Genomic DNA, 57671 nt, shown 5'->3' with positions numbered 1-57671 from the left:
TGCGTTGGCGCATCGTCACCTGGCTCATCGTCATCGAACTGATGCTCGGGCAGAACCTTATGGGACTATTCCTGGCCGCCCTGCAGGAACCCAGTACATGACCGTCGACAGCTATCTCGAATTGTTCACTACGCTGTTCGGCTGGGCCTTCTACGGCATCCTGTGGGACGTGTTGCTGGGAACGGGCATCGTGTTCCTGCCGTTTCTCGGCATTCTGATCGACAACTGGCGGGAGCCCGCTGAAGGCGGCGAGTTCGGTACCGTTACCGGATTGTCACTGCGCCGTATGGAGATCGAGCTGTTCATCGCGCTGCTGGTCGTGGTCCTGGCTGGACAGCCCGCCGCGCTGACACCGTTGAACGCCGGGACGCTCAGCTACACCCCGCCGCCGACCCTGATCGATCCCACGCCCGCCACCGCGACGGTTGGCGCACCCCAGAGCACCTATGGTACGACCGGATTCGCCGGTTCACCCGCGACCGTGAATATCCCGGTATGGTGGTACGCGGTGTTGGCCATGACGTCGGGGTTGAACCATGCCGTGATCGAAGGTCTGCCCTCGGCTGCCGACATGCGCACCTACGAGCAGCAGGCCCGACTGGCCACCATCGCGGACCCGCGCTTAAGACAGGAAGCCAGCGACTTCTTCAGTCAGTGCTACATCCCGGCGCGCTCGAAATACCAGGCCGAGCGGCCGGCAACGGCGGCGGTCAACGCCTTGTTGAGCACCTACGGACCGGACGATCCCGACTGGATGGGCTCGCACGTCTACCGCGACACACCCGGCTATTACGACACGCTTCGCCCGTCCATGCAGATCGCGGGCTGGGCCTACATCGGGGCGCGCGATACCGAATACGACCCGACCGCACCGCCCGTATGGGGCAAGCCCTACTGCAAGGAGTGGTGGGAGGACGGCACGATCGGCTTGAGGGAGAAGCTGATCAACGAGGCGGACGCGACCTCCGCCGGATTCTCGGGCCTCGTCGTCTCCGTGGCACCGGCGCTGGCAACCGAGAAGCAGAACGATGCCGTCGCCCGCACTGTACTCACCAACGCTCCACCCGGCTGGTCGAACAACGACCTGGTGGCGAACAACGCCGGCACCACCGGCTGGATCAGTACTGCGGAAAACTGGGTCAAGGGCGGCCTTGCAGCGGGAGGCGTGCTCACTGCATCCGCACTGTTTTCCGTCACTATGACCGCCGTCCTTCAGGCGCTCCCCATGGTGCAGGCAGTCCTTCTGCTCGGCATGTATGCCTTGTTGCCTATGGTTGTGGTGTTGTCGCGCTATTCCATCTCCATGATGGTCATAGGCGCCATGGCCATCTTAACTGTCAAGTTCTGGAGCGTACTTTGGTACCTCGCCATGTGGGTGGACCAAAACCTTATCCAGTCGATGTATCCCGACGTGAACGTTTTCCTGCAGATCTTTGCGAACCCCGGCGAGCATGACATCAAGCGCATGCTGCTCAACATGATTACAACCAGCCTCTACTTGGGGCTGCCGTTGCTGTGGAGCGGGATGATGGCGTGGGCGGGAGTAAATGTTGGACGCAGCATCAACAATGCTGCCGCGCCGCTGGCTCGGCCTGCGGACGACGCGGGTCGCCAGGGCGGGGCGATTGGGAAGGCTGCCACGAGCCGAGGCTTCCGCCGCTAGCGGCGGCTCGGCTAATCCTCGTCGTACCAGCCGTAGGGATCGTTACCGGCGTCCAGACGGCCGGTACGGTGGTTGTACTCGCCAATGAGATCGGTGTCCTGGAGTTGACGGTCGTCATGGTCGTTGTCGGGTACAGCAACCAGCAGATCTCGTAAGAGACCCAGCATCACTGCCCCTGCAGCCCATGCTACTCGGCCCACTCTCTGAAGCATTCTGTCCACTCGCCTGCCCAATTGCGTCTTCTCGTTAGTTACAGTCTTGCCCTCTCCAGAATAGGTATAGAGGGCCACATTGGCAACGCTTATCGTCGTTCGGCGGCCACTTGCCAATCTCGCTCCCGCGGTGACCACGCTTCCGGATTGGATGGCGTGTCTTCAACAAAAACATCATAACCTATTGTTTTACAGTCCTCGTAGCGTCTCACCTGCGACCGTTTATATTCGCCGGCTAGTTTGCCGGCGAATATTGACATATTTTCCAGGCCCGCTATAGTACCTCACCATGGGCGCGATATCCGATCTGAATTTCGAAGCAGGGATTGCTGGGTTAACCGGCAGCCAGGCCATGATCTGGGGGTTCCGTTCGGGTGATCGGGGCACCCATACAAGCCGTACCATCATGCTCGACGAGCTGTCGCATCTCCTGGATGCGGCCCCCGGCGAAGTAAGCCGCGAGGACTACGCGGATGCCGTCATGGAGCACAACTGCCTGGGCAAGCGGACAGCGGCGACTCGCAAGCTTTCGCTGCAACGCTTGACCGAGCTCTACGGCCTCGACAATCAGTTGATCTTGTATCGGGTGCTGCGAGACCTATGGGGTCGACACGAAGGCAGTCGCCCGCTTCTGGCAATGTTGCTGGCTCTGGCTAGAGACCCGCTCCTGCGGGCAACCGCGACAGCTGTTATTCGCACGCCCTACGGCCATGAATTCGCCCGGCAGTCCATGAAGGACGCCCTCTCCGAAGCGGTCGGCGAGCGCCTGAACGACGCGACTCTCGACAAAGTTGTGCGTAATGCCTCTTCTTCGTGGACTCAATCCGGCCACTTTCGTGGTAGAGGGCGCAAGACAAGGGAGAAGGTAGACGCTACGCCGGCTGCAACCACCTACGCATTGCTACTCGGGTTCGCCGTGGGCCGTCGCGGCCGGCTGCTGTTCGAAACGCCTTGGGCCGCGATACTGGATGCCGGCCCCGATGACCTTATCGATGTAGCCGTCGACGCCAAGCGGCTGGGCCTGCTCGATCTCAAACAATCCGGATCGATGATCGATGTGTCGTTTCCGGCGCTGTTCACTGAAAAGGAACGGGAGTTGATTCATGGGTCGCATCGACAGGCTGGCTGAGCGCTACAAGAGCTATATCGCTTTGCCGTGGCAGAAGGACCTGGCCGGTGCCCAGCGTGCGATCTTCATCGTTTACGACAAAGCCGACGAACGCCGCCTGCGGGCGCGAAAAGATCTATTCGCGCTTGCAACAGCGGAAGCAGGGCACACCTGGCACGAGTGTGATTTAACCAGAGTTTTCGCACAGTGGATGGCCGATATCGAGTACCGAGACAGCTATTTCGAGTCACCCGAGGATATGGAACTCAAGCTGGAGGACGATTTTCTTGAGCACGTGGCCGGACGTGTCAGAGAAGCGCTCACGGCCCCTGAAGCCGATGAGAATTCGGTCGTCGGCGTGTACGGCATTGCTTCGCTGTTCGGTTTCGTCCGCGTGTCAGAACTCATGAAGGAGATCGAGCGGGATATCAGAGGTCGCGTGGTGGTGTTTTTCCCCGGCGAATACGAGAACAGCAACTACCGGTTGTTGGATGCACGGGATGGGTGGAACTACCTCGCAGTCCCGATCACCTTGCACGAAGATCGAGGAGTGTACGAGGTATGAAAAACCGCGATATCTACCAAAGGGACCCCGGCAAGATCACCTTGCTGAATAATGGCGTCGCAACTATGACCGACGCCCTGACCGACGACGAGCGTCGTACGTTGCGCTTCGAGCTCGAGCATTTCGTCTGCGAAGGGGAATATCAGCGCGGTCTCGTACGCATTCTCGACTCCTACGTCAGCAACCAGGGCCAGCCCGAGCAACCGGCGGCCTGGGTGAGCGGGTTTTTCGGTAGTGGTAAATCGCATTTGGCGAAGATGCTCCGCTTTCTGTGGACGGACTACACCTTCCCGGATGATGGCGCGAGCGCTCGCGGTCTTGCGCGGCTGCCCAACGATGTGCAGGACCTGCTGAAGGAGATCACGACCCTCGGCAAGCGTGCTCATGGGCTTCATGCGGCGGCGGGGACGCTCGGCGCCGGGGCCGGCGACAGCGTTCGACTCGCGTTGCTCGGCATCGTTTTCAAATCCGCGGAGTTGCCCGAGAGTTACCCTCAGGCGCGCTTCAGCCTGTGGCTCAGGAAGAACGATATCTACGATCAGGTTTGCGCCGCCGTGGAGGCGCAAGGGCGCGACTTTCGCCGCGAGCTGAACGACATGTATGTCAGCCCGCTCATCGCCAAAGCACTACTCGCCGCTGACCCCAATTTCGCTGGCAGCGAGAAGGATGCCAGGGCTGCGCTCCGCGCACAGTTTCCGAAGCCGAAGGACATTACCACCGACGAATTCACTACCGCGCTACAGGACGCCCTCGCCCCCGAAGGCGAAATGCCGTGCACGGTCATCATCCTCGACGAGGTGCAGCAGTACATCGGTGATGACACAAGCCGATCTTACGTAGTGCAGGAAGTCGTGGAGGCCTGCAGCAAACGGTTCGGTGACCGCTTGCTGTTCCTGGGTACCGGGCAGACGGCGCTCTCGGGTACGCCAGCACTGCAACGACTGCAGGGCCGGTTCACAGTCAACGTTGAACTCTCCGACACCGATGTCGAAACGGTCACACGTCGAGTCGTATTGGCGAAACGCCCGGATCGCGTCAACGATGTCAAAGCGACTCTGGATGGTAACGCCGGCGAACTCGATCGGCACCTGGTTGGTACCAAGATCGGTCCTCGCAGCGAGGACAAGTCGGTCCTTGTCGAGGACTATCCGCTACTCCCCGTACGACGCCGCTTCTGGGAGCACGCCTTGCGCGCGGTCGATCGCGCGGGTACTGCGGGGCAGCTTCGTACGCAGCTGCGCATCGTCTACGACGCGATCCGACGCACGGCCGACGACCCTGTCGGTACGGTTGTGCCTGCCGACTTCCTGTTCGAGGAAATTTCCGCCAACCTGCTCCAGTCCGGCGTGTTGTTACGCGAGGTCAACGAGACGATCGCCGAGCAGGACGATGGCACCCCGGATGGAAGCCTGAAGTCGCGGCTATGTGCCTTGGTCTTCCTCATCCGCAAGCTGCCCCGCGAGGCGGGTGTCGACATCGGAGTTCGGGCCACAACGGACACCTTGGCGGATTTGCTGGTCAAGGATCTGGCAAAGGACGGCGCTGCCCTGCGCAGTCAGCTACCGAAATTGCTGGACGAGCTCGTCGCCGCCGGCACGTTGATGAAGCTCGACGACGAGTACAGCCTGCAGACGCGGGAGAGCAGCGAATGGGAAGCGGAATTCCGCAACCGGCAGACCAAGCTCGTCAACGATCCCGCGCGGATGAGCAGCAAGCGTGCTCAGCTCCTGGGTGCTGCGGTTCAGGATGCCATCGGCTCAGTGAAATTGCTGCATGGCAAGTGCAAGGAACCGAGAAAGCTGGCGTTGCACTTCGGCGCGGAACCGCCGCAGGGCACCACCCACGAGATACCCGTCTGGATTCGCGATGGCTGGGGTGCGGATGAGAAAAGCGTCATTGCAGATGCGCGTGCTGCAGGTCCCGATAGCCCGATCATCCACGTATTCGTACCGAAATCGCGTGCCGACGCACTGGCCAGGGTGATCGCCGCCCAGAGCGCGGCAAAGGATACGTTGGAATACAAAGGTGTGCCGTCGAGCCCCGAGGGGATCGAGGCCCGGCAAGGTATGGAGACCCGATTGACCGAGGCGGGTAACAGCCTGCGGAGCTTGGTCGCTGAAGTCATCGATGGCGCGAAAGTCTACCAGGGCGGCGGCAGCGAGAGGCTCGAGGCCTCCTTGCTGGACAAGGTCAAGGAAACCGCAAATGCTTCTTTGGATCGCCTCTTTTACGACTTCAAGGATGCCGATGATCACCGCTGGCCCAAGGTGATCGAGCGCGCCCGAAAAGGTGCTGAACACCCACTGGAAGCGTTGGATTACAGCGGCAAGACCGAAGATCATCCGGTCTGCTCCGCGGTGCTGTCTTTCGTCGGTTCCGGGAAGAAGGGTAAGGACGTGCGCACGCACTTTTCCGATCCGCCCTACGGTTGGTCACGCGACGCCGTCGATGCCGCGCTCATTAGCTTGTTTGGCACCGGGCATTTGCGGGCGACCACCAATGGAACGCCACTCAAGCCCGGGCAGCTCGATCAGGCGAAGGTCTCGAGCACCGACTTCCGGGTGGAGAGTGCAACCATCGACACCCGCCAGCGTCTCAAGGTGCGCAAGCTGTTGCAGACGGCCGCAGTCGCCTGCAAACCAAACGAAGAAGCCGTCGCCGCTGGAGATTTCCTGAACAAGCTGAGCGAGCTTGCGCGTGGCGCCGGCGGAGAAGCGCCGCTCCCCGAGCGCCCCGAAACCAGCCACCTGTTGAACCTCCAGTCACTTGCCGGCAACGAACAGCTGGTCGGCATTCTGAACCGACACGATGAGCTCCTGAACAACATCGAAGACTGGACCAAGGCGCGCGACCTGGCCGAGAAGCGCCTGCCCGCGTACAAGCGACTGCAGTCTCTGGCCCGCCATGCTGAGGGGCTGGACGCGGCGACAGAAGCGCAGCCGCAGATCGAAGCTATCGCCGCCAACCGCAGCCTGCTTGATGCGGCAGATCCGGTGCCCGACCTCGCGAAGGCAGTGGCAGATGCGTTGCGCGCCGCACTGGCGTCGGCGGAGAAGCTTTACTCCGAAACCTACGACTCGGAAGTGGTGCGCCTGGAGGCCGCCGAGAGCTGGCAGAAGATCGATCAATCTGATCGCGACCGAATTCTTAACGGATTACATATCGCCAAGGTCACAAAAGGTGCTACCGGCACCGAGCAGGAGGTGCTCGAATCCGTCGAACGTATCTCCCTCGACGCCTGGAGGACCCGTACTGCGGCATTGCCACAGCTCTTCGCGGACGCACGCATCCAGGCCGACAAACTGATCGAACCGAAGACCCATCACGTCAAGCTGGGAAGTGCGACGCTGCGGACTCCAGAAGAGGTCAAGACCTGGGCTGCGAAGACCGAACAAGAGCTGCTCGAGCAGCTCAAACAAGGCCCTATCGTGGTGTCGTAGGGGCTGACATGAAGACACTGTTGACAGAATTCCGCAGGCAGCTCGAGCGAACGGTAGTTGAAGCCCGTGATGTCGCCGAGGCTGGTGCTCGCGTTGCGCTCGAGGCGCTTGCAGTACAGCACCACGAGCCGTACGGCCATATGGACTCGGAGCAACGCACTCTGCGCCGGCGCTTGCGCGCGCACGCGCGCCAACTGAGTGACCGTCTCGAGGCGCGGTCGGGCGGTCATAGCATCGATCACCTGGTGCATGAGTGTGCCTATGAGCACTGGCACGGCATGTTGTTCGCCCGCTTCCTTGCTGAGAACCATCTGCTCATTGAACCGGAGCTGGGTGTCGCCATAACGTTAGACGAGTGCGAGGAGCTGGCGAAGGAGGAAGGTGTCGACAAATGGGCGCTGGCGGCACGCTTCGCGCACCGCATGCTGCCGCAAGTGTTTCGGCCAGACCATCCCGTCTTCGAGGTGCAGTTTGCGCGGGAACACCGGCTGAAGCTGGAAGGCCTGGTTGAAGGCCTGCCGTCCGAGGTGTTCACGGCGACCGATGCGCTGGGCTGGGTCTATCAGTTCTGGCAGACCAAGAAGAAAGACGAGGTGAACCGCTCCGAGGTCAAGATCGGTGCGGACGAACTGCCCGCCGTCACCCAGCTCTTCACCGAGCCCTACATGGTGCAGTTTCTGTTACACAACGCGCTCGGGGCCTGGTGGGTCAGCCGGCATCCGGAGAGACCTTGCCCGGTCAACCTCACTTATTTGCGTAAAACCAAAGACGGCAAACCCGCTGCCGGCGCCTTCGAAGGCTGGCCCGATGATCTCTCGGAATTCCGCCTGCTGGACCCTTGTTGTGGTTCGGGACATTTCCTCGTGGCTGCTTTCCTTATGCTCGTGCCCATGCGCATGACGCTGGAGAACCTGAACGCCGCGGAAGCGGTGGATGCCGTCCTGCGCGATAACCTGCACGGGCTGGAGCTGGACCAACGTTGTGTCGCCATCGCCGCCTTCGCGCTGGCGCTGGAGGCGTGGCGCTATCCCAAAGGGGACGGCTATCGCCCGCTGCCCCGGCTCAATCTCGCCTGGTGCGGCCAGCCGGTGGCCGGCAAGCGTGAACAGTGGCTGGCGCTGGCCGAAGGTGACAGCCGCCTGGAAGCCGGCATGACAGCGCTCTATGACACCTTCCGTGATGCCCCCATCCTCGGTAGCCTCATCGACCCATCGCGTTCCGTAGCCGAAGACATGCTGACGGCAGGCTTCGAGGAAGTGGCGCCGTTGCTAGGGCGGGCCTTGCGCGAACACGCCGGCGACGAAGAGTGGGAAGAGACCACCATCGCCGCGCTTGGTCTTGCCGATGCAGCCCGGTTGCTGAGTGGTCATTATCACCTCGTTATCACCAATGTTCCGTATCTCACACGCGGCAAGCAGAACGAGCGCTTGCGCAAGTTCGCCGATACCCATTACTCAAAGGCCAAGAACGACCTGGCGAATGTCTTTCTGGAGCGCTGTCTGGAACTGTCCTTGCCCGAGGGCGCCGGTGTCACCCAGATCGTCATGCCGCAGAACTGGCTGTTTCTCACCAGCTACAAAGGCCAGCGCGAGCACCTGCTCAAGGAGGTACGTTGGGATTTGCTGGCGCGGTTGGGGGAAGGCGGCTTCGACAGCTCACAGGCCGCAGGCGCCTTCATTATCCTCCTCACCCTGACCCATACCCGCCCGCATGTGGAAGGCCATCTGCGTGGCATCGACGCCAGCGCCCCGCGCACGGCGGCGGGAAAGGCCGAAGTGTTGCGAGACGGTGAGGTCGCAGCGGTCAGTCAGAAGGGGCAGTTGGGGAATCCGGATGCCATCATATCTCTCGAAATAGGCGAGCAGCTGCCGCTGATGTCCGAGTTTGCATATTGCTATCAAGGGACATCGACAGGTGACAACCTACGTTTCGTTAGAACGTTCTGGGAAAATCTGATGCCTGTTGATGGCTTTGAATATTTTCAGAATCCATCTGAGCAGACCATTCTGCAAAGTGGAAAGCAACACATTGTAAATTGGTCCGGTGTCGTTTCGTTTGAAGGTGCTGCAGTCCGAGGAGAACAGGCATGGGGAAGGAGAGGAGTCGCAATTGGACAGATGCGCTCGTTACCTGCGACCCTGTTCGAGGGTAGCTACTTCTCGAACAGTACACCAATAATTGTCCCTATCGACTCCTCCGATTTGGCTGCTTTGTGGTGTTTTTGCTCGTCTGGGCAATTTGCAACAGGATTACGATCGATAAATCAGAAGCTGAGTGTTGATAATGGGTATGTGTCAAAAATGCCCATCGATATTGAGTGCTGGCGTAAAGAAGCGGCGAAACGCTTTTTGCATGATATACCTGAGCCTTACTCCAACGACCCCACACAGTGGATCTTCCACAGCCACCCCTGCGGTTCGGTGATCTGGGATGAGCCACAGAAGAAACTGGTGCAAGGCCCCTTGCGTGCCGACGCTACGGTTCTGAATATCGCCGTCGCCCGCCTACTCGGCTACCACTGGCCGGCGGAGAACGACGCGGACATGGAGCTGGCTGACGAGGCCCGTGCCTGGGTCGATAGGGCGAAGGCGCTTTACCAATTCGAGGACGACGACGGCATCGTTTGTCTGCCGTCTGTGCGCGGCGAACCGGCCGCCCACGAGCGTCTACTGCACTTGTTGGAAGCCGCGTGGGGAGATGGCTGGAACGACGGCGTGCTGTCCAAGCTGCTCACGGATGCCGGCAGCAACAGCCTCGACGATTGGCTGCGCAATGCTTTTTTCGAGCAGCACTGCAAGTTGTTCCAGCACCGCCCCTTCATCTGGCACATCTGGGATGGCCGCAAACGCGACGGCTTCCATGCGCTGGTGAACTACCATAAGCTGGCCGAAGGCAATGGCAAGGGCCGCCGCCTGCTGGAATCCCTCACCTACAGCTATCTCGGCGACTGGATCGGCCGCCAGCAAGACGGCGTCAAACGCGGTGAAGGCGGCGCCGAGGACCGCCTGGCCGCCGCGCTGGAACTGCAAAAGCGCCTCGTCGCCATCCTCGAAGGCGAACCACCGTTCGACCTCTTCGTCCGCTGGAAACCGATCGAAGAGCAACCCCTCGGCTGGGAGCCGGACATCAACGACGGCGTGCGCATCAACATCCGCCCCTTCCTGGCCCAGGACATCCCCGGCGGCAAGACCGGCGCCGGCGTCGTGCGCGCCAAACCGAACATCCATTGGAAGAAAGACCGCGGCAAAGAGCCTGTTCGCGAGCAGTCCCAACACCCCTGGTTTTGGCAAGACGGCAAGTTCACCGGGGAGCGGGTCAACGACGTTCACCTCACTCTTGCCGAAAAGCGCGCGGCTAGAGAGGCGGCGCGCGCCGGCGGCAACAAGTACGGCTCCGCCAAATGACAGCCATGGATATTTCCGGCAACGCAGTCATAGAGGCGCTCGTTGGCTCCCTAGCGGCGGCGGCGAAGTACAACCCGAACGATGTCGTGCATCCGTACGCCGTTTTGTGGACGGACCACGACGCACAGTGGCAACCGATCATTCCGCAGCTGCGTCGGCTGCTTCCGCAGCTCCTCACGCTCGGGGAATACCAACCTGACCAGCGAATAGGGCCGGCGATTTGGCTGCGAAGTGTCGTGGACCGGGGGATGCCTGAGATTGAACTGCCGGACGGGGTAACTCCGATCATCTACCTCCCCGAGGTAAGCCGGCAGGAGCTCCGGGCGGTCCAGGAATGCCCGGACAGTCTTAAGCCGCTGGTGGAGCTGCAGTACCGCGGAGTCTGCTGGACCCAGAAGAACGGCAAGGACTGGACGGTCGAGTCCTTTCTGGTTTCCGAAGAAGGTGGGCTTGGTCTAGACGTCGCGCGCGATGCGACGACCCGACGGGCCATGCTCGGCGCCCTGGCGGAATTGGCCACAACGTCCGTCGACCGGCTCAAGGGAAAGCATCTCGAGGCGGAGGATTTCGACAAGCTCTTTTCGGACGATCCGGCCAAGGATCTGTTGCTATGGCTGAGTGAGCCCGGGGCGGTGAAGTCGGGTTGGAACAGCGGTCGGTGGAGCGCCTTCAAGTCCCGATGCAAGGCTGATTTCGCGTTCGATCCGGACAAAGACGGTGAACTGGTCGGCGCAGAGCTGCTCGGCAGGCGGGAAGGCCCGTGGGCTGCGGTGTGGGAGCGATTCACCGAGTCGCCGGTGCTCTATCCAGGCGTTCCGGAGCTACTCAGTAAAGCGATGCCAAGCGAGTTGTTCGTGGAGCCTTCCTCCTGGCCCCAAAACAACGAGAAGGAAGAGGCGGCACTGCGGCAAGCGCTGCTTGCGTTGGAGAAATCCACGCCCACCAAAGCGCGTGAACAGGTCCTCGAACTCGAAAAGTCGCACGGACCGAGACGCGGGTGGGTCTGGGCGAAGCTGGGCCAGGCGCCGCTCGCCAATGCGCTCGGCCACTTGGCCGAGCTTGCGGAACGTGCGGCGATCAAACTTGGCGGCGCATCGACGGCCGAGATGGCGAAGCTGTATGTCGACACGGCTTGGGAGGTTGACACTGCCGCGCTGTCTGCAATGGCCGCGGTGAAGTCATCCGGCGATGCCCAGGCCGTGGGTAAAGCGTTGAACGCTGTCTACCGGCCCTGGCTGGAGTCGGCGGCTGAGCATCTGCAGGCTCTGGCCGAGAAAGAGCCGCTTCCGGGGCACGATGGGCAGGGGCTGGAAGATCTCCTGGTTGAATCCGGCGGCCTGGTACTCTTCGCCGATGGCCTCCGTTTCGACGTCTCACAACGTCTGGTCCAACGCATGCGCACGAAGGGTTGGTCTGTAACGCTGTCGACCCGGTGGGCGGGCCTGCCGACGGTGACCGCGACCGCCAAGCCAGCAGTCTCACCGGTCACAAAGGGCATCAAAGGTATGTCAATCGGGGAGGATTTTCTTCCTGCGACGGCAGATGCCGAGCAGCCGCTGACCACGGACCGGTTCCGAAAACTTCTGACCACGGCCGGCTACCAGTACATAGGCGCCGACGAATCGGGCGATTCCTCGGGCCGCGGCTGGACCGAGAATGGCGAGCTCGACAAGTTGGGCCACTCCCTACAGGGTAAGCTCGCGGGCCGGATCGAAGAACAGGTCGATTTGCTGCTTGAGCGCATCGAGTTTCTGCTCGACGCCGGTTGGCGCGAGATCCGAGTGGTAACGGACCACGGTTGGCTCTGGCTCCCCGGTGGGCTGCCTAAGGTCGATCTACCGAAGTACCTGACTGCAAGCCGCTGGGCTCGATGCGCTGCGATCAAGGGTGGATCGAAGGTTGAGGTTCCGACCGTCCGGTGGCATTGGAATGCCCACGAGCGGGTTGCAGTGGCACCGGGGATTGCCTGCTTTGGCGCAGGCAATGAATACGCACACGGCGGGATGAGCCTGCAGGAGAGTCTGGTTCCGGTGATTCGGGTGACGGCCGGCGAAGCCGCTGCTAAGGCAGCCGCGAAGATTGAAGAGGTCTCCTGGGTCGGATTGCGTTGCCGCGTTCAGGTCGAGGCTGCTCAAGCTGGCTTGTCCGTGGACTTGCGGTCGAAGGTCAATGATCCGAGTTCGAGTGTTAGCAAGGTGCGACCGGTGGACGCCAAAGGAGCAGCCAGCCTTTTGGTTGCTGACGACGAGCTTGAGGGCACGCCGGCTGTGGTAGTGGTGCTGGATGTCAGCGGCCATGTGATAACGAAACAACCCACCATCATCGGGGGTGACGATTGAAAGTAGAACTCGACCAACTCGACCGTCTGGCGGCGACGGCGTTTGAAGGCTACCTGGTTCGCAAGGACCTGGTACGCAAGTACAGCCGGCAATATCCGGTCCCGACGTACGTGGTCGAGTTTCTCCTCGGACGCTACTGCGCTAGCACGGACGAACAGGAAATTGAGGAAGGGCTTACGATCGTCGAGCGCCAGCTGTCGGACCGCACGGTCAGGACGGGTGAAGAGGAGCTGTTCAAGGCGCGGGCTCGCGACCAGGGTTCAATCAAGCTGATCGATATCGTCCGCGCGAAGCTCGACGCGAAGACGGACTCGTTCGTAGCGGAATTGCCGAGCCTCGCGATCAAGGATGTCCGTATCGAAGACAGCCTCGTCAAACAGCATGAGCGTATGCTCACCGATGGCTTCTATGCGGAAGTCACGTTGAGCTACGACGCTGCAATCGCTCAGGAGAAGGGTGGCCGTCCTTTCGCGATCGACAGTCTGCGTGCTATCCAGCTTTCCAAGGCAGATGTGCTGGATACGCTCAAACGCGGCCGCCACGATTTCACCACTGAGGAATGGAAACGTGTTCTGCTGCGTAGCGTGGGCCTGGAACCGTCCGCACTGTCGGAGCGTGCACAATTGGTCGCGCTTGTCAGGATGGTGCCGTTCGTGGAACGCAACTACAACATGGTCGAGCTCGGTCCGCGCGGGACGGGCAAAAGCCACCTTTACCAGCAGATATCCCCATACGCACATCTGATCTCCGGTGGTAAGGCTACGGTGGCGAAGATGTTCGTCAACAATGCCAACGGTCAGCGTGGCTTGGTGTGCCAATACGACGTCGTCTGCTTCGACGAAATCTCCGGTGTGTCGTTTGATCAGAAAGACGGCGTAAACATCCTCAAGGGTTACATGGAGTCCGGCGAGTTCTCGCGCGGTAAGGAAAGCATTCGTGCCGAGGGTGGCATCGTGATGGTTGGAAACCTTGATGTCGAAGTCGAGCATCAGCAACGGGTCGGTCACCTGCTGAGCCCATTGCCTCCCGAAATGCGCGACGATACCGCTTTTATGGATCGCATTCACGCGTATGCGCCCGGGTGGGATTTTCCGAAGTTAAACCCGAACGAACACTTCACGGATCACTTCGGCTTGGTCAGTGACTTCCTGTCCGAGTGCTGGAGCCGGTTACGCACCGGAAGTCGAATCCCGGTGCTTCAGGGGCGAGTGAATTACGGTGGGGCGCTAAGTGGGCGGGACATCACGGCCGTCAACAAGACAGTGAGCGGCCTGCTCAAGCTGATTTACCCGGACCCCGAGATGACGGTTCCAGACGAGGAACTGGAGGAAATGGTTCGCGTCGCCCTCGAAGTCCGCCGACGGGTGAAGGAGCAACAGAAGCGAGTATTCAAGAGTGAATTCCGCAATACACACTTCAGCTACGCGATGGGCGAAGACGGTGTCGAAAAGTTCGTATCGACGCCTGAGCTGCATAGCGACGAAGCGATCGAACTCGACCCATTACCTCCGGGCCAGGTGTGGGGCATCAGCCCGGGCGGACCCGAGACGGGTGCCAGTCTGTACCGCCTCGAAGTGACGGTTGGCAAGGGAAGTGGCGTCAAGATCCTGAACGCACCAGTACCGCCCGCGTTCCGGGAAAGCGTCAGGTACGCCGAGCAGAATCTTTATACCAGGGCAAAGCAACTGGTCGGCGATCGAGACCCGCGCTCTCACGAGTTTTCCTTACAGCTGCGTGCTATGGACAACGACCGCAGCGGAACCGCCCTCGGCCTACCGGCTCTGATGGCCCTTTGCAGCGGCCTGCTTGAGAAAAGTACCAAGGGAGGACTGATTGTTGTCGGCGCGCTCAACCTCGGCGGCTCAATAGAACCGCTGGCGAATGCTGTCGGTATTATCGAGGTCGCCGTTGAGAAAGGCGCTGATACTGTGCTGATGCCCGTGTCGGCACGGAAGCAGCTATTCGAGTTGTCAGACGATATGGCAACGCGGATCAATATCCAGTTTTACTCGGATACGCCAGATGCTTTGCTCAAAGCGTTGCTAGAGTGATGCAGACCTCCCAGAAGTCAATCGAAGCGTCATTCTGGCGGAATTTGACGAGGCGCTTTGGCGGCGAGTGCTGGGATTTCCGATGAACATTGCGGGCTGCGGCGCCAAATGCAACGGGAGAATGGATTGGTAACGCCACTGAGAAAAAAGACCCTCGAAGGTACGGTTTACACGCGAGATGCGAATATCGAGATCAGACTCGCCGAATTTGAGGGTTTGACACAGGATGAACTGGTCGCGCGATGCAGCATCCAAAAGCGTGACGACCCTAGTTATGTTCCGAGCGAATGTCTTGTCTATTTCGTACGTGCCAGCCGTTCCGATCATTCGACGGCAAGTTTCGAGCGGTTGTACAAGATTCTGGCGGAACGTGTTCTTCGAGCCCTCCCGCGGGCAGAGAATGCCGATGGCAAGACTGCCTCGCTGACCAAATCTGTCATTCGCGATAACGTGTTTGGCAAATTCGTTGAAATGCTGTCGCTGGATCGCACGGAGTATTCTGAAAAACTTGATTATTTCGAGGTTCGATTTGATGGTGCACTCGCTAGCCTGCGGCGTGACGCTCAGGAACAGGCCTGGCGCGATGAGAATCGATCAGCGTCCCTCGAATATGATGAGGAAACCGGCGAGTTGGCGGAGGAGGTCGAGCGGGCGGCTGGCAGCTTCGACCCATTCAACCAACCTGAAATTGACGGTTCGGATTACCGGTCACGGCTTGACGCATCGATTGACATCCTGCCACCCGAACAAGTGAGGATCATCGAAATGTTGAGAAAGGGTATTCCAATCGATTCGAAAGATGCGGATGCAGTCACCATTGCCAAGGTGCTCGGGAAATCCGAGAAGACGATCAGGACCTATCGCGACAAGGCTTTTGCCGCGCTTCGTGCCGCCATGTCGGGAGATGATCAATGATCCGGGGCGGTGTTAAACCATCACGTGAAGAAGTGTTGGATGCCTTTGCTGTCGAAACTGTTCACGACCGTAAGACGCTTGAACGTTATCTACGGGATTTCCCCCAATTCGCGGCTGAGCTTGCGGACCTGTCGAGGGAACTTTCACGTGTAGTTGAGGGAGGCGAAAGCTCATTGACAGCACATGAAGAAGCGCTGATCGAAGTGGCATGGCAGAATCACGTATCACTAGAGAAGAGGTCAGCAAAGGACCCTCTGGCTGCCCTGTCGGTGCCGCAACTCAGAGAGGTTGCTCATGCATTGGACGTACCCCGACAGGTTATCACAGCCTTCAGAGAGCGACGCGTCAAGCTCGAGTCGGTTCCGAAACCTTTTCTGGCGGCACTTGCGCGTGCACTCAGTTGCTCGGTGGACTTGCTTTTAAGTGGGCTGTCGGCACCTTTGGGACCCACACTTGCACGAAGCTACAAGGCCGACGTCAAGCCGTCCGCTGGAGCGGAAATTACGTTCGAGCAACTGCTGATTGATGCGGGCGTACCAGTGGCGAAACGCACCGAATTGCTGGTCGAGGACGATTAACATGGACGGGGTCGAGCTGGCGCGGCAGATCGCGGCCGACCTGCATCGGCAGATCCTGTCAAACGGACACGACCCTTGGCGTCCTTATGAGTTTGCGGTGGCCGAAGCCCGGCGGCGTGGGTTCGACGTCGAACCGACGGCCGCCGATTCAGCTTTGCTCGACGGCGGACGGGCCACTGTTATCGTCGCAGACGGCCTTATCCTCCACGAAAATATCGGTACGCCGTTCGAACAGGCATTCCTTGTTGCCCACGAAATCGGACATGTCGAACTTGGCGACGACTTTGATGACGAGCCGGCATACGAAATTGATCCGGCTCGAGCGGTCGAAGCCTCGCCGGTCGGAATTGATCGGGTGGTTGACTACGGCCGCCGGCAACGGCGCGAAGTCCAGATGGATCTATTTGCGCGGGAGTTTCTGTTGCCGCGCCACATCGCGCGATCCCTTCATCTGGAGCAGGGGCATACGGCATCAGAAATCGCCGAAAAGCTCGGTGCACCGTTCGACGTGGTTGCTCAGCAGCTTTTTGATGCACTTTTGTTGCCTGAGATCGTCCCCATAGTTGAAAGCGATCCAGTTGAACGCCCCCTCAACCCGCTGCAGTCGAAAGCTGCTATGCATCGGGGTGAAGCCTATCTGTTGGAAGCTGGGCCAGGCACTGGCAAAACGCAGACATTGACGTCCCGCGTCCAAGGTCTGCTCGAAGACGGTATTGATCCACGTCGCATCCTCCTGCTGACTTTTTCCAATAAGGCTGCTGGCGAAATGGCGGAGCGTATCGCACGCAAGCACAGGTCGGCCGCAGCGGCCATGTGGATCGGAACCTTCCACGCATTTGGACTCGATATCATTCGACGCTTCCATACCGAGTTGGGGTTGCCGAAGGATCCTCGAATGATGGATCGGACCGAGGCGGTGGAACTTCTTGAACATGAATTTCCACGCCTTGGTTTGATTCACTACCGAAATCTTTATGATCCGACCCAAATCATTGCGGACATACTCCAGGCAATTTCACGCGCCAAGGATGAAGTTGTCGACCCAACACGCTACGCTGAACTTGTAGGCGATATGGCTCACAGGGCTGTCTCTGCTGAAGATCAGGAGGCCGCTGCACGTGCAGAAGAAGTCGCCCGTGTTTATGCCGCCTATGAATGCTTGAAACGGCAAGCCCATTGCGTCGATTTTGGCGATCTTGTATCGATGCCGGTCCGCCTTTTAGAGGAAAATGCGGAAATTAGGGCCCATCTGCAAGGGCAGTATGACCATGTACTGGTTGATGAATATCAGGACGTCAATCGCAGCAGTGTTCGCCTATTGAAAGCTCTGCGTGGAGATGGCCGGAATCTCTGGGCGGTTGGTGACGCTAAACAATCGATTTACCGCTTTCGCGGAGCCTCGTCGTTTAACATGGCCCGCTTCGGCGAGGAGGATTTTGGTAGCGGTAAGCGGGGACGTCTGAAGCGGAATTACCGTTCTGTTGAGGAAGTGGTGCAGACGTTCTCAAATTTTGCGACAGGCATGAAAGTCGGCGATGAGGATAGTAGCCTGGAGTCAGAACGAGGGCCGAGCCGGCGCTTTCCGGAGTTCTGCACAGTTGATCAGTCGCCGCAGCAGGCAGTTGCACTCGCTGACGCCATCGAAGATATGCGCCGTGGCGGCTACGCCTATCGAGATCAAGCTGTCCTTTGCACCGGTAATGAGAAGCTTTCTGAACTCGGGCAGGATCTTGAACGGTTGGGCGTCCCGGTCCTTTTTCTGGGTAGCCTGTTTGAGCGCCCGGAAGTCAAGGATCTTCTTTCTTTGCTGATGATCCTCAGTGATCGCCGCGCAATGGGCCTTGTTCGTGCCGCATGTATGCAGGAATTCGCAATGCCGATTGAGGACGTAGCCGCAGTCTTCGAATATTTGCGTGCAAACGAAGGCGAACCGGCGGCGTGGCTACAGGATGTTGTCGCCATTTCAGGCTTGACTGAGGCAGGTCACCGCGCTTTGAGGGCACTGGCGTTGGCGATGCAAGGCTTCGATAGCGGTTCAGCGCCCTGGACGGTACTCGCCACGCTTCTGCTTGACCGTACGCATATGGCCGCGCGCATTTGCGCGTCGAACGACATCGCAGAACGCACGCGCGGCATAGCGATCTGGCAGTTAATGAACTTCCTGCGGGTCCAGCCAAGCGGTCAGGGACTCCCCATCGTCCGGCTGCTCGATCGAGTGCGGCGGCTTGTGCGGCTCGGCGACGACCGCGACCTGCGGCAATTGCCAGCCTCCGCCCAAGGGATCGATGCGGTGCGCCTTATGACCATCCATGGCGCGAAAGGGCTTGAGTTTCATGTTGTCCACTTGCCCGGACTCAATGCGGACACAATCCCACGGACGCCGCCGGCGCCGTCATGTCCGCCGCCGGATGGCATGGTGGAAGGGGCCGAAGGTTCTGCGCTGGATGCATTCCGAACGGGCCAAGCCGAGGAGCAAGAATGCCTCTTCTATGTGGCGCTGTCGCGTGCGCGTGACCGGCTTTTTCTCTATGCGCCCACTCAGAAATCGAATGGCCATAAACGGTCCCTGTCGGCATTTTTGGATCGGCTTGGCCCGAAGGTGGTACGGCAGGCGATCAATCCGGAGAGGACCCTACCGCTCGCACCCGAGATGGCCGACATCGCGCTTGCGACGGACGGCGGGCTCCGTTTCACTGGACCACAACTGGCTCTATATGAGCGATGTCCGAGGCGCTTCTTTTACACGCATATCTTGCAGGTCGGCGGCCGGCGGACAGCGACGCCATTCATGCAGATGCATGAAGCGGTTCGCATGATTTTTCAGGCAGTGATCGCTGACGCTAACGCGATCTCCGGAGATGAGGATATGGAAAGGCACCTTGTAGAGGCCTTCGCCGCGCATGGTCTCGCCGACCACGGTTATGTCCGCGAGTACAGAGCGTTCGCTATCTCCATGATTCGCTACTTTCTCACTGCACGGGAAGGGCACACACCGGAAACCCCGACCGCACTCAGCCTCACTTTCGGGACCGAAGAGATCATCGTACGCCCGGATGACGTCCTTGTGCGGCCTGACGGGAGCCGGACGGTGCGTCGGGTGCAGACTGGGCATTTTCGTAGCACCGAAGCCGACGATGTAGGAGCTGCTGCCTTTCTACTGGCGGCTCGCCAGACCTTCCCCGATGCAGTGGTAGAACTTATCCACCTGTCGGACCAGACCGCGCGGCCGCTCGACCTGTCGGCCAAGAAGCTTCAAACCCGACAAAACAAGCTCTCAGGCTTTCTGGCGGACATCCGTGGTGGACGCTTTCCCGCCAAGGCGTCGTCGCGCACATGCCCGGGATGCCCCGCCTTCTTTGTTTGCGGCCCGACCCCACCCGGTGCCCTCGAAAAAAATTCTGGCTAACCTTACCGGTCGGCCGTAGTTGCATCGATTGGAACCTTAGAAGCCGGGCGCCACCCGGTACAGCATTAAGGAACCAACGATTATGACTACCGAAGATATTCTCGATTACGACGATCTGGGTGTCGCCCTGCGCGAAAACCGAGGGCTGCGTGCGGCGCGGGCTTATCGTATCCGCTTCGCACAGGACGATCTGAGCTTCCGCGATCTCGAGGTTGCCGATCCCGTCCCACTGGGGCGTCAGATTCTCGCCGCCGCTGGTTGCAACCCGCGCGACGGTTTCAGCCTGTTCGCGATCTTGCTGTCTGGAGAGTTCGAGGACGTCCGGCTTGACGAGCCGTTCGATCTTCGTGCACGCGGCGCTGAACGCTTCGTGGCGTTTAAAACCGATCGCGACTACAAGCTAACGCTGGATGATCGCCAGCTCGAATGGGGAAAGCCGGTGATCGGCGGTGCGGCGCTCTATGCCCTGTCGGGTGTAAGCGAAGGCGAGGCCGTTTTCCTTGAGGTGCGAGACGGGGAAGATCGGCTGATTGAGCCGGAGGACCTCGTCGCCCTGAATGAGCCGGGCATCGAACGTTTCATAACGGCGCCGTGGCCCTCCAAGACCTATGAGATCATCGTCAATTCGCGGCCCCGTGTAATCGAGGATCAGCACGTCACGTTCGAGCAGATCGTGCAGCTCGCCTTTCCCGGGGAGCACGACGCCAACGTTGTATTTTCGATGACATATCGCCACGCAGCCTCGAAGCCGCATGCCGGTGAGCTTGGTGCCGGAGGCGCCGTCGACGTCAAGAAGAAGGGGACCGTGTTCAATGTCACGCGAACTGTTCAGTCGTAACGCCGACCTCAAGCGCCTTCGCGAAGAAGGCTATTTCGTGCAGATCGTGGGCGGTTTCCTCGTAATGCGTGAAGTGCCCTACGTGGATGCCAGTCGCAAGGTGCGGATGGGTACACTGATCTCCAGCCTGACCATGGCTGGGGATCAAACCCGTAGGCCGGATACGCATGTGATGCACTTTGATGGCGACTTCCCTTGCCGGTCGGATGGTGGGCCGATCCAGCAGATATCGCACCAGAGCGGAGATTTCGACCTCGGGCATGGTCTCAAGGCTAAGCATACGTTTTCGAGTAAGCCGGAAGGTGGGTATACAGATTATTTCCACAAAATGACAACGTATGCTGCGATTCTGTCGGGCCCGGCCGCAGTGTTGAAGCCGGATGCAACACCGCGCACCTTTCGAACCCCGGAGGCAGAGGAAGACAGCGTTTTCAACTATACGGAAACTGCTTCCGACAGGGTTGGCATCGGTGCTTTGACGGAGCGGCTGAAACCGGAGATTGTGGCGATCATCGGCGGCGGTGGAACGGGGAGCTATATTCTCGACCTCGTAGCTAAGACGCCGGTCCACGAGATCCGGGTGTTCGATGATGATGAATTCCTGCAACACAACGCTTTTCGCATGCCTGGTGCAGCGTCGATCGACGAGTTGCGAGAGGTGCCGAAGAAGGTCGACTATCTGAAGTCCGTCTATTCGCGGATGCACCGCGGAATCGTCGCCCACGCATCGGCGCTTGACGCATCCAACCTCCATTTGCTCGATGGAGTGACGTTTGCCTTTCTCTCAATGGATGCAGGGGAAGAGAAACGCCTGGTGGTCGAGAAACTTGAAGCGATGGGTGCATCGTTTGTCGACGTGGGCATGGGACTGGAACTGGATGACGGATCGCTGGGTGGAATCCTGCGTGTGACCGCAAGCACGCCGGAGAAACGTGATCATGTTCATCAGGGACGAATCTCGTTCGCAGGCGGCGGAGAGAAAGACCTTTATTCGTCTAATATTCAAGTTGCCGATCTTAACGCGCTTAACGCTGCGCTCGCAGTCATCAAATGGAAGAAGCTGCGCGGATTCTATCGGGACCTGGAGGGGGAGCATCACTGCACCTACACTACAGACGGCAATATGCTATTGAACGGTGATACGAAATGATGCGCTATACCTGTCTCGAACACCAGTTTGTACAGCATATTCCAGATACCATCAACCCAGGCGTTCTCTTCATTTCAATGGAGTACGGGACGGCCGCGCATAGTTGCTGTTGCGGGTGCGGGGAAGAAGTGGTGACGCCCTTCACGCCAACAGACTGGCAGATGACTTTCGACGGCGAAACCGTGTCCCTTCACCCATCTATCGGAAATTGGTCGCTTGCTTGTAGATCTCATTACGTGATCAAACGAGGCCGAGTCATCAAAGCAGGTCAGTGGACTGACGAGCAGGTTGAAGCTGAACGCCGCCGTGATCGGGCAGCCAAGGCCCGGTACTACGGCACTGCCGCTTCCCACGACGATGTCACTGATCCAGCGACCCAGCCGTCGGCAGACCCTGTCCCTAGCAGGTTCTGGCAGCGTCTATGGCGTTTGGTTAGGGGGGGATTGGTATAGGAATGGCTCGCTCTCAGCTGAGAACTGCCAGTTCTTCCAGGCCTAAACACCAACGATATGCTAGGGTTCAACGATTGAATAATAGGGATAGATATGAATTTTCGATTTGTTCACACCGCAGACATTCATCTGGACTCCCCACTCCGGTCATTGGCATTGCGGCATTCTGAACTTGCAGAGTTGATTGGAAATGCCACGCGTCAGGCGTTCGTAAACATCATAGATCTTTGTCTGGATGAGCAGGTTGATGCACTTCTGCTGGCAGGCGACCTTTATGATGGTGAACAGACTTCCATGAAGACGGCTCGGTTTTTAGCGGCTCAAGTCCGGAGGCTGCATGACAGCGGTATCCGCGTCTTCATCATACGCGGAAATCACGATGCTCTATCCAAGATCACGCAGGAACTCGTTCTTCCGGATTCGGTGAAGGTGTTTGGCGGGCGCGCCGAGGCGGTCGCGGTTGATCGGGGCAAGAGCGATTTTCCAGTCGTGATACATGGGTTGAGCTTTGCGAAGCCGCACGCGCCGGAAAGTCTGGTCTCCAAGTACAAGCCGCCTGTCGAAGGCGCGGTGAATATCGGCATGATGCACACGAGCCTGGCGGGCTCACCAGGGCACGATCTCTATGCGCCCTGCAGTATCGCCGATCTTCAGGTGACCGGGTTTAGGTACTGGGCGCTCGGTCACATACATAAACGGTCGGTCACAGACGGCGGCTGCACCATCGTGATGCCAGGCAACCCGCAGGGGCGAGACATCAATGAAGCAGGGCCCAAATCCGTCTCACTGGTCACGGTGGCTGATGATGGCTCGATCAGTGTCGAGGAGCGTAACACCAGTATCGCGCAATTCGAGCGCGTATCGGTGGATGCGACCGGTATCGATGATTGGCGCGATCTGGCAACGGCGCTTTCCACGTCGCTCCGGCAGGCGCGAGATGCTGCGTCGGCTGATCATATTGTCACCCGCCTGCATGTTACTGGCAGGACACCGCTCGCATGGCGTATCCGTCGTGATCTCGACCTCCTCAAGGCCGAGGCAGATGATCGTGCCATGGTCATCGGTGGCTGCTGGGTCGAGAAGTTGGAGGCTGATTGTCACGTTTCGAGCCATGCAGATACCCCGGGCGATGATCCGGTTATGGAGTTGCGCCGCATGATTGCGTTGAATGTTGGGCAGTCCGACAGCTTTCGACAGGAGGCTATCGGAATTGCGGAGGAGCTGGCCACGCAATTGCCACCTGAGTGTCGAGCCTTCCTGGGTTCTGACGAGAGCACGTTCCATGAATCGGTGGCTTCTCTGGTTACCGAGGGGGCTGATGACGTCATTGCGCGCCTTCATGCCGGTCCTGGCAGAGGCGAAGTCTGATGCGTATCATTCGGTTGGACCTTACGCGCTACGGCATTTTCACGGACTACTCTGTCTCCTTTGGTGAGCGGAAGGGGGACGGGCCTGATCTGCACATCATCTACGGTCCGAATGAAGCGGGGAAATCGACCACGCTTGCGGCATTTCTCGACCTGTTGTTTGGCATCGAGACCCGGAGTCGGTACGGTTTTATTCATCCCTATTCGACGATGCGAATTGGCGGAGAACTGGAAATCAGTGGCACATCTCGCGAGTTCGTCCGAATAAAGCGAGCGCAAAATAGTCTTCTGGACGGCGGGGACAAGCCGATCTCCGACGGCATTATCCAGGGGGGTCTTGGCGGCATTGACAGAGCGTCCTACACGACGATGTTCTCGCTGGACGATGCATCGCTTGAAGCAGGTGGCGAGAGCATTCTTGAGAGCAAGGGTGATCTCGGCCAGCTCCTGTTTTCTGCGAGCGCCGGGCTCTCGGAACTTAGTCGGAAGCTTGTTGATTTGAGGGCAGAGGCGGATAGCTTCTATAAGTTTCGGGCCCGCGGTGGCGAGTTATCGGAGTTGAAGGCGAGGCTCGCAGATCTGAAAAATGAACGCGAGCGCATTGATACGATCGCGTCCGAATATGTAAGGCTGCTCGAGACGCGTGACCTCACTGCTACGCAATATGATGAAGCAATTGCGGAGCGCGGTCGAATCCAATCCAGATTAGAAGTGCTTCGGCGCCAATTGGGAGTGCTGCCGAGGCTCGTCGCGCTAAGGGGGCTCAGGGAACGCATCAAGCCGCTTGCAGAGATTCCGGATGCGCCGATTGGGTGGGTCGAAGATTTCCCTACGCTACAGAAGGAGGAAATTGAACTCACGACGAGGACGAACGGGATCGAGTCGGAGATCAGGAATATTTCCGCGGAACTTGATGAGATTGTTGTCGATGACCGGGTCTTGGATTTCGCAGAACGGGTCGCTCTACTGGCGGACCTTCGTGCGCGGTACGTGACAGCCGACAAAGATGTTCCGGAACGAAGTCTCGAACAACGCGATGCGGATCTCGCTATTTCGGGAATTCTCGCGCGAATGGAGTGTGATCCGGACACAGACCCGGGCAGCTTACTTCTTGGGGCCTCGACGACAGGCTCCCTTCGTGAGCTGATGGAGGAGCGGTCCGGCATTGAGGCTGGGATGGAGACGGCGGAGGAGGAACTGACAGAAGCGCGACGGCGCCTTGTAGAGGCGCAGACGAAATTGAAGGAAGCGGGTGGCGATACACAATCAGAGAACGCAACTGCCGTCTCGCAGCTGGCCTCTGTTTTGTCGCTGGCCCGGGCTGATGACCACGCTACACGTCACCGCCTCGCTGGACGCTCGCGTCTGGAGCAACTCGACAAGCTGGCTGAGCATATGCATACGCTTAGCCCATGGACGGGTGAGGCAAATGAGTTGCATGACATTTCCGCGCCTTACGCCGACGACATCGAGCGGTGGAAGAGTTCAGTCGCGGAGGCTGATAAGTGCGTCGAACGTCACGAAGACGAGATCGAAAGACTTTTGGCCGATCAGCGTCGGCTGACGGCGGAAATCGCGGCGGCTGGCCAAGTGACCGGTGTCGTAAGTGACCGGGAGGCGGCAAACATACGATCCGCGCGAGAAGATGCTTGGGCCGGCCACAAACGTACACTTGATACGGCGTCAGCCGAGGCTTTCGAAGTGTCCCTCCGGCACGATGACATCGTCACCAACAGTCGGATCGGCAACGCCGCAGAGGTGGCAAATCTCAACCAGGTCAGCAAACTACTCGCCTCGGTGAATGCGGATCTCGGTGCGGCACGCGACGGCCGCAATGCTGCATCCATGGAGCTGGAAGGCATTCAGGGAGAGATTGCTACGGCAATTCGCTCAATGGCACCCGCATTACCGGAGAACTGGAGCTTACCGAAGCTCGAAACGTGGTTGGAGAGGAGGAATACAGCATTGGAGTTGCTCGCTGCCGTGAAAAAGGCAGATCACGACGTACGTGAAGCGGAACAGGATGGAGAAAAGATCCGACGCAAGCTGATCGACGCAGCCAGTGCAGCCAGTATCAATATTGAAGCCGATGCGAGTGCCGACACGCTCATATCCCTCCTGCAAACGGTGAGCGACCGAGAAACAGAACTTAGGGCTCTGCGGTCTGAGGTGACCGAGCGTAAACGGGATGTGGGCGCTCGCGAACGTAGAGTGAAGAGGGCCAAGGACACGGAACAGGCTTGGGACGAAAGCTGGACTAGACTGTGTACGAATTGTTGGCTCGGTGAGGATGGTTCGATCCCGACCGTCCCGGTAATCCGGGAGGTATTGAAGGCGCTGGATGATCTTGGTCCGTTGATCGAAAAGCGGGCCAGCCTGGCTGATCGCATTCAAAAGATGGAATGTGATCAACGACGCTTTTCGACCGACGTTGAGGAGCTGGCGAAGGCGCTCGAAATGGATGTTACGGTACCGCCTCTCGACTTGGCTGTCCAAATTACTAAGGCGGTGGAGAAAGCGAGGGCAGCTGAGGCAGCTCGGGAAGTCGCCTTGAAGCGCCTGAAGGATGCGGAAACACGAAAGCAGAGCATCTCGGAAACAAAGGAGATCCATGATCGTCGCAAGGCGGAGATGATTGACCACTTCAAGGTCGACTCCCTCAGCGAGGTCGATACGAAGTTGCGTGACCTCGAAAGGAGGCACGAGCTTCAGAATCAGGCGACAACTGCGGAGCGCGACATACTGGATGCCCTTGGTGTGGCGTCTATCGATATGGCTGAGGAAGTCATCGACAACCTGGATCGGGATGTGGTTGAGACCGAGATTGCGCAGTTAGAGGGGCGCTTTGAAGATCAAGACAAGCACTCGCACGAGTTGTTCAGTGAGCGCAGTAAAGCATCAGATCGCCTTGAAGCCGTCGGGGGAGACGACGCGGTTGCAAAAATTGATGAAAGGCGCCGGACAACGCTGCTTGAGATTGAGGATGGAGCAGAGCGCTATCTACGCTTGAGGCTGGGTGTTGTGGCAGCAGAGCAGGCGCTGCGTATTTATCGCGATCAGCATCGAAGCTCCATGATGACTCGCGCCTCTGAAGCTTTCAGGACAATCAGCCGCGATGCATACAAGGGACTGACGACTCAGCCTGACAAGGATAGCGAAGTTCTCGTCGTAGTTGGTGCCAATGACAGCTCCAAGATCGCGTCGGAATTGTCGAAAGGGACGCGTTTTCAATTGTATTTGGCACTTCGAGTTGCTGGCTACCGGGAATTCGCTGAGTCGCGGCAGCCTGTTCCTTTCATAGCGGACGATATCATGGAAACCTTCGACGATTTCCGGGCGGAAGAGGCTTTCAAGCTGCTGGCAGAGATGGCGAAAGTGGGACAGGTCATCTACCTCACTCACCACCGACATCTTTGCGACATCGCACGAACTGTTTGTCCCGAGGTTCGGGTACATGAGCTTTCCATCAATTAACAGCAGATTTGAGCCCGCTTCAGAGATTATCTCTAAATATCTGCATTTCGTGCCTGTTCACGCAGTCTTCGCGACTCTATGGTTGGAGGCCGTGGCAGTAGTGGACGGCCTTAGCACAGTCAGCGCTGTCTCCCCCGATGTTTATTGAAGCCACACTGGGGACAGGTCTCGAGCCGGCGGCCCCGGGATTGGAGTGGTAACTGGAAACCACAATCACGGCAGCGATGCCGGTGGTAAAGCCGACAGCCGGGACAAATAGGTTTAGTACAGTCCACGGGCGAGAGGAAGGACGTCCCGCAGTCCTGGCAGGCCCGCTCGTGCCAAGTCTCCATATTGACTAGGCGCGGTACATGCACGACGCGGGTTAGATCGAACAGTGGCTCGCCGATCAGTCGCTCATAGGCTTCATAGGCATCGATCAGGGCGCGTGCTGCGCTGCGTCCGGTTTGTAACAGACGATGCTGCAGTCGCCACACTAGGGTCGCCTGCAACATGCGGCGATCATGCGCGCGGTACCAGGTGTCGGTGAACGGCATCTGTCCCGGCGGCGAAGGTTCGCCGTGCAACTGCCGATACAGGCGGTTGACCGTGGTCTTTTCCAGGCCGGTTAATTGCGCGACCAGTCCCGCCCGGGCACCGAGCTGGATGAGTTGCGCGGATTCCTGGATGCGCGTGGCATAGCCACACAGCTCCACCGTGCAGACCGCGCGGTCAGCCTTGGCGAAAGGACAGAGGCTGGAGAGAAACAACGCTGAATCAGATTCAGGCTTCATGTGCTTGCCCTCCCTCTCACCGCACCGTGATCAGGGTGGCGTGTTCCATGATAGTCGCGATCTCTTCCGCGCGTCCCTCGCGCACGGCGGCGAACAGCCGCGACCACCACCAGGTCTCCTGGCGCGGGATCAACAACGGCAGTTTGATCTGAGTGACCTGCGCCAACTCGTACGGCGTCAGATCGGCCAGCATGTAAGCGAAGTCATCGGCGAGCCCCGTCAGCGTGGCGGCCAACTGCGGATCCCGCCGGGTCAGGTCGCGAGCGTGAATCAGGTACTGCATGTTTATCTGTGAGAAATCGTATGTCATCGTTATATCCCCCCATGAAATTTTTCGTGCGTGGTCAAGTCCTTATCGGCACGATCCGCCAATCTGTTGTTATCCAGCGGGAACTCGGTAGGGATCGTCCTGCAGTGGTCGATGGCCTCGGCCACTACACGCGCCTCGAAATAGACCCTTCGACCCAGCTGCCGCCGCGCCTGACCCAGCGCCACGGCCAGCGGCTGGCGTTTGCGCGCTATGGCCATGCGTACCCCATTCGGGCTGAGGTACATCACCTCGGCTAAGTGCTTGAATGTCAACAACGGCCCGTAGTGCGGGAGCAGGTATTGGTGTGTTGCAGAGAGGGGTTCGGTCACGCCTGTGCTCCCAAGTGCTGATGCGTGGCGCTATGTTAAGTCGCTGTTGCTAAACAAAAAGAAGGAAAGGCGGCGGCAGAAGCGCCGCTTTCGAGGCATTATCGGGAGACGGACTGTGTTAGGGCATGGAAGGGAATGGTGGTGTTGGGCCTGATTCTTGGAGAGTTAAACAACGAAATAACAATGTGTTATATTGTATACATGATGTATATTGTAGAAGTATGTCGTCTGGTGTTGGCATCGCTCGGTCGACTGGTCCTAGCGTCTGATTCATGTGCGGCCGCTTCTACCTCGATACACCCCGCGAACGCCTGCGTGAGCAATTCGCTCTGAAGCAGATGCCACTGCTGGCTGCGCGCTTTAACATCGCCCCCTCGCAGGGCATCGCCGCGATACGCGAAGGCGAGGCGGGAGCTGGTCATGCTGCACTGGGGCCTGATCCCACACTTGGCCAAGGAGGAGAAGACGAAATGCAGCATGATCAACGCACGTGCCGAATCCGTGGCCACCAAGCCTGCCTACCGCACGGCCTTCCGGCAGCGGCGATGCCTCGTGTCTGCCAGCGGTTTTTTTCCAGTGGAAACCGACCGACCGAGGCCGCCAGCTCTATGCGGCGCGGTTAAAGGATACGGATCTCTTCGCCTTCGCTGGCCTGTAGGAACACTGGGAAGGAGATCATCGAGTCCTGCATCATCATCGTCACCGACGCCATCCAGTCAGAAATTGGCGCAAGGCACGTGTGGCGGAAGCTGGGAAGGCCGCTGCGGCGGCATGATGGGTGGCGCCATGCCGCCTGCGCTCGGCCCGGCGCAGTTGCCGGAACCGGATGTCGCCGGGGCGCAGCTCCTCACGCAATACTGTACCCAGTGTCACGGCCTGCCCAACCCGAAGCAGCACAGCGCATCCGGCTGGCCGGCGACCGTGGCGCGCATGAACATGCGCATGCAATGGATGAGCAAAAGCAACAGCCCGATGAACATCAAGGCGCCGACCGGCGATGAGCTGCGTACGCTCACAGCCTATCTGGAGAAGCACGCGGCGGACCCGCAGGCCACGACGGCTCCGGTTGGGCAGCAAGGGCCGAGCCCGGTCCCGGCCGGAAAATTAGCCGTCGAAATTCTCCGTGAACGCTACGCGCGCGGCGAGATCGATCGTGAGGAGTTCCTGCAGCGGCTTGAGGATTTGAATGGGCGTTAAAATTCGTTGAGAGACCAACGGTCCGTGTGGAACTTCCTCGGTCGCGATAGGTCTCTTTAGGGTTAATGCCTGAGCAGGGCCATTATAACTGGTTGCGTAACAAGGATAATTTGAATAAACTCGCCGCCATGCATAAGATCGTTGCCAAAGCACTGATATTTTTCATCCTGTTCGCCAACCTCGCCTGGGCCGCGGACATGGATGAGATCGGCATTGCGCATGATGCTGCAAAGATATCCATATCCTCGATCGATGGGCCGGGCGGTCCGTCTGATGACGGTGGTCTCGGTCATGATGGCGTGAAGAACGGCACCTGTGATCACTGCTGCCACGGCAGTGCGCATTACGTCGGCTTTCCCCCTGGGGCTGTTACTGCATTCCAGTACTGTGCCTCCGCCACGCACACCTTGTGGCTGACCGCGCACTACTCCCGCGACACAGAACCACCTCTTCCACCTCCCAATATCTGAGTCTGCCTCGACCTGGTAATACCGCGCGCTGCGTAGGCGTAGTGGCGTGGCCTTGATCTGTCGTATGGAGACTTGGAATTCATGGTTACATTGCGAATGCAGTGGCCGGTACTGCTCCGGCTACTGAGCACCCTCCTGTTATTTGCCGCCGTCGGCGCCGCCACGGCGCAAGACAATCCCATTACCAAACCAGCCACTCCGGCGCTGCGGCAGCTGATTGGCGAGACCCTGGACCAGAATCCCGGTGTACAGGCCGCGCGCGCCGCGGTGGAGGCCGCCGAGGCCCGGGTCCGGGGTGCTGACCAGCCGCTCTACAACCCAGAGCTGGGACTGGATGCCGAACAGGCCGAGACCCGTACCGGCACCCTGGGCCTGAGCCAGGCCATCGATTGGGCGGACAAGCGTGGTGCGCGTACCGAGGTGGCCGGCGCCGAGCTCGACCGGGTGCGGGCCGAGTATGCGGCGGTGCGTCAGCAGCTGGCCGGGGAACTGCTCGGGGCATTGGGCCGCTATCACACCGCCGCTGATCTTCAGGACTTGGCGCAGCAACGCCTGGAGCTGATGCAACGCTTTCTCGATCTGGCGGAAAAACGCCGCCAGGCCGGTGATCTGAACCAGGTCGAACTGGACCTGGCGCGGCTCGCGCACACGCAGGCCACACTCCAACTCTCCCAAACGGCCTCGGATCTGGCCGAGGCCGAACAGGGCCTGGCTGCCATCACCGGCGAGCCGCGTCGAGAGTGGCCGCTGTTGCCGGCTGATTTGCCCGCACTGCAAACGGTCGACGCGGATGCGTTGCTCAGGAATCTGCCGGCATTGCGCGTCGAGCAGGGCCGTGTCAGCGCCGCTCGGTCCACCGTCACCTTACGCAACCGTGAGCGCCGGGCTGATCCGACAATCGGCGTGCGCGCCGGGCAGGAACGCACGTTTCGTAACGGTAACGACGATGACTACGGGGCCGTCGGCCTGACCCTGAGTATTCCCTTGTACGTGCGTAACAGCTTTCGCGCCGAGGTGCAGGCCGCCGGGGCCGAGCTGACCCAGGCCGAACAGTCCCTACAGGATAACTATCGCCGTGCACGGGCACAGCTGCTGTCCGCCGCCGACCGCTATCGCCTGAGCCGCGGCGCCTGGCAGGCGTGGCTGCAGACCGGCCAGGCCAGCCTCGGCAGTCAGGTGGAACTGCTCGAACGCATCTGGCGGGCCGGCGAGATGAGTACCGCCGATTACCTGGTGCAGCTCAATCAAACCCTCGACACCCGCAGCGATGCCCTGGACGTCCAGGGTCGCTTGTGGACGGCCTGGGCCGACTGGCTGGTGGCCAGCGGGCAGGCCGACACCTGGCTCGGTCAGTCTGATGCGCGTTGACCCTGGTGCTTACCAAACACGATTTCCGGAGATTCAAATCATGAAGACATCTGTAACACGGGCATTGTTGTTATGCCTCGCGCTCGTGGGCCCGGTTTTGCCGGTCCACGCTGTATTGGCCGAACAGGGCCACGATGAAAACACCGCGGGTGCCACGTCGGTCACGCCCGCCGAGGAAGGTGGCCACGAAGAGGAGGGCGCTTTGAAGATGACGGCGGCCGAGCGCGAGGCGCAGGGCATCCGCACCGCACGGGTCGCGCCGCGCGCGCTCGCCGAGGCGGTCACGGCACCGGGTGAGGTGCGCATGAATGCCTATGCCTCGGCCCAGGTGACGCCGCGCATTGCTGCACAGCTTGTGGGTCGCCATGCGCGTCTGGGTGACACGGTCACGGACGGCCAACCACTGGTTACACTCTCCAGTGTGGCGATGGCCGAAGCCCAGGGCGCCCTCATTGAGACCGACCGTGAATGGAGCCGGGTGCATGAACTCGGCCGCAAGGTGGTTTCCGACAAGCGCTATGTCGCCGCCCAGGTGGCGCGCCAGCAGGCCTACGCCACGGTGCAGGCCTATGGCATGACCGAGGCACAGATCGCGCGGCTGCTGGCTGACGGCGATGCCGCCCGCGCCACCGGCGCGTTCGACCTGTTGAGTCCGCAGGCCGGCACCGTAGTCCGTGACGACTTCGTGATTGGCGAGGTGGTCGAGCCGGGGCGTGTGCTGTTCGAGGTGAGCGACGAGTCCTCGCTGTGGGTGGAGGCGCAGCTGCGCCCGGAGCAGGCCGGCGGCGTGACCGTCGGCACCTCCGCTCGCGTGAGTCGCGACGGCGAGCACTGGCTCGACGGCAAGGTGGTGCAGCTGCACCACCGCCTCGATGAAAACACCCGCACCCAGGGCGTACGCATCGAGGTGGCTAACCGGGACGATGAGCTGCACCCCGGCGAATACGTCGACGTGGCGCTGGAGACCGCGACGACCGCGGTGCGACTCGCCGTGCCCGAGGCTGCGGTACTGCTGATGCAGGGTGCGCCCACGGTATTCAAGCTGGAGGGGGACGAGCTGCATCCGCAGCCGGTGGAGACCGGTGTCACCCGCGGCGGCTGGACCGAGATCAGGGCAGGACTTGCCGACGGTGATGAGATCGTCACGCAAGGCGCCTTCCTGCTCAAGTCGCTGGCCCTCAAATCACAGATGGGCGAAGGCCACGGCCACTAGGAGACGCAGACCATGTTGAATGCACTTGTCGAAGCGTCTTTACGCTATAAATTTCTGGTGATCATCGCCTTCCTGGTGATCGGTTTTCTCGGCTGGCGGGCGGTGACTACTGTGCCCATCGATGCCTTTCCCGATGTCACGCCGGTCCAGGTGAATATCTATACCGAGTCCCCGGGCCTGGCGGCGGAGGATGTGGAGCAACTGCTGACCTTCCCGGTGGAGTCCGGCATGGCCGGTCTGCCCGGGGTGACGGAGATTCGTTCCGTGAGCCTGTTCGGCCTGTCCTACGTGTCGATCTATTTCGAAGACGACATGGACATCTACTTCGCCCGCCGGCTGGTGATGGAGCGGTTGCAGGAGGTGGGGGATCGTATTCCCGAAGGTTACGGCACACCGGAGATGGGGCCGAATTCGTCCGGTCTCGGCCAGGTGTTCTGGTACACCGTGGAGCGGGCCGACGAGAAACTGCAGGGCGGTCTCACCGACATGGATCTGCGCACCATTCAGGACTGGACCGTACGCCTGATCGTGCGCACCGCGCCCGGCGTCGACGATGTCATGTCCTGGGGCGGCCAGGAGCGCCAGTACCAGGTGGTGATCGACCCGCTGCGCCTGATCAAGTACGGCCTCGGCTACAAGGATGTGATGGCCGTCATCGAGGCCAACAACCGCCAGGTAGGCGGTCAGTACGTCAACCTGGGGCCCGAGCAGTACCTGGTGCGCGGACTCGGGCTGGTGTCCGGTGAGCGCGACATCGGCAACATCATGCTCAAGGCGGTCGACGGTACGCCGGTGTACCTGCGCGACGTGGCGACCATCGAGCAGGCACCCAGCCTGCGCTTCGGCGCCGTGACCCGCGATGGCAAGGAAGTGGTGCTGGGCATGGCGCTGTCGCGCATCGGCACCAATGCGGCCGATGTGGTCGACGCCGTGAAGCAGAAGGTGGGCATCGCCGCATCGGCGTTGCCCGAGGGGGTGGCCATCAAGCCGGTATACGAACGCACCGAGCTGGTGGAGGAGGCCGTCGCCACGGCCACCAACGCGCTGATCGAGGGTTCCATCCTGGTGGCCATCGTGCTGTTCCTGTTCCTCGGCGAGCTGCGCTCGGCGTTGGTGGTGATCGCGGCCCTGCCCATGGCCATGCTCATCGCCTTCATCTTCATGGGCGAGGCCGGCTTGTCGGCCAACCTGATGTCGCTGGCGGGGCTCGCCATCGGCATCGGCATGATGGTGGACGGTGCGGTGGTGATGACCGAGAACGCCTTCCGCATCATGGCCGAGTGGCGCGAGAAGGGCGAGCCGGTCAACCGCACCGCGGCGGTGCTGACCGCCGCGCGTGAGGTGGCCAACCCCATTGCCTTCGCCATCCTCATCATCATCGTGGTGTTCCTGCCGCTGTTCAGCCTGCAGGGGCTGGAAGGCAAGCTGTTCAAGCCCATGGCCTTCAACATCAGCTTCGCCATGGCGGGTTCACTGCTGCTGACCCTGACGCTGATTCCGGTACTGGCGGCGCTCATCCTCAAGCCCAAGGAGGAACGGGACACCCTGCTGGTGCGCTGGATCAAGCGCGGTTACCTGCCGCTGCTCGCCTGGTCGCTGGCCAACAAAAAGACAGTGGTGATCTCGGCAATCGTACTGTTGGTCGGCAGCCTGGCGCTGTTCCCGCTGCTGGGCAAGGAATTCATGCCGCAGTTGCAGGAGGGTTCCATCATGTGGCGGGTGACCTCCATTCCGTCCACGTCGCTGGACCAGTCCATCGAGATCTCCAAGAAGATCGAGACGGCGTTGGGCGAGTTCCCGGAGGTGGAGACCACCATTGCCATGATCGGCCGCGCCGAAAAGGGTGAGACCGCGGACGTCAACTACATGGAGATCTACACCGGTCTCAAGCCCAAGGACCAGCGCGAGCGTTCGGTCGAGGAACTGGCCGAGGCCATGCGTGAGGAACTGGAGCAGACCGTGCCCACGGCGGTGATCGCCTTCACCCAGCCGATCCAGATGCGCGTCGAGGAACTGATCTCCGGCGTACGCGCCACCCTGGCCGCCAAGCTGTATGGCGAGGACCTGGGTGAACTCGACCGGCTGAGTGCGCAGATCAAGAACGCGCTAGCGCAGGTGCCCGGCGTCGCCGATCTGTCACTGGAGGCCAATATCGGCAAACCGCAGATCCGTATCCAGGTCGACCGCGAGGCGCTGGCCCGTTACGGACTCAATGCCGACGACGTACTGACCGTGGTGAGAACGGGTATCGGCAACCAGCCGGTCTCCACCCTGATCGACGGGGTGAAGCGTTTCGACATCACGGCGCGCATCCAGGATGCCTCCAAGGCCTCGGTGCAGGCCATCCGCGACATCCCGCTGCGCACGGCCAGCGGCGCCATCGTGCCGCTCGGCAAGGTGGCAGAGGTGACCACGGCGGAGGGCTACTCCTTCGTGCGCCGCGAGCAGCTGCAGCGTTACGCCGTGATCCAGATGGACGTGCGCGGTCGCGATGTGGACGGCTTCGTCCAGGGCGCCAACGAGGCCATCGCCGAGCAGGTGCAACTGCCACCCGGCTACTGGATCGAGTGGGGCGGGGCGTTCGAAAATCAGCAACGTGCGCTCAAGCGGCTGTCGATCATCGTGCCCTTGACCATCTTCTTCATCTTCGTGCTCTTGTATACGGCGTTCAACTCCATCAAGTACGCCACGCTGATCATCGCCAACGTGCCCTTCGCGACGATCGGTGGCCTGGTGGCCCTGTTCATCAGCGGCCAGTACCTGTCGGTGCCCTCGGCCATCGGTTTCATCGCGGTATTTGGTGTCGCCATGTTGAACGGTATCGTGCTGGTGAGTTTCATCAACGAGCAGCGCGAGAAGGGGCTCACGGTCGGCGACGCGGTGCGCAAGGGCTGCGAACTGCGGCTGCGGCCGGTGATGATGACCGCCAGCGTCGCCATTCTGGGTCTGATTCCCATGCTGCTATCGTCCGGGGTCGGTGCCGAAACCCAACGGCCATTGGCGTCGGTGGTGGTCGGTGGATTGATCACTTCGACGCTGCTCACCCTGGTATTGCTGCCGGTCATCTATGAGTGGATGGAGACACGCCGGGAGAGAACCGGAGGGCAATGACCATGAACCATGCCATTCCCAAAGGGTTGTCTGCTGCGAACGCCATTCGACCTATGCATGGCTTCCTGATGATCCTGATCGCGGCCGTTTTGGTGAACGGCTGTGCCACGCAGGGGAGGGATCTGGTCCACGACCGGACGGTGACAGTGGAATCCGGCCCGTCGCCCTTGGCGACGGTCCGGCGGGTGACGGTGGAACAACGGGGTCCCGACATGGAGATCCGCGGCGAATTCAGTCGTCGATGGCCTGGGCGTGGGCCGATCCCGGGTCATATCGATGTGAGCCTCATCGACCGGGATGGCACTGCGCTGTGGGAGGCGAGCCTTGATTACCGGCGGAGAAGCATCAAGTCACGCATCACCGTCTTCCACGTGAAGCTGGAGGTGGAACCGCCGCCGGGGAGCACGTTGCGTGTACTTCATCATAATGCGCCCATACATGAGCCAACAAACCATCGCGAAGCGCAACCAAGAGGATAAGCAAGCATGAAAGAGATCAAGGCATTCATCCATCACAATCGAGTCGCCAATTTGGTGCGGGCGCTGGGAGAGGCGGGTTATTGCAATCTGTCGGTATCGACGCCAAGGGCATGAGCGAGCAGCGCGAAAAGGGCATGAGTATCGGCGAAGCGGTGCGCAAGTGTGCTGAGCTTAGACTGCAGCCGGTGATCTGCAAGTGGATGGACACCCGTAAGGAACGCAACCGTTGAACGAGCTCCTGACCGTGATCGGCTTCGCCCTGCTGCCCGCATTGGGCAACTTTGCGGGCGGCATGCTGGCAGAATTTCGGCGACCATCCAAGATCAACCTGAATCGTGCCCTGCACGCCGCCGCAGGTATCGTATTGGCCATCGTCGCGGTTGAGTTGCTGCCGCGGGCGCTGCAAAACACTTCGAGTTGGATGGTCGGCATTTTGTTCGGAATCGGCGGTAGTGCTTATCTAGGTGTCCAGCGGCTGGTGGAGCGCATACAGGCATCCGGTTCTGGCAACGCAGATCGGACTCGCATGTGGATGATCTATGTTGCCGTTGTGGTGGATCTGTTCAGCGATGGTCTGATGATCGGGGTCGGTGCCAGCGTCGGTACGGGCCTCGCGTTAATTCTTGCGGTGGGGCAACTGCTTGCCGATGTGCCTGAGGGGTTCGCGGTGGTCGCGAATATGCGCGACAAAGATGTGCCTCGCATTCGGCGGGTTCTGCTGTCGGCGTCGTTCGTCCTACCCGTGCTGGCGGCGGCGGTGGGTGCCTACTATCTGCTGCGCAACCAGAGCGAAGCCATCCAAATGGGCGGACTGGTGTTCGTCGCCGGTCTGCTGACTGTCGCCGCAGTGGAAGACATGATCGGCGAGGCGCACGAAAGCGCGGACGATGTGCAAAGCTCCGTGCTCGCCATGGTCGGGGGCTTCGTGCTGTTTACCTTTGTTTCCGCTGGACTGGGAGACGCATAACGTTAACTTGGAGATCAAGTCGTGAAAGAGATCAAGGCATTTATTCATCGTAACCGTGTCGCCGACGTGGTGCGTGCCCTAAATGGGGCGGGTTATCGCAATCTGTCGGTAATCGACGTCAAGGGCATGCTCAAGGCTCTCGATGCGCAGGAGCAGGAGTATTCGCTGGAGCTCGGCGACAAGGTGATCACCGAGGTGAAGCTGGAGCTGGTCTGTGAGGATGAGAACCGCACCGCCGAGGCGGTGCGGATCATTCAGGAGGAGGGGCGTACCGGCCAGCCCGAGGCGGGCTGGATCTACATCAGCGAGATCCAGGCGGCGTTGCCGATCGGGGGTCACTGAGGCCGTGAAGGCAGACACCCATCATCCCTTTGGGTCGTGCGCCGTCGATCGCACTGCGTCGCCATGGCTGCGTGATGCCCTGTGGGTTGTGGTGTTGGTGGGGACTGTCGGGTGCGTAGGCGGCCCCACCAGCCTGACAGACGAACAAACGGTCACAATCGAGAAGGTCTCATCGCAAGCCGGTCGGGTGTGGTGGGCCGACGTGCGGGCAAATACCTGGGAAACATGGGCGACCGGCGAGGTCATCCGCCATAAGGAATGGCCCGCCGACCAACCTGGGCACGTGGATCTCGAGGTGATCAGTCGCGACGGTCAGCGAATCGCTATTGCGAATAGCGCACTGCAGCCCGTGCAAATCGCCGCCGGAGGCAGCCGTTGACTGACATTCCGGATGAGCCTGCCGGAACGGCCGTTGCCGGGAAGCACCGTGCGCGTAATTCATCATACGGCGGGTGACGCGCGTTGAGGGCACCTGGTCGAGCCGCTGAACCCAGGGTCACAGACAGCGGACAGAGACACACGTTAAACGTAACGCAATATAGCGAGGCATTACCCATGACAAGGAAATATGGCTTTGGCAAAACGGTACCCATGGACTTCGAGCATGCGATCGATGTCGTCACCGATGCACTCAAAAAAGAAGGTTTCGGCGTGCTCACCGACATCGACGTGCAGGCAACCCTGAAACAGAAACTCGGCGAGGACATGCCGCCCTACCGCATCCTCGGCGCCTGCAATCCACCGCTGGCGCACCAGGCGCTCACCGCCGAGCCGTCGATCGGACTGCTGTTGCCGTGCAACGTGGTGGTCAGGCAGGAAGACAACGGCACCGTGCACGTGGAGTGTATGGATCCGGCGGCCGTGCTCGATCTGGTGGACAACCCCGCGGTGCACGCGCTGGCCCAAGACGTACGGCAGCGACTGGACAAGGTGCTAGCGGCAACGGCGGATGCGCGTTGAGGTGATCTGCCGGGGTATGTTCGTGCCGCTATCCGTCATCCATAGGTCGCACAGGTGGAGTACCCCGGACTGCGAGACCGGTGCAAGGGCACAGCGCCGGGCGCGGACCCGCATAGATGGGGAGGTAAGACCATGAGCCGAGCACGGTTCCGCGACCAGCGCGTGTTTCATGTCGACGTTCCCGCCGGCGCAGCCGGCGGCTGGTATTTCGAAGTCCGTGAAGGGTCGTCGCACGGGCCGTATCTCACACGGAGCCTGGCCGAGCAGGCGCTCGCGGACTTCCTTGACCGACGGGAGGCATTGTCTCGCCCGAGGAACGAAGACGGAGCGGATGGGCTGGATGGTGGGTAGTGATCGATTACGGTCCACGACTGCGAAGTGGCGCGTGCGGCGCACCCTGTTCGTAGTGACGCTGATCGTGGTTTTTACGGGGTTGTTGGCAGCGGTCAAGTACTGGGTGGTGAACCGCTATCTCCTCGGCCATTGAAAGGATGACGTCATGAGGCGCCGGATGGGGATGATCGTTACGGCCGCCGTGCTCGCATTGTCGTGTACGGCGCTCGCGCATGCCGATCACGACCGCGTCCGGGCGCTGCGCCAGGCGGGCGCGATCGTCCCCTTGACACAGATCCTGGAAGCGGTGCGCGCACGCTATCCGGGGTGCCTGCTCGAAACCGAGCTGGAGAAGGGTGCGGATGGTTATGTCTACGAGATCGAATGGATCGGCAACGACGGCACGGTGCGCACGCTGCGCTTCGATGCGCAGACCGGCAGGCCCCTCGCGGCCGATCCCGGTGCTGACTGAAGGGCAAGCGCCATCGCGTTGGTGCACAGGAGCGAGACCGGGCCCCTAGCCGGGACCGGCCTGTTCCTACATAGTGATAAGGAGGTAATGGCATGTCGTTTTTCAAGCATCTGCTGCGCGGTTGGATGGGCGGTGACTATGCCGGCCATCACGGCAAGCGTCGCTACGGCCACCACGGTGGTTACCGTGATGACAGCGACGACTATCTGCCGCCGCAGGCGCGGGGGCCGGTTTGCGGGCAGTCCGTGCGGATAACCTCGCCATGAGCCGGCACAAGATCTTACTGGATCTGGCGTTGGTCCTGACCGAGTTGCCGGACGAACAGGATGCCTGTGTCGGGCGCCTCACCGAATTACTGGAGGCCGAAGGCCTGGAGAAGGCCCATCTAGTGCGCGAGGACGACACGGCGCGCCTGTGCCTGCACTACGATCCCGAGCGGTTCAGCGTCAGCCAGGTGCGCAGCCTGGTGCAGGCCGCCGGCGCCCGCATCGCCAACCGTTATCATCATGAAAGTCTGCGTATCGATGGCATGGACTGTACCACCTGCGCCACCGTGATCGAGCACGCGCTCGGGCGCATGGACGGTGTGCTGGAGGCGGCCGTCAGTTACGGCGCTGAACGGCTGCGCCTGGAGTTCGATACCGGGAAGACTTCTCTCGATGCTGTGGTGCAACGCATCCGGGCACTGGGTTACGGTGTCGTCGAAAACGAGCATGCGCATGGCGGCTGGGCCGAACACCGTGAGTTGATCCTGAGTCTGGGCGCCGGCCTGTTGTTGCTGGCCGGCTGGCTACTGGGGTTCACGACCACACCGCCCACGGTCTCCCTCGGTCTGTTCATTGGCGCCTATGCGACGGGCGGTTGGTTCGCCCTGCGCGATGCCTGGCAGAGCCTGCGCCAGGGCCGCTTCGACATCGACACCCTGATGATCGTCGCCGCCGCCGGCGCCGCCGCGCTCGGCGCCTGGGCCGAAGGGGCGCTGCTATTGTTTCTGTTCAGTCTGGGGCATGCGCTGGAGCACCGGGCCATGGACCGCGCCCGCCGCGCCATCGAGGCGCTGTCCGACCTGGCGCCCCGGACCGCGCTGGTAGAGCGTGACGGTGGCGAGGTGGAAGTGCCAGTGGAGGAACTGCAGCGCGACGACCGGATCATCGTCAAGCCCGGCCAGCGCATCCCCAGTGACGGCGAGGTGCTGACCGGCAGCTCCGCCGTCGATCAGGCACCCATCACCGGCGAGTCCATGCCCGTGGACAAGCAGGCGGGCGCCCCGGTGTTCGCCGGCACCGTCAACGGCGAGGCGACGCTGGCGATCCGCGTCACCCGCCTGGCCCGGGAAAGCACGCTGAGCCGCATGGTGAAGATGGTCGCCGAGGCCGGTGCTCAGCGTTCGCCCACCCAGCGTTTCACCGACCGCTTCGAGCGCATCTTCGTGCCGGTGGTGCTCATCGGCGCGGGACTGCTCATCGCCCTGCCACCGCTGTTCGGCCTTCCGTTCGCCGAGTCGTTCTATCGGGCCATGGCGGTGCTGGTGGCCGCTTCGCCCTGCGCGCTGGCCATCGCCACCCCGGCGGCGGTGCTCTCCGGCGTGGCGCGTGCCGCGCGCGGCGGCGTGCTCGTCAAGGGCGGCGCCCACCTGGAAAATCTCGGCACCTTGCGCGCCATCGCCTTCGACAAGACCGGCACCATCACCCGCGGCGAACCGGTGGTGACCGACATCGTGCCTTTCGATGTCGAGGAGAACGCGTTACTTGAAACCGCCGCGGCCGTGGAAAGCCGCAGCGGTCACCCACTGGCCAAAGCCATCGTCAAAGCTGCACAGGCCCGGGACCTGCGCTGGCCGGACGCGGGCGATCTGGAGTCCGTGACCGGCAAGGGCGTGCGGGCGCCGCTCAACGGCGAGACGGTCGCCATCGGCAACCTCAAGCTGTTCCGCGACGAGACGGTTCCCGCCGACGTGCGCACCGCCGTCACCCGGCTGGAGGCCGAGGGCAAGACCACCATGGTGGTGCAGGCCGGTGAGCGGTTCCTCGGCGTAGTGGCGCTGGCTGATACCCCGCGTGACGATGCGCGTGCCATGCTCGATCGCCTGCGTGCCTTGGGCATCCGCAAGACCATCATGCTTACCGGTGACAACGAACGGGTAGGTCAGGCCATTGGCAATGCCGTTGGTCTGGACGAGGTGCGCGCCGGCTTGTTGCCGGAGGACAAGGTCAGCGCCGTGGACGAGCTGCTGCGGCGTCATGGTCAGGTCGCCATGGTCGGTGATGGCGTCAACGATGCGCCCGCGCTGGCGCGCGCCACGGTCGGTATTGCCATGGGTGGCGCAGGCACTGACGTGGCCCTGGAGACCGCCGACGTGGCCCTGATGGCCGACGATTTGAACACGCTACCGTTTGCGGTCGGACTGTCGCGCGCCGCCCGGCGTATCATCCGCCAGAACCTGTGGCTGTCGCTGGGTGTGGTTGCTGTACTCATTCCCGCCACCCTGACTGGGCTGGCCGGCATCGGCCCGGCGGTGATCATTCACGAGGGCTCGACGCTGGTGGTGGTCTTCAATGCGCTGCGCCTGCTGGGGTACCGGGCGCGGCCCGATGCCGGCGTGAATCGGCGGTCATAAAACAGGGCGCGGGCCAGCCGGAAACGGTGCCGGCGGTGACATCTTCGAGCCACAAGGGGGCAGGGAGTGAACTATCCGGCTCGGTAGCTGGTCTCAGGGAGTGTGCGTACCGGCCGGGATGATGCGGTAGGCCAGACACGCGCCGAACCGGGAGTGCGAACAATGCGCTGCGGGTGATGGTCTGCCGGCACGGTACACGCCAGGATCTTCGAGGCGAGAGATGCGCCCCGCCGCAAATCCGCCATTTGGTCCGGGAAACGGATTTGTGCAAGCAGACAGGCGTCATGACAGGTAGCGGCTATACAGGATGGCTGGCGCTGGTATTGTTCGGGGCATCCGCCACACTCCAGGCCGACAGCGAGGCCCTCCAATGGCTGGCCCGCATGTCGAGGGCTGCGCAGTCGATCAACTACACGGGCACTTTCGTGTACCAGCATCAGGGGAAGCTGGCGAGTCTGAATATCGTGCACGCCGGCGATGAAGGCGGCGAGCGGGAGCGCCTGTGGTCATTGACAGGGGCGCGCCGGGAGGTGCTGCGTGACGGCCGCACAATCGTCTGTATCCTGGGCGACCGCAATACGGTACACGTGCAGACAGTTCATCCGGGTACACCGTTTCAGGTGGATTTTCCGCGAGAATGGAAGGAAACGGGAAAGTATTACCGTTTCGAAGTCGGAGGCAGGGATCGTGTCGCCGACCGGGGCTGCCGCGTCGTATCGGTAACACCGCTCGACGGGATGCGCTATGCACGCCGGTACTGTATTGATGAAGCACGTTACCTGTGGTTGCGCTCCGATTTGGTCGATCCGGATGGCAGGGTGATCGAACAGATGATGTTCACCAAACTCGATTTCCCGGCGCATATCGACGCTCGGACTCTGCAGCCTGAACTCGAACACGGTGGTTTTTCCCGGTGGCGTACGCCGGAACATAAGCCGGAGTCCGGCAACAGCGCGAATGCTTCACGGTGGCAGATCTCTCAGTTACCGCCGGGATTTATGCTGACCGATCATGGCCAATACCAGCGCTCTGCAACTGAATCGGTTGGGGAGCAGTGGATGTATAGCGATGGTTTGGCCAGCGTGTCCGTCTATATCGAACCCTCGAGTGGCCGGGACGACTACGGCGGCATGACCCACCAGGGTGCACTCAACGTCTACGCCACCATGCTCGGCGGGTATTACGTGACGTTGGTCGGTGATGTGCCGCGCAAGACGGTGGAAATAATCGGGCGGTCAATCCACATCAGGTAGCGTTATACGAGTCGTCGCAAACCAGAGACATCGAATCGGGTACGTCGGGTGCACGCGCCATGGGGGCCGGCGAGGTCTTGTCTGAATCTGGAATATCAGCGTAACAGCACTTCGTTCTCAGGGGCTCCACGTATGTGACTGTTGGCGCAAACCGTTGACACCAAATTGGTCTTGTATCCGAGAACAGCTTGACATGCGAATCATTGGCAATCGCAGCTAGTGCGCGTGATGATTCAAGTGGCGGGCTGGGTGTGTGCGGAAGCGGATTGCAATCGAAGCGAAGCAAAAGGTGGAAATAACTGGCAAGTGCGAGTGGCGCAACAGTAGCGCGCATGATACCCTACCCCCCTATACTATATGAGGAACGTGCGGTTATGAGCCACACCGTCCGCCAGAAGTCCAAACTGCTGGGCCGCGTGCGCCGCATTCGGGGTCAAGTAGAAGCCCTGGAGCGGGCGCTCGAAGCGGAAAAGGGTTGTGCCGAGGTCTTGCATCAGATCGCCGCGGTGCGTGGCGCGATCAATGGATTGATGGCGGAAGTGCTCGAGGATCACATCAGAACGCACATCGCCGATCCGGAGATCGTGAGTGACGCGGAACGCAGTCAAGGCGCCGACGAGTTGATCCACGTGCTTCGCTCTTACCTCAAGTAGCAGAAGTGCCCCGAATGAGTGGTCTTGGTCGGAGCGCTTCGAACGCCCAATTCCCGAGGAGAACCACCATGCATACCGAAAACCTGTCCGCATGGACGCACGACCATGTCTTTGATGCCGGCAGCGATGTCGCAGAACGCAGCACGCGCGCCGTGATGTGGATCACCGCAGTGATGATGGTGATCGAGATCGCCGCCGGCTGGTGGTTCAACTCGATGGCGTTGCTCGCCGACGGTTGGCACATGAGTTCCCATGCATTGGCCATCGGTCTTTCCGCGATGGCCTACGCGACGGCACGCCGGTACGCGAAGGATCCGCGCTTTGCCTTCGGCACCTGGAAGATCGAGGTGCTGGCTGGCTTCGCCAGTGCGATTTTCCTGCTAGGCGTTGCGGTCATGATGGTGGTCGGATCGGCGGAGCGGATCGTCTCGCCACAGCCGATCCAGTACCAGGAAGCGATCGTGATCGCCGTCCTCGGGCTGGTCGTCAATGTCGTCTGCGCGATGATCCTTGGCAAGGCCCATCATCATGATCACGGGCACGGGCATTCACATGGGCATGACCCTCACCATGACCATGGGCACCACCATGACTTGAATTTGAAATCGGCGTACCTGCACGTCATTGCCGACGCCGCGACCTCCGTACTCGCCATTGTGGCGCTGGTCGGCGGATGGATCTATGGCTGGTCCTGGCTCGACCCGGTGATGGGTATCGTCGGCGCGGTGTTGGTCGCAGTGTGGGCCAAGGGGCTTATTGCCGAAACCAGCAAAGTACTGCTGGACCGTGAGATGGATCACCCGGTGGTGGACGAGATCCGTGAGGCGGTCGAAACCGGCAGCGATGCCGGTGATACGCGCCTCACGGATCTGCACGTCTGGCGGGTGGGCAAGCGGGTGTACTCCTGTGCCATGACACTCGTCACCCATGATGCGACGTTAAGGCCTGCTGCCGTTCGGGAACGGCTATCGGTGCATGAGGAAATTGTTCACTCGACCATCGAAGTTCATTATTGTCCTGATGTTGTTGGTCAGCCGATTTATGTGTGAGAAGGCAGTCCAGGGTTGTTCGGAATGGGGCTCACGAAAGCGGCTGGCGTATGCCGGACGCGTTTCATTGTCTGCTTCCCGGTAATCCTGTAACAGGGGCGAGGCGATGGGTTGGTGGGCGCTTGAATTAGCAAGGAAAATCGATCTACAAGCCATTGCCAATTATCCACAACAATTGATATTCTTCATCGTCATGCATCGATCGCAATCGGATACATTCAAGAAAGTCCTCTGGGTAGCCTACCTGGCTATCGCCCTGGTGTTCGTCCAGGGAGTGCGATTGCACGTGCATACTTATAACCACGATTCGGCCACTTCGGATCATACCCATCAGGAACAAGCGCACTTCGACACGGTTGGCACGGGGCAGCATCACCCTGACGAGGTCGCTCAAATCGATCTTTCCCAAGATGGGTTCCTGAAGAAACTGCCCCTAAGTTCTTTGGTCATCGCCTTGTTTGCAGCAGTGATCATGCTTCTGTCGCGTCGTCCTGCTTCTCAAGTATCGTGGCGTCCTGATCGACGTATTCTCCCGCTATCCTGGCCATTTAGTTTACGGCCACCCCTGCGCGCGCCCCCGCTCTAAGTCTTTTCCTTTTCGGTGGTTTTGCTTACACAGACCAGGTTCAGGTCTGTGCCGGGCAATGCCGCATGGCTTTTTTGTTTCCAAGACTTTTCTGCGCGTGTCGCGTCACTGACACCGCGCCAGGAGCGGGTAATGTTCAATGTATTCTACTTAAGACGCCGAAAAAACGGGCGAGCAGTGGCGCTGTGGTTCCTGCTGTCTTGTACTGCGCCGATGTCGGCCCTGGGTCAACCGCAGGGCCTGTGGACGCTGGAAGACAGTATCCGGCGTGTTGTCGAGATTGCGCCGGAAACACGCGGCGCACAGGCGGCGGTCAGCGCCCGGCAAGGTGCCCTGCAACAAGCAGGCGTGTGGCCGAACCCGCAGATCGAGCTGCGTGCCGACGACAAGATCGGTAAAGATGCGGGCACGGGAGGCACTGATTTTACCCAGTTTGCGATCAGCCAACCGCTACCGCTGAGCGGCCGTCTCGGATACCAGCAAGCCGTCGCCGGCTCGGCGCTGGATGCTGCCCGTGCCGAACGCCGCAATCAACGGGTACGCCTGGAAACACAGGTGGCGCAGCGTTATCACAGCTTGCAGCTGGCGGCGGAGCGCTTGCGCCTGGCGGAGCAACGCCTGCAACTCGCAGATGACCTGCAGAACATCGGGCGCCGCCGCGCACAGGCCGGGGAGCTCTCCGACCTTGAACGGCTGCGCCTGGATCTGATCCGGGAGGCCGCGCAACAAGGATTGGACAAGGCGGAAGGCGCCTACAACGAAGCACTGAGCCGGTTCCGTGCCTACCTGGGGCTATCCGTCGAGTCGATGCCGCAATTGACGTCCCTTCAACCGTTCGGCCCCATGCCCGTGCTGGATCAGTTACAGGCCGGTCTGGCAGATCATCCGGCGATGCTGGCCGCGAGACACCGGGTTGAGGCCGCCCAATCGGATGTAAATCTGGCACGTGCCGAGCGCCTGCCCGATCCCAGCCTACGCCTGTTTCGTGAAAGAGACTTCCTCAACGGACGTCGCCAGGACGTCACCGGCATCGGTATCGGTCTCACCGTGCCGTTGTGGGATCGCAACAGCGGACGCATCGGCGAAGCCCGGGCACAAGTGATCGAGATCCAGTCGGAACGGCAGGCACTGGAACGGGACTTGAACAGTCGTTTGCAGCAGAGCTATGTGCGCCTGAAGTATCTGCTTCTGCAGGGCGAGCACTACCGCACGCGGGTGTTTCAGCCCGCGCAACGCGTATTCGATCTGACGCGCAAGGCGTATGCCAGCGGCGAGGTGGAGATACTCTCGTTGATCGATGCCAACAATACTTATTTCGATGCACATGAACGCTATCTGGAACTGCTGCAAGAGGCATGGCTGGAGGCCGCGGATCTGCGCCTGGCCGCCGGACGCGTCGTTGTCTCCACTGAACAGGATACCCAAGATGAATAAGCCATTAGTAACGCTGTTTTTGCTGCTGATCCCGGCGCTGGCGCCGGCCGCTGAACTTGAACTGACCCAGGAGCAGCTGGCCAATGCACAGCTCACCACCACCACCGTGACTGCCCGCGAGCTGAAGCCGCGCTTGAATCTGACCGCCACCCTCACGGCCGACCGGCGCAAGAGCCATCGTGTCACACCTGTGGTGGACGGCATGGTGACCGAACTGCTGGCAGTGGACAACGAAGCGGTGCAAAAGGGACAGGTGCTGGCCCGGTTGCGTAGCAATAGCCTGGGCCAGGCGCAGGCGGGTTACCTGGAGGCGTTGGCCCGCTTCGAGCTGGCGCGCGCCGAGCGCACCCGCATCGAAGGCTTGTGGAAGGACGGCATCGTAGCGGAAAGCCGCTGGCTCACGGTGGACAGTGAATTCAAGAGCGCCCGCGCCACCCTGGATGCCCGGCGCCGCCTGTTGTCGCTGGCCGGATTGTCGGACGACCAGATACAGGCGCTGGCGCAAAAACCGGACCGCCTGGCGGTGTTCGAGCTGACCAGTCCGATCGATGGCATGGTCACCGGCGTCGAGATCGAATCGGGGCAACTGGTCAGTGCCGGGCAGGTCGCCTTTCATGTGGACGACCTTTCCAGCCTGTGGGCCGAGGTGCGAATCCCGGTGGCCAGCCTGCCCCAGATCAAGCTGGGAGCGGAAGTCCTGATCCAGGTCGAGGCCAGCCCCGGACGTGAATACCGCGGGCGGCTGCAGTCCTTGGGGGGTGAAGTGGAGCGTCAAAGCCAGACCCTGGGCGGTCGGATCGTGGTCGACAACCCGGACGGCGTCTTGCGGCCGGGCATGTACGCCGCCGTGACGCTGACCGGGATCGCCTATCGGGGCTTGATGGTACCCGCCAGCGCGGCGTTCCGGGTCGGCGAGCAGGCCTACCTGTTCGAGGTGATGGGTCCCCGGCGTTTCAAGCCGGTTCCGATCGAAATCGGCACGGAGGCGGGCGACTGGATTGCGGTGCGCGGTGGTATCGCGGCCGACACCGAGATCGTCAGCGGCGGCGTGGCCGAGCTGAAATCGCACTGGCAGTACCAGGGAGGCGAGTAAGTCATGATTGCCGCGCTGATTCGATTCTCCCTGGTCCAGCGGCTGATGATCCTGCTGCTGGCCGTTGCACTGACCGCCGCTGGGATATGGGCGTTCCGCACCCTGCCCATCGATGCCTTCCCCGATATTGCCTCGCCCCAGGTGCAGGTGATCGTCAAGGCGCCGGGCCTCTCGCCCACCGAGGTGGAAAGCCGTATCACTTTTCCCATCGAAGCGGAGATGCAGGGCCTGCCACGCCAGACCGTGTTGCGCTCCACCACCAAGTATGCCCTGAGTTCCATCATCATCGACTTCGAAGATGGCACCGACATCTACTGGGCGCGCCAGCAGGTGGCCGAACGCCTCAACCAGGTCTGGGGTGAGCTGCCCGCCGGTGTGGAGGGCGGGCTGGGCCCCATCACCACGCCGCTGGGCGAAGGGTATATGTACCGGATCGAGGGTAAAGGCTACGACAACCGGGAGCTGCGCCGTATCCAGGACTGGGTCATCCGCCCGCGCCTGCGCACGGTAGAGGGGGTGGCGGATGTCAATTCACTGGGTGGCGAGGTCAAGGTGTTCGAAGTCGTGGCCGATCCCGAGGCGTTGTTGGCCCACGGCCTGTCGATCAATGATCTGGAAACCGCACTGGAGAACAACAACCGCAACGCCGGCGGGGATCGTATCAACCGTAACGACGAAGTGCTGCTGGTGCGCACCGTGGGACAACTTCAGAATCAGGAGGACATTCGGAGTATCACGGTCGCCACGCGTAATGGGATTCCGCTGCACATCGGTGACATGGCCAAGGTCCGCATCAACTCCCTGACCCGCTACGGCGCAGTCACCGCCGATGGCGAAGGCGAGGTGGTGACCGGCCTGGCGCTGCTGCGCAAGGGTGCCAACAGCCGCACCACCGTCGATGGTGTGAAACGTGAACTGGAGGCACTGAAGACGGCGTTGCCCGAAGGTGTTCGCATTGTGCCTTTCTATGACCGCACCGAGCTGGTGACCCAGGCCGTATGGACCGTGGAAAAAGCGCTGGGCGAAGCCGTGGTTCTGGTGTTGCTGGTGTTGATCGTCATGCTCGGCAACCTGCGCGCCGCTTTGACCGTCGCGCTGATCCTGCCGCTGTCGGTGCTGTTCACCTTCGTTATGATGCGCCTGTTCGGCGTCAGCGCCAATCTCATGTCGCTCGGCGGGCTGGCGATCGCCATCGGCATCCTGGTGGATGCCGCGGTGGTGGTGGTCGAGAACATCCATACGCAACTCAGCCATGCGCCCAGGGGGGTCGATCGTCTGCACCTGGTCTACCGCGCGGCGCTGGAGGTGGCGACACCGGTGATCTCCGCCGTGCTGATCATTATCGTGGTGTTTCTGCCCCTGTTCAGCCTGTCCGGGCTGGAGGGCAAGATGTTCACGCCGCTGGCGGTGACCATTGCCTTCGCGCTCATCGGCTCGTTGCTCCTGTCGCTGACGGTCATTCCGGTGTTCGCCAGCCTGTTGATGCGGGGCGGCGCCGAGGAAGATAGTCGGGTGTTGAAGGTGTTGAAGCACGGCTATGTGCCGGTCATGCGCTGGGCGCTGCATAACCGCAAGACGGCCGTGAGCGGGGCCTTGGCACTGCTCTTGGGCACCGCGCTGCTGTTTCCTCTGATTGGCAAGGAGTTCATGCCGGTCATGGACGAAGGCACCACCGTGGTCATCATCGAAAAGCTGCCCAGTATTTCACTGGAGCGCTCGCTGGCGCTCGATGAGCCCTATCAGAAGGCCATGATGGAACTGCCCGAGGTCATCGGCGTGGTGTCGCGCACCGGTGCCGACGAACTGCGCATGGATCCCATGGGCCTGTACCAGACCGACAACTTCCTCATTACCAAACCGCGCGACCAGTGGACGGTGGGCCTGGATGAATTCCAGGAACATCTGCGCCAGAAGCTCGATGGTTTCGTGGGCATCGACTACGCCTTCACCCAGCCCATCGACATGCGGGTCTCGGAGATGCTGACCGGCGTGCGTGCCGCGATGGCCATCAAGTTGTATGGCGACGATCTTCAGGTGCTGGAGGAAAAGTCCAGGCAGATCGAAACGCTGGTCAACAACGTTCCCGGTGCCGTCGATGTGTTTCGCGCCCCACTGTCCGGTCAGACCTATCTGCAGGTCGAGATCGATCCCCAGGCCATCGCTCGCTTCGGGATCAATGTCGAGGACATCAATCGGCTGGTAGAGATTGCGGTCGGTGGTCGTGTGGTCACCGAGGTGATCCAGGGCAACTACCGGGTAGGTGTGCTGTTGCGCTATCCGGAAAACGCGCGTACGTCCCCGGCAGATCTCGGTGCGCTAAAGGTGGAAACACCGACGGGCGAAAAGATCCTCTTGAGCAGCCTGGCCAGGCTGCGTGAAGTGGATGGGCCGGTGGCGATCACCCGCGAATCGGCCAAGCGCCAGGTGGTGGTGCAGGCCAACGTCGAAGGCCGCGATGTGGTGGGGTTCGTCGACGACGTACGCGCCGCATTGGAACGCGAGCTGCAACTGCCACCGGGTTATTACGTCACCTATGGTGGCCAGTTCGAGAACCAGCAGCGCGCCGGCGCCCGCCTGGCGCTGGTGGTGCCGGTCGCCGTCGCTCTGATCTTCGTCATGCTGTTTACTACCTTTCGTTCCCTGCGTCAGGCGGGCCTGATCATACTCAACATCCCCTTCGCCATGATCGGCGGCGTGATCAGCCTGTACCTGTCCGGTCTGTATCTGTCGGTACCGGCATCCGTGGGCTTCATCACCCTGTTTGGTGTGGCGGTGCTCAACGGTGTGGTGATGGTGACCTACTTCAACCAACTGCGTGAAGCCGGTCGAACGCTGCTCCAGGCGGTGCAGGAAGGTGCCGAACGCAGGTTGCGCCCGGTGCTCATGACCGCGTTGATCGCTAGTTTGGGTCTGGTACCGCTGTTGGCGGCGACCGGCCCGGGCTCCGAACTGCAGCGGCCATTGGCGGTGGTGGTGATCGGCGGACTGTTTACGTCGACCCTGCTCACCCTGGTGTTGCTACCCACCCTGTATGCCTGGATGGAAGGCCGGGCTGAACGACGCCTGGCGCAACCTGCAATGGAGACACAAGTATGAAGCTTCTGACGCTCATCGTTCACGCCAATACCCAGCAGGAACTGGCCGACCAGCTACGGAATCTGAGACAGGTATCGGGCTTTACCTTTTGCCATGTGGAAGGGCATGGTGCGCAGGTGGAAAGCGATCCGTTTCTGTCCGCGCGGGACAAAGTGGTCGGCTACACGCCGCGAGTGCGGGTGGATATCCTGCTTGATGACGCGGATGTGGGTGTCGTACTGGAGGCGCTTCGTCTGGCGGAAAACAACGTGACGGGTCATGGTGTCTACTGGGTGACGCCAGTGGAAGAAGAAGGGCGCCTGTGACTGAGATAACCGAAAATGGAGCAACGTGTATGAACCTTAATCCAATGATTCGATCCCTCGTCGTGACTGGGAGTCTGGCCTGGATTGTAGTTCTTTCTGGATGCGCGAGGAACACGAGTCTTGTGAAAGAAGAGGATGTGGCAATCGAGCGTGTTGATTCGGGTAGTGCACACATCACCCGCGCCTACCTGAAGACTTCGGGAACGGCAATGGTGTTACGGGGAGAACTGCAACGCCGATTCCCGAGCCGCGGGCCCATACCCGGACATTTACATATTGAACTGATCGCCTCGGACGGTGCGGCATTCAAAGAGGCGACGATTGGTTATAGGCGCATGAGCGTTAAATCCCGTATCGCGAAGTTCCATATCGAGATTCCTGCTGTGCCGTCGGACATAAGGACGGTTCGTGTCATTCACCACGATTCCTGGTCAGATGAGTCCGATGCGGCGAAATCTCCGTGGAGGGACGTAAATACAGCGAAGTGATGCATGGATGATGTTGTCGCGCTCATCGATACAGTTTTGGCATCCGGAGATCTGCGCTTGGAATTGTTCAAAATATTTGGGTTATTTGCAATTACCGCGATTGCTGAGATAGTCGGTTGCTATTTGCCGTATCTTTGGCTACGGCAGGGGTACAATGCCTGGATACTGCTACCGGCCGCATTTAGCCTGGCGTTGTTTGCATGGCTATTAACGCTCCATCCACAAGCAGCCGGCCGCGTGTATGCCGCTTACGGTGGAGTCTATGTCAGTATTGCGTTGCTCTGGCTCTGGGTTGTCGATTCCGTGCCTCCTACAGTCACCGATGTAGTAGGTGTCGCAGTCTGCCTGTTGGGGATGGCAATCATCATGTTCGGACCGAGGTATACCTGATGCCTTGCAAATGATGGCGCGGGGAACAGGGCCGAGTGGTTTAGTGGACCAACAAGTATGGAAATGAATAGGGGTATCGTAGCGGCTTTGTTTTCCGCAGTGCTCTTTGGGATCAGTACACCCCTCGCCAAGGTTCTGCTCGCCGAGGTATCACCGCTGGCACTGGCGGGGCTGCTGTATTTCGGGTCGGGTGTCGGCTTGCTGGGCTGGCGGTGGCTGCGGCAACGAACCCGTGCCGACGTCGAATACAGGGAGGCTCCCCTGGCACGCACCGACTGGGGCTGGATGGCCGGGGCGATTCTCGCGGGCGGTGTCATTGCACCCGTTTTGTTGATGCTCGGACTTGAGCGGACCACGGGGTCTGCCGCCTCGCTCCTGCTCAATTTCGAGGGGGTGTTCACCGCGCTGCTCGCATGGTTCGTGTTCCATGAGAATGTGGACCGGCGTATCGCTACCGGTTTTTCTCTGATCGTAGCGGCTGGAGTCCTGCTGTCCTGGGAAGGCGCATCCCTAGGTGGTTTACCTCTTGGTGCCTTGGCCGTGATGGCGGCCTGTCTGGGCTGGGCCGTGGACAACAATCTTACGCAGCGCGTCTCAGGCAGTGACCCACTCCAGGTTGCCGGCATCAAGGGACTGGTGGCGGGTTGCATCAACCTCGGGCTGGCTGCGACCACGGGCTGGGAACCCGCCCCACCGCCGGTATTGCTCGCAGCGCTCGGCGTCGGCTTCCTGGGGTATGGAGTGAGTCTGAGCCTGTTCGTCTGGGCGCTGCGCAACCTAGGGACAGCGCGGACCGGGGCTTATTTCTCGGTCGCCCCCTTCTTTGGCGCGGCCACGGCACTGGTCATCCTATCTGAGCGTCCCGGCAGCATGTTCTGGGTGGCGGCGTCGTTGATGGCGATTGGGGTATGGTTGCATATCACAGAGCGCCATGATCATCTTCACCGCCACGAACGGCTGGTCCACAGCCATGCCCATCGCCACGATGAACATCATCAACATGAGCACGACGAAGCCTACGACGGTACCGAGCCACACACCCATCCTCATGAGCATACGCCGCTGGTGCATTCCCACCCACATTATCCGGACCTTCATCACCGACATCGGCACTGACAGCAAAGAACGCTGCTCCAGAGGAACATCCAGGTTAGCAACACCAAAAGCCGGCTCAGGGGTATTGTTCGCCAATAACCAGCTCGACGAGGAGCCGATTTGCTTATCAATTAGGCCACTATTACGCCTACGCCAAGGCTTGTTACCTAATTGATAAGCCAAAGAGCACGACTCCGGCCTCGGGTACCAGGCGGTCCTTGAGGAACGGATGACTGCGGAGAGCTTCCAACAGGTTGAGCAGGTGAATGACCTTCTCGAGCACTTCGGGGCGAAATCCTGTTGCCTCAGCCTCGCGGCGCAGCCTCTTCGACGAAATCCTCACACGACCTCCTGCCAGGAGCGCTCGAGCACCTCCAGCGGCACCACCAGGTTCCACTCGGAAACGAGCCGCCCCCCGCGGTAGCCGCGCACCAGGTAGTGCGGCTTGCGCGGCCGGTACGCGCGCAGGGACTCCAGGTGCGAAACTTCCACCATCAAGGCCTCCTTGTGCTGCTCCAGGAAGAAGCCCACCTTGGCTGCCGTGGTCGCATTCTCGAGCAGCAGGGTGTACTTGATCACCACGTCCAGGTCGAAGAACTCCACCATCTCCAGCGAGCGCCAGATCTCCCCCATCCGCCGCCCAGGTCAGGGCGGTCCAGGACGTCCACCAGGGTGCGTTCCAGGCTGGTTACACGAACGGATAAAGCCGGCGCGATCCACCTCTTTGACGGCGAAAAGCTGGTTCGCGGAGGCCGCAAGCTTCGTCGGGTACCGCACCGGCCGGAACCGGTGGGAGCAAGGTCACTGGCCGGGTATAGTGTAGCTTTTTCGCTGTGTTCCTAAAATTATCCTAGTTAAACAATGGTGTAACACCTGCGCGACAGGAGTAATCGGCAATGGGCGATCAAAACTAAGTTAAATAAAACAATTTGTTACAACAAAAAAACACACTACGAAGCAAGGAGCTGAAAAACTGTAACCTGTAGTGTAGCTTTTATGCTGTTTATCTTAAAAATATCTTTGTTAAACAATGATAAAACACCTGTGCATCATGGGCGTGTGCAGGGCGGTTTCTGGTGGGGGCGCGGACATCGGGCAGGAGTGTACCCAAAGGCCTCTGGAGATCCTACTGAGGGCTGCCGGCCGCCTCTGCGCAGCCGCGTCCGGTGGCAGGCCCGGCCGCCGCGCGCCCTTGCAGCCGGTGCACGGCTCTGCTACCAAGGCGCTATCTTGCGGCTGCCGTTGGACATAGACGCTCCGCGCACACCAGGAGGACGGATGCATCGGCAGGGCTACAGTGATGACGACCTGACGAGACTCGCCCGGCTGCTGGGTGAACGCCTGCGCGCGTCCGGGCAGAGGGTCGCGACCGCGGAGTCCTGTACCGGTGGCTGGGTGGCCAAGGTGCTGACCGACATCGCGGGCAGCTCGCAGTGGTTCGAGCGCGGCTTCGTCACCTATACCAATGCCTCCAAGCAGGACCTGCTCGGCGTGGACGCCGAGGTGCTGACCGGGCACGGCGCAGTCAGCGCGGCGACGGTCGAGGCCATGGCGAGCGGTGCGCTGGTACGCAGCCGGGCACAGTTCAGCTGTGCCATCAGCGGCATCGCCGGCCCCGGCGGCGGTACCCCCGATAAGCCGGTCGGGCTGGTTTGGTTCGCCTGGGCCCGCGGCAGTGGATCGGCGGCGGTACGCTCGGAGTGTCGTCAGTTCACCGGTGACCGCGAGGCGGTACGCCGGCAGGCCGTCGCGCACGCCCTGCAGGGCTTGATCGATGCCGCCGGCTGAGGTCGCCGCGCCGCAGCGCCTGTTCTTCGCCCTGTGGCCGGACGGGGCGGTGCGCGCGGCCCTGGCGGGAGTGCTGGAGGACGAGCCGCCCCGCACCGGCCGGTGCGTGCCGGCCGGCAACCTGCACTTGACGCTGGCCTTCGTCGGCACGGTCACGGCGGAGCAGCGTGCCTGTATGGAGATTGCCGCGGCCGCGGTCGAGGCCGCGCCGTTCACCCTGACCCTGGACCGGCTCGGCTACTGGCCGCGGCCGCGCGTCGTCTGGGCGGGCACCGGTGTCACGCCAGCGGCGCTGCGCGCTCTGGTCGCGCGCCTCACCACCGGGCTGAGCGGCTGCGGCTATGCGCCCGAGCAACGCCCCTATCAGGCCCATGTCACGCTGGTGCGGAAGGCCTCTGCCGGCCCTCAACGCCGCGAGATCCCGCCCATCGTCTGGACGGCCGCGGACTTCTGCCTGGTGGAATCGGTTGCCGGGGACGGGGGCAGCGTCTACCGCGTGCTCGCCCGCTGGCCGCTCCGGGCCCCGGCGCCGGGGGGTTGCACCGCCTCATCGAGTACTGTATAAAACACCAGTATCTGCCGCAGCACGCCCCGAGCGGCACCGATGGCGCTCTCAACTCGATTCGTTTCTCTGAGTTCAGGGGTCCAACCCAGCGGCGCCGGCGGGGCGCGGTGGTCCCCGGGGCGGGGCCCGTGGGATAATCCCGGCCCGACCCGATCACTTCATTCCGCGACCACGGACCGGTCGTGAACAGACCTATCCAGCAGGGGGATACAGGACAATGGACGACAACAAACGCAAGGCCTTGGGTGCGGCGCTCAGCCAGATCGAAAAACAATTCGGCAAGGGTGCCGTGATGCGCATGGGCGATGTCGGCTCGGTGCGCGACATCGATGTGATCTCCACTGGCTCGCTGAGCCTGGATCTGGCACTCGGTATCGGCGGGTTGCCGCGCGGCCGCGTCATCGAGATCTACGGACCGGAATCCTCCGGCAAGACCACACTCACGCTGCAGGTCATCGCCGAGGCGCAGAAGAAGGGCGGCACCGCCGCCTTCGTCGACGCCGAACACGCGCTCGACCCGGGCTATGCGGCCAAGCTCGGGGTCAATGTCGACGACCTGCTGGTCTCGCAGCCCGACACCGGCGAGCAGGCCCTGGAGATCACGGACATGCTGGTGCGCTCCGGTGCCGTCGACGTGGTGGTGGTCGACTCGGTGGCCGCGCTCACCCCGAAGGCGGAGATCGAGGGCGAGATGGGCGACTCGCACATGGGCCTGCACGCGCGCCTGATGTCCCAGGCGCTGCGCAAGCTCACCGCCAACATCAAACGCTCCAACACCATGGTCATCTTCATCAACCAGATCCGTATGAAGATCGGCGTCATGTTCGGCAACCCCGAGACCACCACCGGCGGTAACGCACTCAAGTTCTACGCCTCGGTGCGCATGGATATCCGCCGTACCGGCGCCATCAAGAAGGGCGACGAGGTCATCGGCAACGAGACCCGCGTGAAGGTCGTCAAGAACAAGGTTGCGCCGCCATTCAAGCAGGCCGAGTTCGAGATTCTCTACGGCGAAGGCATCTCCCGCGCCGGCGAGATCATCGACCTGGGCGTGAAGGCCGGCATCGTCGACAAGGCCGGTGCCTGGTACAGCTACAACAGTGATCGCATCGGTCAGGGTAAGGACAATGCACGTCAGTTCCTGAAGGACAATCCGACCATCATGCAGGAGATCGAGGGCCGTATCCGTGCCGAACTGATGATGCAGCCGGTGGTCGCGGATGAAGGCAGCGAGCGTGAGGAAGAGCTGGAAGAGGCCTGAGAACGGCGTTGCCGATCCGCAATCCCTGGAACGGACGGCGGTCGGCCTGCTGGCGCGGCGCGAACATAGCCGCGCCGAACTCCGGCAGAAGCTCACGACCCGCGGTCATTCGGCCGAGGCGGTGGATACGCTGCTCGACCGGCTCGCCGCCCAGCGGCTGCAGTCGGATGAACGCTATGTCGAGGCCTACGTGCGCGTGCGCAGCGGGCGCGGCTACGGCCCGCAGCGCATCCGCGCGGAACTGCGTGAACGCGGCATCGAGGACGAACTGATCGAAGCGGCCCTCGCGGCGCAGCCCGCCGCGGGCACGCCCCGGATCGACGACGTCTGGCGCAGGAAGTACACCGGGCATCTGCCGGTGGACTACCGCGAGCGCGCCCGCCAGATGCGCTTCCTCCAGCAGCGTGGCTTTTCCCTGGCAGACATCCACGCCCTGTTCGGGCGCCTGGGCGCGGGGGAGGAGTGAAATCCTTTTTTGGCCACGGAATCCACGGAACGACACGGAAAAAATTCAAGCGGTAAACCCAGGATCATCAGCCGCGGTTTGATTTTCGGGCTTTATCCAATGATTCTTTTTCCGTGTCGTTCCGTGGATTCCGTGGCCAAAAGGACTTTGTCCATATTTTCTGTGGCAGAATTTTCCCTGCGTGCGCCTTTCGTGCCTCCAGTGTTGCAACCGTACTTCCCGAACATCCCCTGGAAACCCCTGATA

General features: G+C 60.9%; 52 protein-coding genes (1 of these 52 running past the window's edge). 46 read left to right on the top strand and 6 right to left on the bottom strand.

Annotated features, from left to right (window positions below; translation table 11 throughout):
- Both K8I04_00310 and K8I04_00305 read left to right on the top strand, forming a co-directional pair.
- On the top strand, nucleotides 1–101 hold the end of the coding sequence (locus tag K8I04_00310) for a hypothetical protein (protein MBZ0070163.1). Its footprint begins 277 nt before the window's first position; 101 of the gene's 378 nt are visible here — the last part of the coding sequence; the start codon falls outside the window, past its left edge; its stop codon occupies nucleotides 99–101.
- Nucleotides 98–1663 carry a conjugal transfer protein TraG N-terminal domain-containing protein gene (locus K8I04_00305; GenBank protein ID MBZ0070162.1) on the top strand — a complete coding sequence of 522 codons (1566 nt, stop codon included), beginning with the start codon at nucleotides 98–100 and terminating at the stop codon, nucleotides 1661–1663. Before K8I04_00310 ends, K8I04_00305 begins: the two co-directional genes overlap by 4 nt.
- A gap of 11 nt (nucleotides 1664–1674) precedes the next feature.
- On the opposite strand, the gene K8I04_00300 is transcribed toward K8I04_00305, so the two are convergent.
- A complete protein-coding gene (locus tag K8I04_00300) occupies nucleotides 1675–1830 on the bottom strand; it encodes a hypothetical protein (GenBank protein MBZ0070161.1) in 156 nt (51 codons plus the stop codon).
- Between the two features lie 334 nt (nucleotides 1831–2164).
- Here K8I04_00300 and K8I04_00295 point away from each other — a divergent pair, with 334 nt between their 5' ends.
- From K8I04_00295 to K8I04_00230, 14 genes are all read left to right on the top strand, one after another.
- Nucleotides 2165–3004 (top strand): hypothetical protein, encoded by an 840-nt coding sequence (locus K8I04_00295; protein ID MBZ0070160.1) that lies wholly within the window; start codon nucleotides 2165–2167, stop codon nucleotides 3002–3004.
- Complete coding sequence (locus K8I04_00290; GenBank protein MBZ0070159.1) at nucleotides 2979–3548, top strand: DUF1788 domain-containing protein; 570 nt, start codon at nucleotides 2979–2981, stop codon at nucleotides 3546–3548. The genes K8I04_00295 and K8I04_00290 overlap by 26 nt, the downstream gene beginning before the upstream one ends.
- The gene (gene brxC, locus K8I04_00285; GenBank protein MBZ0070158.1) at nucleotides 3545–6988 is read left to right on the top strand and encodes a BREX system P-loop protein BrxC; all 3444 of its coding nucleotides are present in this window, start codon (nucleotides 3545–3547) and stop codon (nucleotides 6986–6988) included. The genes K8I04_00290 and brxC overlap by 4 nt, the downstream gene beginning before the upstream one ends.
- Before the next feature lie 8 nt (nucleotides 6989–6996).
- On the top strand, nucleotides 6997–10392 hold the full coding sequence (locus K8I04_00280) for an SAM-dependent DNA methyltransferase (protein ID MBZ0070157.1): 3396 nt from the start codon (nucleotides 6997–6999) through the stop codon (nucleotides 10390–10392).
- Nucleotides 10389–12731 (top strand): BREX-1 system phosphatase PglZ type B, encoded by a 2343-nt coding sequence (gene pglZ, locus K8I04_00275; GenBank protein MBZ0070156.1) that lies wholly within the window; start codon nucleotides 10389–10391, stop codon nucleotides 12729–12731. Before K8I04_00280 ends, pglZ begins: the two co-directional genes overlap by 4 nt.
- Nucleotides 12728–14782: a protease Lon-related BREX system protein BrxL gene (gene brxL, locus K8I04_00270; GenBank protein ID MBZ0070155.1), complete on the top strand. Its 2055-nt coding sequence runs from the start codon at nucleotides 12728–12730 to the stop codon at nucleotides 14780–14782. Before pglZ ends, brxL begins: the two co-directional genes overlap by 4 nt.
- A 108-nt stretch (nucleotides 14783–14890) precedes the next feature.
- Nucleotides 14891–15697, top strand: a complete 807-nt coding sequence (locus K8I04_00265) for a DNA-binding response regulator (protein ID MBZ0070154.1) — start codon at nucleotides 14891–14893, stop codon at nucleotides 15695–15697.
- Entirely contained in the window at nucleotides 15694–16275 is a 582-nt protein-coding gene (locus tag K8I04_00260) for a hypothetical protein (protein ID MBZ0070153.1), read from the top strand. Before K8I04_00265 ends, K8I04_00260 begins: the two co-directional genes overlap by 4 nt.
- 1 nt (nucleotide 16276) lies before the next feature.
- Complete coding sequence (locus K8I04_00255) at nucleotides 16277–19681, top strand: UvrD-helicase domain-containing protein (protein MBZ0070152.1); 3405 nt, start codon at nucleotides 16277–16279, stop codon at nucleotides 19679–19681.
- Between the two features lie 82 nt (nucleotides 19682–19763).
- Complete coding sequence (locus K8I04_00250; GenBank protein MBZ0070151.1) at nucleotides 19764–20519, top strand: multiubiquitin domain-containing protein; 756 nt, start codon at nucleotides 19764–19766, stop codon at nucleotides 20517–20519.
- Entirely contained in the window at nucleotides 20494–21669 is a 1176-nt protein-coding gene (locus K8I04_00245; GenBank protein MBZ0070150.1) for a ThiF family adenylyltransferase, read from the top strand. The genes K8I04_00250 and K8I04_00245 overlap by 26 nt, the downstream gene beginning before the upstream one ends.
- Nucleotides 21666–22121: a hypothetical protein gene (locus tag K8I04_00240; protein MBZ0070149.1), complete on the top strand. Its 456-nt coding sequence runs from the start codon at nucleotides 21666–21668 to the stop codon at nucleotides 22119–22121. Before K8I04_00245 ends, K8I04_00240 begins: the two co-directional genes overlap by 4 nt.
- A 93-nt stretch (nucleotides 22122–22214) precedes the next feature.
- Nucleotides 22215–23489: a DNA repair exonuclease gene (locus K8I04_00235; GenBank protein ID MBZ0070148.1), complete on the top strand. Its 1275-nt coding sequence runs from the start codon at nucleotides 22215–22217 to the stop codon at nucleotides 23487–23489.
- Nucleotides 23489–26962, top strand: coding sequence for an AAA family ATPase (locus K8I04_00230; protein MBZ0070147.1), 3474 nt, complete (start codon nucleotides 23489–23491; stop codon nucleotides 26960–26962). Before K8I04_00235 ends, K8I04_00230 begins: the two co-directional genes overlap by 1 nt.
- Nucleotides 26963–27081: 119 nt before the next feature.
- Here K8I04_00230 and K8I04_00225 read toward each other — a convergent pair whose 3' ends face one another.
- Genes K8I04_00225 through K8I04_00215 form a run of 3 tightly spaced genes read right to left on the bottom strand, consistent with a single transcriptional unit; the run spans nucleotide 27082 to nucleotide 28374 of the window.
- Nucleotides 27082–27735 carry a flagellar transcriptional regulator FlhC gene (locus tag K8I04_00225; GenBank protein ID MBZ0070146.1) on the bottom strand — a complete coding sequence of 218 codons (654 nt, stop codon included), beginning with the start codon at nucleotides 27733–27735 and terminating at the stop codon, nucleotides 27082–27084.
- Between the two features lie 16 nt (nucleotides 27736–27751).
- Nucleotides 27752–28018 carry a hypothetical protein gene (locus K8I04_00220; GenBank protein MBZ0070145.1) on the bottom strand — a complete coding sequence of 89 codons (267 nt, stop codon included), beginning with the start codon at nucleotides 28016–28018 and terminating at the stop codon, nucleotides 27752–27754.
- A gap of 29 nt (nucleotides 28019–28047) precedes the next feature.
- Nucleotides 28048–28374 carry a hypothetical protein gene (locus tag K8I04_00215; protein MBZ0070144.1) on the bottom strand — a complete coding sequence of 109 codons (327 nt, stop codon included), beginning with the start codon at nucleotides 28372–28374 and terminating at the stop codon, nucleotides 28048–28050.
- A 420-nt stretch (nucleotides 28375–28794) separates the two neighbouring features.
- Between K8I04_00215 and K8I04_00210 the strand changes: the two genes are divergently transcribed.
- The 26 genes from K8I04_00210 (at nucleotide 28795) to K8I04_00085 (ending at nucleotide 53366) form a co-directional block, all read left to right on the top strand.
- Nucleotides 28795–29571, top strand: coding sequence for an SOS response-associated peptidase family protein (locus tag K8I04_00210; GenBank protein ID MBZ0070143.1), 777 nt, complete (start codon nucleotides 28795–28797; stop codon nucleotides 29569–29571).
- 65 nt (nucleotides 29572–29636) lie between these two features.
- Nucleotides 29637–30041, top strand: a complete 405-nt coding sequence (locus tag K8I04_00205) for a hypothetical protein (GenBank protein MBZ0070142.1) — start codon at nucleotides 29637–29639, stop codon at nucleotides 30039–30041.
- 81 nt (nucleotides 30042–30122) lie between these two features.
- Complete coding sequence (locus K8I04_00200; GenBank protein ID MBZ0070141.1) at nucleotides 30123–31409, top strand: TolC family protein; 1287 nt, start codon at nucleotides 30123–30125, stop codon at nucleotides 31407–31409.
- Nucleotides 31410–31449: 40 nt separating this feature from the next.
- A complete protein-coding gene (locus K8I04_00195) occupies nucleotides 31450–32622 on the top strand; it encodes an efflux RND transporter periplasmic adaptor subunit (protein ID MBZ0070140.1) in 1173 nt (390 codons plus the stop codon).
- Nucleotides 32623–32634: 12 nt separating this feature from the next.
- Nucleotides 32635–35733, top strand: coding sequence for a CusA/CzcA family heavy metal efflux RND transporter (locus K8I04_00190; GenBank protein MBZ0070139.1), 3099 nt, complete (start codon nucleotides 32635–32637; stop codon nucleotides 35731–35733).
- Nucleotides 35734–35735: 2 nt separating this feature from the next.
- Complete coding sequence (locus tag K8I04_00185; protein MBZ0070138.1) at nucleotides 35736–36212, top strand: hypothetical protein; 477 nt, start codon at nucleotides 35736–35738, stop codon at nucleotides 36210–36212.
- Nucleotides 36213–36292: 80 nt separating this feature from the next.
- Complete coding sequence (locus K8I04_00180; GenBank protein MBZ0070137.1) at nucleotides 36293–36442, top strand: hypothetical protein; 150 nt, start codon at nucleotides 36293–36295, stop codon at nucleotides 36440–36442.
- Nucleotides 36439–37179 carry a peptidoglycan-binding protein gene (locus K8I04_00175; GenBank protein ID MBZ0070136.1) on the top strand — a complete coding sequence of 247 codons (741 nt, stop codon included), beginning with the start codon at nucleotides 36439–36441 and terminating at the stop codon, nucleotides 37177–37179. The genes K8I04_00180 and K8I04_00175 overlap by 4 nt, the downstream gene beginning before the upstream one ends.
- Before the next feature lie 21 nt (nucleotides 37180–37200).
- The gene (locus K8I04_00170; GenBank protein ID MBZ0070135.1) at nucleotides 37201–37521 is read left to right on the top strand and encodes a P-II family nitrogen regulator; all 321 of its coding nucleotides are present in this window, start codon (nucleotides 37201–37203) and stop codon (nucleotides 37519–37521) included.
- Between the two features lie 555 nt (nucleotides 37522–38076).
- Nucleotides 38077–38481, top strand: coding sequence for a DUF302 domain-containing protein (locus tag K8I04_00165; protein MBZ0070134.1), 405 nt, complete (start codon nucleotides 38077–38079; stop codon nucleotides 38479–38481).
- Between the two features lie 132 nt (nucleotides 38482–38613).
- Complete coding sequence (locus tag K8I04_00160; GenBank protein ID MBZ0070133.1) at nucleotides 38614–38832, top strand: DUF6316 family protein; 219 nt, start codon at nucleotides 38614–38616, stop codon at nucleotides 38830–38832.
- On the top strand, nucleotides 38822–38968 hold the full coding sequence (locus tag K8I04_00155) for a hypothetical protein (protein ID MBZ0070132.1): 147 nt from the start codon (nucleotides 38822–38824) through the stop codon (nucleotides 38966–38968). The genes K8I04_00160 and K8I04_00155 overlap by 11 nt, the downstream gene beginning before the upstream one ends.
- 12 nt (nucleotides 38969–38980) lie before the next feature.
- The gene (locus K8I04_00150) at nucleotides 38981–39286 is read left to right on the top strand and encodes a PepSY domain-containing protein (protein ID MBZ0070131.1); all 306 of its coding nucleotides are present in this window, start codon (nucleotides 38981–38983) and stop codon (nucleotides 39284–39286) included.
- A 92-nt stretch (nucleotides 39287–39378) separates the two neighbouring features.
- Nucleotides 39379–39552 (top strand): hypothetical protein, encoded by a 174-nt coding sequence (locus tag K8I04_00145; protein MBZ0070130.1) that lies wholly within the window; start codon nucleotides 39379–39381, stop codon nucleotides 39550–39552.
- A complete protein-coding gene (cadA, locus tag K8I04_00140; GenBank protein MBZ0070129.1) occupies nucleotides 39549–41903 on the top strand; it encodes a cadmium-translocating P-type ATPase in 2355 nt (784 codons plus the stop codon). The genes K8I04_00145 and cadA overlap by 4 nt, the downstream gene beginning before the upstream one ends.
- A 284-nt stretch (nucleotides 41904–42187) precedes the next feature.
- Nucleotides 42188–43156 carry a MucB/RseB C-terminal domain-containing protein gene (locus K8I04_00135; protein MBZ0070128.1) on the top strand — a complete coding sequence of 323 codons (969 nt, stop codon included), beginning with the start codon at nucleotides 42188–42190 and terminating at the stop codon, nucleotides 43154–43156.
- 374 nt (nucleotides 43157–43530) lie between these two features.
- Nucleotides 43531–43809 carry a metal/formaldehyde-sensitive transcriptional repressor gene (locus K8I04_00130; protein ID MBZ0070127.1) on the top strand — a complete coding sequence of 93 codons (279 nt, stop codon included), beginning with the start codon at nucleotides 43531–43533 and terminating at the stop codon, nucleotides 43807–43809.
- A 68-nt stretch (nucleotides 43810–43877) separates the two neighbouring features.
- A complete protein-coding gene (gene dmeF / locus K8I04_00125; protein ID MBZ0070126.1) occupies nucleotides 43878–44858 on the top strand; it encodes a CDF family Co(II)/Ni(II) efflux transporter DmeF in 981 nt (326 codons plus the stop codon).
- Between the two features lie 106 nt (nucleotides 44859–44964).
- Complete coding sequence (locus tag K8I04_00120) at nucleotides 44965–45444, top strand: hypothetical protein (protein ID MBZ0070125.1); 480 nt, start codon at nucleotides 44965–44967, stop codon at nucleotides 45442–45444.
- Nucleotides 45445–45492: 48 nt separating this feature from the next.
- A complete protein-coding gene (locus K8I04_00115; protein MBZ0070124.1) occupies nucleotides 45493–46878 on the top strand; it encodes a TolC family protein in 1386 nt (461 codons plus the stop codon).
- On the top strand, nucleotides 46871–47971 hold the full coding sequence (locus K8I04_00110; protein ID MBZ0070123.1) for an efflux RND transporter periplasmic adaptor subunit: 1101 nt from the start codon (nucleotides 46871–46873) through the stop codon (nucleotides 47969–47971). Before K8I04_00115 ends, K8I04_00110 begins: the two co-directional genes overlap by 8 nt.
- Before the next feature lie 3 nt (nucleotides 47972–47974).
- Entirely contained in the window at nucleotides 47975–51067 is a 3093-nt protein-coding gene (locus tag K8I04_00105) for a CusA/CzcA family heavy metal efflux RND transporter (GenBank protein ID MBZ0070122.1), read from the top strand.
- Nucleotides 51064–51372: a DUF3240 family protein gene (locus tag K8I04_00100; protein MBZ0070121.1), complete on the top strand. Its 309-nt coding sequence runs from the start codon at nucleotides 51064–51066 to the stop codon at nucleotides 51370–51372. Before K8I04_00105 ends, K8I04_00100 begins: the two co-directional genes overlap by 4 nt.
- 122 nt (nucleotides 51373–51494) lie before the next feature.
- On the top strand, nucleotides 51495–51860 hold the full coding sequence (locus tag K8I04_00095) for a hypothetical protein (GenBank protein MBZ0070120.1): 366 nt from the start codon (nucleotides 51495–51497) through the stop codon (nucleotides 51858–51860).
- Between the two features lie 57 nt (nucleotides 51861–51917).
- The gene (locus K8I04_00090; GenBank protein MBZ0070119.1) at nucleotides 51918–52250 is read left to right on the top strand and encodes a YnfA family protein; all 333 of its coding nucleotides are present in this window, start codon (nucleotides 51918–51920) and stop codon (nucleotides 52248–52250) included.
- Between the two features lie 63 nt (nucleotides 52251–52313).
- On the top strand, nucleotides 52314–53366 hold the full coding sequence (locus K8I04_00085; protein MBZ0070118.1) for a DMT family transporter: 1053 nt from the start codon (nucleotides 52314–52316) through the stop codon (nucleotides 53364–53366).
- 318 nt (nucleotides 53367–53684) lie between these two features.
- Here the strand turns inward: K8I04_00085 and K8I04_00080 are convergent, their stop codons facing one another.
- A complete protein-coding gene (locus K8I04_00080; protein MBZ0070117.1) occupies nucleotides 53685–53978 on the bottom strand; it encodes a hypothetical protein in 294 nt (97 codons plus the stop codon).
- A gap of 645 nt (nucleotides 53979–54623) precedes the next feature.
- Here K8I04_00080 and pncC point away from each other — a divergent pair.
- The 4 genes from pncC to K8I04_00060 all read left to right on the top strand — a co-directional run bounded on the left by pncC (nucleotide 54624) and on the right by K8I04_00060 (nucleotide 57425).
- On the top strand, nucleotides 54624–55133 hold the full coding sequence (pncC, locus tag K8I04_00075) for a nicotinamide-nucleotide amidase (protein ID MBZ0070116.1): 510 nt from the start codon (nucleotides 54624–54626) through the stop codon (nucleotides 55131–55133).
- A complete protein-coding gene (gene thpR, locus K8I04_00070) occupies nucleotides 55120–55698 on the top strand; it encodes an RNA 2',3'-cyclic phosphodiesterase (GenBank protein MBZ0070115.1) in 579 nt (192 codons plus the stop codon). The genes pncC and thpR overlap by 14 nt, the downstream gene beginning before the upstream one ends.
- A 217-nt stretch (nucleotides 55699–55915) precedes the next feature.
- Entirely contained in the window at nucleotides 55916–56959 is a 1044-nt protein-coding gene (gene recA, locus K8I04_00065) for a recombinase RecA (GenBank protein ID MBZ0070114.1), read from the top strand.
- Nucleotides 56919–57425, top strand: a complete 507-nt coding sequence (locus K8I04_00060; protein MBZ0070113.1) for a recombination regulator RecX — start codon at nucleotides 56919–56921, stop codon at nucleotides 57423–57425. Before recA ends, K8I04_00060 begins: the two co-directional genes overlap by 41 nt.
- 45 nt (nucleotides 57426–57470) lie before the next feature.
- On the opposite strand, the gene K8I04_00055 is transcribed toward K8I04_00060, so the two are convergent.
- Nucleotides 57471–57671: hypothetical protein (locus K8I04_00055; protein ID MBZ0070112.1), on the bottom strand; the 201-nt coding region annotated here is incomplete at its 5' end.

The organism is Gammaproteobacteria bacterium (genome assembly GCA_019911805.1).
Taxonomy (GTDB): domain Bacteria; phylum Pseudomonadota; class Gammaproteobacteria; order Thiohalobacterales; family Thiohalobacteraceae; genus JAHJQQ01.
Note: the sequence above shows the minus strand (reverse complement) of the source record. Positions and strands in the feature narration are given on the sequence as shown.

What these genes read in the sequence shown, in the direction of transcription:
- K8I04_00060 (MBZ0070113.1), top strand. Translation starts at nt 56,919, where the DNA reads ATGAAGGCAGCGAGCGTGAGGAAGAGCTGGAAGAGGCCTGAGAACGGC.
- pglZ (MBZ0070156.1), top strand. Translation starts at nt 10,389, where the DNA reads ATGACAGCCATGGATATTTCCGGCAACGCAGTCATAGAGGCGCTCGTT.
- K8I04_00260 (MBZ0070153.1), top strand. Translation starts at nt 15,694, where the DNA reads ATGATCCGGGGCGGTGTTAAACCATCACGTGAAGAAGTGTTGGATGCC.
- K8I04_00250 (MBZ0070151.1), top strand. Translation starts at nt 19,764, where the DNA reads ATGACTACCGAAGATATTCTCGATTACGACGATCTGGGTGTCGCCCTG.
- K8I04_00300 (MBZ0070161.1), bottom strand. Translation starts at nt 1,830, where the DNA reads ATGCTGGGTCTCTTACGAGATCTGCTGGTTGCTGTACCCGACAACGAC.
- K8I04_00110 (MBZ0070123.1), top strand. Translation starts at nt 46,871, where the DNA reads ATGAATAAGCCATTAGTAACGCTGTTTTTGCTGCTGATCCCGGCGCTG.
- cadA (MBZ0070129.1), top strand. Translation starts at nt 39,549, where the DNA reads ATGAGCCGGCACAAGATCTTACTGGATCTGGCGTTGGTCCTGACCGAG.
- K8I04_00305 (MBZ0070162.1), top strand. Translation starts at nt 98, where the DNA reads ATGACCGTCGACAGCTATCTCGAATTGTTCACTACGCTGTTCGGCTGG.
- K8I04_00240 (MBZ0070149.1), top strand. Translation starts at nt 21,666, where the DNA reads ATGATGCGCTATACCTGTCTCGAACACCAGTTTGTACAGCATATTCCA.
- K8I04_00205 (MBZ0070142.1), top strand. Translation starts at nt 29,637, where the DNA reads ATGCCTGAGCAGGGCCATTATAACTGGTTGCGTAACAAGGATAATTTG.
- K8I04_00200 (MBZ0070141.1), top strand. Translation starts at nt 30,123, where the DNA reads ATGGTTACATTGCGAATGCAGTGGCCGGTACTGCTCCGGCTACTGAGC.
- thpR (MBZ0070115.1), top strand. Translation starts at nt 55,120, where the DNA reads ATGCCGCCGGCTGAGGTCGCCGCGCCGCAGCGCCTGTTCTTCGCCCTG.
- K8I04_00185 (MBZ0070138.1), top strand. Translation starts at nt 35,736, where the DNA reads ATGAACCATGCCATTCCCAAAGGGTTGTCTGCTGCGAACGCCATTCGA.
- K8I04_00120 (MBZ0070125.1), top strand. Translation starts at nt 44,965, where the DNA reads ATGGGTTGGTGGGCGCTTGAATTAGCAAGGAAAATCGATCTACAAGCC.
- K8I04_00235 (MBZ0070148.1), top strand. Translation starts at nt 22,215, where the DNA reads ATGAATTTTCGATTTGTTCACACCGCAGACATTCATCTGGACTCCCCA.
- K8I04_00160 (MBZ0070133.1), top strand. Translation starts at nt 38,614, where the DNA reads ATGAGCCGAGCACGGTTCCGCGACCAGCGCGTGTTTCATGTCGACGTT.
- K8I04_00230 (MBZ0070147.1), top strand. Translation starts at nt 23,489, where the DNA reads ATGCGTATCATTCGGTTGGACCTTACGCGCTACGGCATTTTCACGGAC.
- K8I04_00155 (MBZ0070132.1), top strand. Translation starts at nt 38,822, where the DNA reads ATGGTGGGTAGTGATCGATTACGGTCCACGACTGCGAAGTGGCGCGTG.
- K8I04_00195 (MBZ0070140.1), top strand. Translation starts at nt 31,450, where the DNA reads ATGAAGACATCTGTAACACGGGCATTGTTGTTATGCCTCGCGCTCGTG.
- K8I04_00130 (MBZ0070127.1), top strand. Translation starts at nt 43,531, where the DNA reads ATGAGCCACACCGTCCGCCAGAAGTCCAAACTGCTGGGCCGCGTGCGC.
- K8I04_00100 (MBZ0070121.1), top strand. Translation starts at nt 51,064, where the DNA reads ATGAAGCTTCTGACGCTCATCGTTCACGCCAATACCCAGCAGGAACTG.
- K8I04_00295 (MBZ0070160.1), top strand. Translation starts at nt 2,165, where the DNA reads ATGGGCGCGATATCCGATCTGAATTTCGAAGCAGGGATTGCTGGGTTA.
- brxC (MBZ0070158.1), top strand. Translation starts at nt 3,545, where the DNA reads ATGAAAAACCGCGATATCTACCAAAGGGACCCCGGCAAGATCACCTTG.
- K8I04_00145 (MBZ0070130.1), top strand. Translation starts at nt 39,379, where the DNA reads ATGTCGTTTTTCAAGCATCTGCTGCGCGGTTGGATGGGCGGTGACTAT.
- K8I04_00225 (MBZ0070146.1), bottom strand. Translation starts at nt 27,735, where the DNA reads ATGAAGCCTGAATCTGATTCAGCGTTGTTTCTCTCCAGCCTCTGTCCT.
- K8I04_00135 (MBZ0070128.1), top strand. Translation starts at nt 42,188, where the DNA reads ATGACAGGTAGCGGCTATACAGGATGGCTGGCGCTGGTATTGTTCGGG.
- K8I04_00165 (MBZ0070134.1), top strand. Translation starts at nt 38,077, where the DNA reads ATGACAAGGAAATATGGCTTTGGCAAAACGGTACCCATGGACTTCGAG.
- K8I04_00210 (MBZ0070143.1), top strand. Translation starts at nt 28,795, where the DNA reads ATGCTGCACTGGGGCCTGATCCCACACTTGGCCAAGGAGGAGAAGACG.
- K8I04_00280 (MBZ0070157.1), top strand. Translation starts at nt 6,997, where the DNA reads ATGAAGACACTGTTGACAGAATTCCGCAGGCAGCTCGAGCGAACGGTA.
- recA (MBZ0070114.1), top strand. Translation starts at nt 55,916, where the DNA reads ATGGACGACAACAAACGCAAGGCCTTGGGTGCGGCGCTCAGCCAGATC.
- K8I04_00085 (MBZ0070118.1), top strand. Translation starts at nt 52,314, where the DNA reads ATGAATAGGGGTATCGTAGCGGCTTTGTTTTCCGCAGTGCTCTTTGGG.
- K8I04_00150 (MBZ0070131.1), top strand. Translation starts at nt 38,981, where the DNA reads ATGAGGCGCCGGATGGGGATGATCGTTACGGCCGCCGTGCTCGCATTG.
- K8I04_00080 (MBZ0070117.1), bottom strand. Translation starts at nt 53,978, where the DNA reads ATGGGGGAGATCTGGCGCTCGCTGGAGATGGTGGAGTTCTTCGACCTG.
- K8I04_00255 (MBZ0070152.1), top strand. Translation starts at nt 16,277, where the DNA reads ATGGACGGGGTCGAGCTGGCGCGGCAGATCGCGGCCGACCTGCATCGG.
- K8I04_00290 (MBZ0070159.1), top strand. Translation starts at nt 2,979, where the DNA reads ATGGGTCGCATCGACAGGCTGGCTGAGCGCTACAAGAGCTATATCGCT.
- K8I04_00105 (MBZ0070122.1), top strand. Translation starts at nt 47,975, where the DNA reads ATGATTGCCGCGCTGATTCGATTCTCCCTGGTCCAGCGGCTGATGATC.
- K8I04_00190 (MBZ0070139.1), top strand. Translation starts at nt 32,635, where the DNA reads ATGTTGAATGCACTTGTCGAAGCGTCTTTACGCTATAAATTTCTGGTG.
- dmeF (MBZ0070126.1), top strand. Translation starts at nt 43,878, where the DNA reads ATGCATACCGAAAACCTGTCCGCATGGACGCACGACCATGTCTTTGAT.
- K8I04_00220 (MBZ0070145.1), bottom strand. Translation starts at nt 28,018, where the DNA reads ATGCAGTACCTGATTCACGCTCGCGACCTGACCCGGCGGGATCCGCAG.
- K8I04_00265 (MBZ0070154.1), top strand. Translation starts at nt 14,891, where the DNA reads ATGCAACGGGAGAATGGATTGGTAACGCCACTGAGAAAAAAGACCCTC.
- K8I04_00245 (MBZ0070150.1), top strand. Translation starts at nt 20,494, where the DNA reads ATGTCACGCGAACTGTTCAGTCGTAACGCCGACCTCAAGCGCCTTCGC.
- pncC (MBZ0070116.1), top strand. Translation starts at nt 54,624, where the DNA reads ATGCATCGGCAGGGCTACAGTGATGACGACCTGACGAGACTCGCCCGG.